The organism is Brunnivagina elsteri CCALA 953 (assembly GCF_002289455.1).
GTDB classification, from domain to species: domain Bacteria; phylum Cyanobacteriota; class Cyanobacteriia; order Cyanobacteriales; family Nostocaceae; genus Brunnivagina; species Brunnivagina elsteri.
On record NZ_NTFS01000003.1, the window covers coordinates 1 to 49,575 of the forward strand.

At 40.5% G+C, this 49,575-nt stretch carries 37 protein-coding genes; 34 read left to right on the forward strand and 3 right to left on the reverse strand.

The window, feature by feature from the left end; all coding sequences use genetic code 11:
• Positions 1–142 precede the first annotated feature (142 nt).
• From CK510_RS00540 to CK510_RS00550, 3 genes are all read left to right on the forward strand, one after another.
• On the forward strand, positions 143–1,384 hold the full coding sequence (locus tag CK510_RS00540; protein WP_095719814.1) for a histidine kinase: 1,242 nt from the start codon (positions 143–145) through the stop codon (positions 1,382–1,384).
• A 138-nt stretch (positions 1,385–1,522) separates the two neighbouring features.
• Positions 1,523–1,747 (forward strand): HU family DNA-binding protein, encoded by a 225-nt coding sequence (locus CK510_RS00545; protein ID WP_095719815.1) that lies wholly within the window; start codon positions 1,523–1,525, stop codon positions 1,745–1,747.
• Positions 1,748–1,801: 54 nt separating this feature from the next.
• Positions 1,802–2,032, forward strand: coding sequence for a hypothetical protein (locus CK510_RS00550; RefSeq protein WP_095719816.1), 231 nt, complete (start codon positions 1,802–1,804; stop codon positions 2,030–2,032).
• A gap of 48 nt (positions 2,033–2,080) precedes the next feature.
• Here CK510_RS00550 and CK510_RS00555 read toward each other — a convergent pair whose 3' ends face one another.
• Entirely contained in the window at positions 2,081–2,806 is a 726-nt protein-coding gene (locus CK510_RS00555; protein ID WP_095719817.1) for a peptidoglycan-binding domain-containing protein, read from the reverse strand.
• Positions 2,807–3,220: 414 nt separating this feature from the next.
• Between CK510_RS00555 and CK510_RS00560 the strand changes: the two genes are divergently transcribed.
• From CK510_RS00560 to CK510_RS00585, 6 genes are all read left to right on the forward strand, one after another.
• On the forward strand, positions 3,221–4,654 hold the full coding sequence (locus CK510_RS00560) for a hypothetical protein (protein WP_095719818.1): 1,434 nt from the start codon (positions 3,221–3,223) through the stop codon (positions 4,652–4,654).
• 198 nt (positions 4,655–4,852) lie between these two features.
• The gene (gene rimP, locus CK510_RS00565; RefSeq protein ID WP_095719819.1) at positions 4,853–5,314 is read left to right on the forward strand and encodes a ribosome maturation factor RimP; all 462 of its coding nucleotides are present in this window, start codon (positions 4,853–4,855) and stop codon (positions 5,312–5,314) included.
• A gap of 453 nt (positions 5,315–5,767) precedes the next feature.
• On the forward strand, positions 5,768–7,159 hold the full coding sequence (nusA, locus tag CK510_RS00570; protein WP_095719820.1) for a transcription termination factor NusA: 1,392 nt from the start codon (positions 5,768–5,770) through the stop codon (positions 7,157–7,159).
• Between the two features lie 72 nt (positions 7,160–7,231).
• The gene (locus CK510_RS00575; protein WP_095719821.1) at positions 7,232–7,549 is read left to right on the forward strand and encodes a YlxR family protein; all 318 of its coding nucleotides are present in this window, start codon (positions 7,232–7,234) and stop codon (positions 7,547–7,549) included.
• 565 nt (positions 7,550–8,114) lie between these two features.
• On the forward strand, positions 8,115–11,282 hold the full coding sequence (infB, locus tag CK510_RS00580) for a translation initiation factor IF-2 (RefSeq protein WP_095719822.1): 3,168 nt from the start codon (positions 8,115–8,117) through the stop codon (positions 11,280–11,282).
• Between the two features lie 280 nt (positions 11,283–11,562).
• Positions 11,563–11,754: a hypothetical protein gene (locus CK510_RS00585; protein ID WP_095719823.1), complete on the forward strand. Its 192-nt coding sequence runs from the start codon at positions 11,563–11,565 to the stop codon at positions 11,752–11,754.
• 60 nt (positions 11,755–11,814) lie between these two features.
• Here CK510_RS00585 and CK510_RS00590 read toward each other — a convergent pair whose 3' ends face one another.
• A complete protein-coding gene (locus CK510_RS00590; protein WP_245911792.1) occupies positions 11,815–12,306 on the reverse strand; it encodes an alpha/beta hydrolase in 492 nt (163 codons plus the stop codon).
• 316 nt (positions 12,307–12,622) lie between these two features.
• Between CK510_RS00590 and CK510_RS00595 the strand changes: the two genes are divergently transcribed.
• The 9 genes from CK510_RS00595 (at position 12,623) to htpG (ending at position 27,168) form a co-directional block, all read left to right on the forward strand.
• Positions 12,623–13,198 (forward strand): Uma2 family endonuclease, encoded by a 576-nt coding sequence (locus tag CK510_RS00595; RefSeq protein ID WP_095719825.1) that lies wholly within the window; start codon positions 12,623–12,625, stop codon positions 13,196–13,198.
• 345 nt (positions 13,199–13,543) lie between these two features.
• Complete coding sequence (locus tag CK510_RS00600; RefSeq protein WP_095719826.1) at positions 13,544–15,244, forward strand: DUF1565 domain-containing protein; 1,701 nt, start codon at positions 13,544–13,546, stop codon at positions 15,242–15,244.
• A gap of 1,025 nt (positions 15,245–16,269) precedes the next feature.
• The gene (gloA, locus tag CK510_RS00605) at positions 16,270–16,704 is read left to right on the forward strand and encodes a lactoylglutathione lyase (RefSeq protein WP_095719827.1); all 435 of its coding nucleotides are present in this window, start codon (positions 16,270–16,272) and stop codon (positions 16,702–16,704) included.
• Between the two features lie 23 nt (positions 16,705–16,727).
• Complete coding sequence (locus tag CK510_RS00610) at positions 16,728–18,641, forward strand: iron uptake porin (RefSeq protein ID WP_245911794.1); 1,914 nt, start codon at positions 16,728–16,730, stop codon at positions 18,639–18,641.
• A 90-nt stretch (positions 18,642–18,731) separates the two neighbouring features.
• Positions 18,732–19,364, forward strand: a complete 633-nt coding sequence (locus CK510_RS00615) for a type I restriction endonuclease (protein ID WP_095719828.1) — start codon at positions 18,732–18,734, stop codon at positions 19,362–19,364.
• A 650-nt stretch (positions 19,365–20,014) separates the two neighbouring features.
• Positions 20,015–22,684, forward strand: coding sequence for an ATP-dependent chaperone ClpB (gene clpB / locus CK510_RS00620; RefSeq protein WP_095719829.1), 2,670 nt, complete (start codon positions 20,015–20,017; stop codon positions 22,682–22,684).
• A 169-nt stretch (positions 22,685–22,853) separates the two neighbouring features.
• The gene (locus CK510_RS00625) at positions 22,854–23,486 is read left to right on the forward strand and encodes a class I SAM-dependent methyltransferase (RefSeq protein ID WP_095719830.1); all 633 of its coding nucleotides are present in this window, start codon (positions 22,854–22,856) and stop codon (positions 23,484–23,486) included.
• Between the two features lie 545 nt (positions 23,487–24,031).
• On the forward strand, positions 24,032–25,009 hold the full coding sequence (gene hpsE / locus CK510_RS00630) for a hormogonium polysaccharide biosynthesis glycosyltransferase HpsE (protein ID WP_095719831.1): 978 nt from the start codon (positions 24,032–24,034) through the stop codon (positions 25,007–25,009).
• 203 nt (positions 25,010–25,212) lie between these two features.
• Positions 25,213–27,168, forward strand: coding sequence for a molecular chaperone HtpG (gene htpG, locus CK510_RS00635; RefSeq protein WP_095719832.1), 1,956 nt, complete (start codon positions 25,213–25,215; stop codon positions 27,166–27,168).
• A gap of 147 nt (positions 27,169–27,315) precedes the next feature.
• Here the strand turns inward: htpG and CK510_RS00640 are convergent, their stop codons facing one another.
• Entirely contained in the window at positions 27,316–27,534 is a 219-nt protein-coding gene (locus tag CK510_RS00640; RefSeq protein ID WP_095719833.1) for a hypothetical protein, read from the reverse strand.
• A 54-nt stretch (positions 27,535–27,588) separates the two neighbouring features.
• Here CK510_RS00640 and rpmB point away from each other — a divergent pair, with 54 nt between their 5' ends.
• The 16 genes from rpmB to CK510_RS00720 all read left to right on the forward strand — a co-directional run.
• Positions 27,589–27,825 (forward strand): 50S ribosomal protein L28, encoded by a 237-nt coding sequence (gene rpmB / locus CK510_RS00645; protein ID WP_095719834.1) that lies wholly within the window; start codon positions 27,589–27,591, stop codon positions 27,823–27,825.
• Between the two features lie 715 nt (positions 27,826–28,540).
• Entirely contained in the window at positions 28,541–33,685 is a 5,145-nt protein-coding gene (gene hpsA / locus CK510_RS00650) for a hormogonium polysaccharide biosynthesis protein HpsA (protein WP_095719835.1), read from the forward strand.
• 94 nt (positions 33,686–33,779) lie between these two features.
• A complete protein-coding gene (hpsB, locus tag CK510_RS00655; protein ID WP_342745915.1) occupies positions 33,780–34,490 on the forward strand; it encodes a hormogonium polysaccharide secretion pseudopilin HpsB in 711 nt (236 codons plus the stop codon).
• A 63-nt stretch (positions 34,491–34,553) separates the two neighbouring features.
• A complete protein-coding gene (gene hpsC, locus CK510_RS00660) occupies positions 34,554–35,546 on the forward strand; it encodes a hormogonium polysaccharide secretion pseudopilin HpsC (RefSeq protein WP_095719837.1) in 993 nt (330 codons plus the stop codon).
• Positions 35,547–35,600: 54 nt separating this feature from the next.
• Positions 35,601–36,284, forward strand: coding sequence for a pilus assembly FimT family protein (locus tag CK510_RS00665; RefSeq protein ID WP_245911793.1), 684 nt, complete (start codon positions 35,601–35,603; stop codon positions 36,282–36,284).
• A gap of 266 nt (positions 36,285–36,550) precedes the next feature.
• Positions 36,551–37,558, forward strand: a complete 1,008-nt coding sequence (gene hpsE / locus CK510_RS00670) for a hormogonium polysaccharide biosynthesis glycosyltransferase HpsE (protein ID WP_095719838.1) — start codon at positions 36,551–36,553, stop codon at positions 37,556–37,558.
• Positions 37,555–38,562: a hormogonium polysaccharide biosynthesis glycosyltransferase HpsE gene (hpsE, locus tag CK510_RS00675; protein ID WP_095719839.1), complete on the forward strand. Its 1,008-nt coding sequence runs from the start codon at positions 37,555–37,557 to the stop codon at positions 38,560–38,562. Before hpsE (CK510_RS00670) ends, hpsE (CK510_RS00675) begins: the two co-directional genes overlap by 4 nt.
• Before the next feature lie 42 nt (positions 38,563–38,604).
• Positions 38,605–39,570 carry a glycosyltransferase gene (locus CK510_RS00680; RefSeq protein WP_095719840.1) on the forward strand — a complete coding sequence of 322 codons (966 nt, stop codon included), beginning with the start codon at positions 38,605–38,607 and terminating at the stop codon, positions 39,568–39,570.
• A gap of 100 nt (positions 39,571–39,670) precedes the next feature.
• Positions 39,671–40,231 (forward strand): pilus assembly FimT family protein, encoded by a 561-nt coding sequence (locus tag CK510_RS00685; protein WP_095719841.1) that lies wholly within the window; start codon positions 39,671–39,673, stop codon positions 40,229–40,231.
• Between the two features lie 176 nt (positions 40,232–40,407).
• The gene (locus CK510_RS00690; protein ID WP_095719842.1) at positions 40,408–41,067 is read left to right on the forward strand and encodes a TIGR04282 family arsenosugar biosynthesis glycosyltransferase; all 660 of its coding nucleotides are present in this window, start codon (positions 40,408–40,410) and stop codon (positions 41,065–41,067) included.
• A 242-nt stretch (positions 41,068–41,309) separates the two neighbouring features.
• Complete coding sequence (gene hpsJ-B / locus CK510_RS00695) at positions 41,310–42,146, forward strand: hormogonium polysaccharide biosynthesis protein HpsJ (protein ID WP_095719843.1); 837 nt, start codon at positions 41,310–41,312, stop codon at positions 42,144–42,146.
• A gap of 169 nt (positions 42,147–42,315) precedes the next feature.
• Positions 42,316–43,239, forward strand: coding sequence for a glycosyltransferase family 2 protein (locus tag CK510_RS00700; RefSeq protein WP_095719844.1), 924 nt, complete (start codon positions 42,316–42,318; stop codon positions 43,237–43,239).
• A 310-nt stretch (positions 43,240–43,549) separates the two neighbouring features.
• On the forward strand, positions 43,550–44,272 hold the full coding sequence (locus CK510_RS00705) for a DUF502 domain-containing protein (RefSeq protein ID WP_095719845.1): 723 nt from the start codon (positions 43,550–43,552) through the stop codon (positions 44,270–44,272).
• Between the two features lie 88 nt (positions 44,273–44,360).
• A complete protein-coding gene (nusB, locus tag CK510_RS00710; RefSeq protein ID WP_095719846.1) occupies positions 44,361–44,990 on the forward strand; it encodes a transcription antitermination factor NusB in 630 nt (209 codons plus the stop codon).
• 57 nt (positions 44,991–45,047) lie between these two features.
• Positions 45,048–46,793, forward strand: a complete 1,746-nt coding sequence (ftsY, locus tag CK510_RS00715; RefSeq protein ID WP_095719847.1) for a signal recognition particle-docking protein FtsY — start codon at positions 45,048–45,050, stop codon at positions 46,791–46,793.
• A gap of 1,416 nt (positions 46,794–48,209) precedes the next feature.
• Positions 48,210–49,575 (forward strand): PP2C family protein-serine/threonine phosphatase (locus tag CK510_RS00720; protein WP_095719850.1); only part of this gene is annotated, 1,366 nt, incomplete at its 3' end.

The window sequence follows — 49,575 nt, forward strand, 5'->3', positions numbered from 1 at the left end:
CCCCTAACAAATTAAAATCTACCCAAAACCCATCCAAAACCCATCCAAAACCCATCCAAAACCCATCCAAAACCCATCCAAAACCCACCCAAAACCCATCCAAAATATCGTCGGTTCGTTACCAGTGCTACAAAAAAATGACATGCAAGCTTTACCGGACCAAGCGATACATTCTGAAGCACCACTCCAACTGTTACTATTTGTTGACGATCGCCCAAAATCTCGCCAACAGGTGCAGCGAATAAAGTTATATCTAGATGAATTACAGGCTGAGTACAAATTTGAACTTCAGGTTGTCGATGTTGGACAGCAACCCTATTTGGCGGAACACTTTAAATTGGTAGCAACACCAGCACTGATTAAAATACATCCCGAACCAAGACAAGTTCTTGCTGGTAGTAACATTATTAACCAGCTCAAAACCTGGTGGTCACGCTGGCAAATTGCTGTCGAGACTTACGTACAATTGCAAGCCGAATTGCAAAACGACTTACAATTCGGCTTCCATGACGACAGAAACAGCAGCATCCACATCCAAGCCAATATCCAAAACCAAACCCAAACCTATATCCAAAATACTTCGATTCAGTCGGTTGCGGCTTCCGCAGAATTACTCCAACTTTCCGACGAGATATTTCTTCTCAAGCAAGAAAAAGAGAAACTTCAAGAGCAACTCCAGTTTAAAGACCGAATAATCGGAATGCTAGCCCATGACCTCCGTAACCCCCTGACAGCTACATCTATTGCCATCGAAACTCTACAATCAAACTACAACGTCCAAAAGGGGGAATTCGAGCGTTTAACGCCAAAATTAGCGGCACACCTCTTCAAACAAGCACGCACCCAAGCTAAAATAATCGATCACATGATTACTGACTTGTTACAGGTTGCACGGGGAACAGCAAGCGAATTTTGTGTCCAACCCCAAAAAATTGAACTAGCACAACTCAGCCAAGAAATTCTTGAAGAATTACGCGATCGCATTGCTGCAAAATCCCTTGCTATTGAACAAGATATCCCTCAAGATTTACCCCTTGTTTATGCCGATCCTGAACGTATTCGCCAAGTTATCATCAACCTACTTGATAATGCCATTAAATACACCCCCGAAGGAGGCATTATCAGCGTTTCTGGACTTCATCGCACCACCCAAAAAGTTCAATTTAGCATTGGTGATAATGGTGCTGGGATTCCCGAAGAAAACCGCGATCGTATCTTTGAAAATCGTTACCGTCTCGAACGGGACGAAAATAAAGATGGATACGGTATCGGACTATGTTTATGCCAGCGTATAATTCGCGCCCATTACGGTCAAATCTGGGTAGAAACATCACCGATGAATGGAGCCTGGTTTCACTTCACTTTGCCAGTTTATCCAAAGTAACTTTTGGACTTTGGCAACCTCAGTCGAACGATTTTGGATTTCAGAATTTTAAGATTTTTTATTGTTGTCTATAAGGCTCGTGACAAAACAATTAAATGTGGTAAAGTTTGGACGTAAATTTTCTAATGAGACAAAATCATGGAAGAGTTAATCCGTCAAATTACCGAACGTACAGGTATTTCTGAAGAACAAGCACAACAAGCTGTTTATATGGTTGTTGACTTTGCCAAAGATAAATTACCTGAACCAATTGCATCCCAACTGGAAGGTTTTTTGGGTGGAAGTGGTGGAGATGCATCGGGAATACTCGGACAGGTACAGCAACTCGGGAATATGGGAGGATTATTTGGCGGTAAGGAATAAGTTAATCGAATTATCTTTCTAATATTTAGATAATGCTCGGATTTTAGTTTTTTAATGTCAAATACTCTTTTTAATCACCAACCCACACCCGGTCATCAAAACTGGGTTTTTGTATGCGTAAATTATAACTTGTTCCTTGTCTCCGGCAAGGAATACAGCGTTGGAGGAACCCCACCTCTTGTCCAGACTGGTCCAGACTGGAGGTGGGGTTCCTCTGGCAATGCGTTCCCAGCCAGAGACTGGGAACGAGATACGACACAAAAATGGTATGAGCCAAAAGCGTAAAAATTCCATCAAAGTCAACAGCCTACCCCATGCCCTATGACCTAATTTCTATTTCTTCTGTGCAGGCTTTCTCGGTGTTACTGTTGGTGTTGCTGTTGGTGTTGCTGTTGGTGTTGCTGTTGGTGTTGCTGTTGGTGTTGGTTTTGGTGTCGGTGTTTCCGTTGCTTCTGGTGTTGGTGTTTCTGTTGCTTCTGGTGTTGGTGTTTCCGTTACTTCTGGTGTTGGGGTTGGGTTAACTTTTGTTGGTTTTCTTCCGTTTGGTTTAGCTGGTGTCGTTGTTGTCGAAGCGGGATTATCTCCTAAAACAGTTTTCGCTTCTTCATTAAGTTTCTGACGAAGGGCTAAATCAGCAATTCCCGTCTCTTCAAGTTGATTTTTCTTTTGAAACTCCTTAATCACGGCTTCGGTGCGAGTACCATAGAATTGGTCGCGAGGTAAAGGTGGCTTTGGCTTGATCACTACGTTTAAATTCGCTTGTAAAATCCTGACAATATTTGCAGCGAAGTTTTGCGTTTTTAATCCTGCTATGCCGTCGGCAGGTTGTAATTTATACCCTGTTTGAAATTCTGTAATCGCTTTTTTAGTTTCCGCGTCTGTTAAAGGTTGGTTGGAGACTTTTACTTTGTAACCTAGTCCCCGCAAGGCTGAACGGAATTGTTGCGGCGTATAAACTCGCTTTTGTTGTGCATCTACTGTATCAGATATTACTATACTTGCAGTGACAACACAGGCTGTTGCTATGCTTAAACTTGATTTTCCGAATCCACACCACATAGTCAAAACTCCTCTTGATTAAATCCTTGGTTAAATCGGTGTTCAATCGCCATTAATTCACTTAACAAGCGGTTAATAAGCGGTTAATAAACTAATTCCAGACGTTAAAGAATGATTGGGATTTATGCAGTAAACTGCAAATTGCTCTTATCGTTAAGTTGATTAGTTTACCAAGCTTGCCGATACAAACAGTTAAACCACAAATTTATTTAACATCTTTATCTATTGATTATTAATGATTTTTGATTATTTTCGACTATGTTAATTTAATTTAAATAATTACTCATAATCGGTTATTGTCATCTTCCATTAGAAGTATCTTGAAAAAGAAACTAAATTTTTCACAATACATAAAAAATAATAAAAAATGATACAAGAATTTTGTACTACTACCACAGAAATAAAACGAATAAAATGTCTAACAGAAAAACTTCCCGCCTTCTTGATTTATGGTTTGAGAGAATTATTGCGATCGCAGCCACGGTCAATTTAGGGTTCGTGTTATTTGACTTAAGCTACATATATTGGCGAGACTTATACTTCCGTAGTTTTCCCCCAATCGTTCATCTGTACGATGCGGTGAAGGATATTCAACCCCACCGGGAAACAGACAATTATCTATCAACGGTAAAAGCTCTGGAAGAACAGGTAAGTCAAACGGGATTGCAGTCACCCCAAACAGCAGCAAAATTAGAAGAAATTCGCCGTCTCAGTACAGAGATAATTGATACAAACCCCTTCGGAGGTGCAAACAAAACTGGAATCCTAGAAAAAATCAAAAATCGAATGCGCGATCGCGTTTCCGAAGAGTCTGCGAAACAAGCCTTCGCCAAGTTTTGGAGCCAACCATATCTACTACAAAAGGGTTGGAATCAGGAAATAGACTTTTTCAACAGTAGAATTCAACCCTTAATTGCCACTAACTACTTTCGTCAGATTGGTGAAAATGGCGAACCCATCGACCGATTTTGGTTAATCGATCTACCCTTCATCCTATTATTCGGCGTTGAGTTACTCGGACGCAGTTTTTCCATCAAACGTCGTCATCCCGAATTTAGCTGGCTAGAATCAATTCTCTGGCGTTGGTATAATTTGTTTTTAATCATCCCATTTTGGCGATGGATGCGTATTGTCCCTGTCCTTATAAAACTAGATAAAGCAGGGATAATGAATTTACAATCAATCCGCACGCAGATACATAGAGGTGTCGTATCTAACTTTGCCGAAGAACTCACAGAAATAGTAGTAGTCCGTGTGATCAATCAAGTTCAAATTTCCATCAAACGCGGGGAACTTACTCGATGGTTATCGCAAAAAGAGGCATTCCGGCAGTACATAGATATCAACGACGTTAACGAAGTCGAAGCATTAACCACAATTTTTATTCAAACTGTAATTTATCAAGTATTTCCCAAGGTTCAGCCCGAAATTATCGCTATTTTACAGCACAACATTGACATAGCTCTCAAGCAATCACCCGTATACCGCAACCTGCAAATCCTTCCAGGCATAGGTCAAATTCAAACCCAACTCAGCGAACAGATGGCAACCCAAATTGCGACAACCTTATATAATGCCATAATAACTGTTGCCGAAGACCCCACCTCAGGTAAACTATCAAGCCAATTAATGCAGCGCTTTACTGACATTCTGGGTGGGGAAATGCAAAAAAAACACGTGATTAGCGAAATTCAAACCCTACTATTTGACTTTTTAGAAGAAATTAAACTTAATTACGTCCAGCGTCTTTCCCAAGAAGACTTCGAGCAAATCATTGAACAAACCAGAAAAATGAAAGCTCAAACAACAATTCAACCAACTGCTATCGTGCCGAAAGTGAAGGATTAGGGAAGAAAGGGGAAAGAAAATCTAAAATTCCCAATCCAAAATTCAAAATCTAAAATCCCCAATGCTTTTCCACCTCGAAAAAATGCGCTACACTCAGAAAGAGGCGAACTTGCAAGGGTTCGTCACAAGACTTCTTGGAAGATATCCTTATCACAGGGAGTGGGCGATCGCCCGCTTTTTTTTGTTGTAATTTGTCGCATGACTCATCCGTTTATCCCAAAAGTTATTGAAATAGCGACACCAGTGGCAGAAGAACTGGGGTTGGAAATTGTTGGCGCGATTTTTCACACCAACCAACGACCACCTGTTTTGCGGGTAGATATTCGTAACCCTCAAAATGATACAGGTTTGAATGATTGCGAGCGGATGAGCCGCGCTTTAGAAGCCTCACTAGATGCGGCGGAAATTATTCCAGATGCTTATGTTTTGGAAATCTCCAGCCCTGGAATATCTCGGCAAATAACCACGGATCGAGAATTTATTTCTTTTAAGGGCTTTCCGGCGATTGTCTCCACTTATCCTGTCTACGAAGGACAGCAAGAATGGACTGGTCAGCTCATTCGTCGCGATGATACAAAAGTTTATCTCAACCAGAAAGGTCGTATAGTCGAAATTCCGCGATCGCAAGTTACTAAGGTTCAACTGGACGAACGCCGCTAACCCAAGCATATAACGATTAATTTTGTCGTTGGTTACTGGCATTTGTTACTGACAAATCCTGCGATAAACCTCTGGCTTAACACTTCGCGTATCGCAACCGATGGCTGTTTTACACCATCGTATTAGGTGAGTTTTTAGCGAATAACGCAACTAACTGGCTTTCGTTGGCACCTACCCTCAACCTGATTGTGCTTTCACTAAAGAAGGGTAGTTTGTCGATTGCCAATTTGCTTTAGTTAGTGACGAACCCTTTCAGGATGAAACAGTTCTGTAAGCAACTGCAACTCGTTTGGGTTTAGCTGTCTATTGATTACTAAACACCAATTAATAACTATTAATTATCAGGTTGTAACTAATTAACTCACAATACCTAATTAATTTACCCACTACCCAATAACCACCACCCAATAACTCACTAAACCAATAACCAAATAACTATAAGGAGATTTAATTATGTCAATGATTGAATTATCAGGATTAAAAGAGTTAATCGAAAGTATAAGTCGCGATCGTAATTTACCTCGCTCTGCTGTGCAAGCGGCAATTCGAGAAGCCCTACTCAAAGGTTATGAACGTTATCGTCGTGCCCAAAATCTGGAACGCAAGCAATTCGATGAGGAATATTTCGATAATTGTGATGTCCAGCTTGATATCGAGGATGAAGGCTTTCGCGTCGTTGCAACAAAAACAATTGTCGAAACAGTCGAAAACTCCGACCATGAAATTTCCCTGGAACAAGTCAAGGATATGGGCGGAGAGGGCGCAGAATTAGGGCAAGAAGTTGTACTTGATGTCACCCCAAGTAAAAAAGAAGAATTTGGGCGCATGGCTGCAATGCAAACAAAGCAAGTACTAGCGCAAAAACTGCGTGACCAACAAAGGCAAATGGTACAAGAAGAGTTCCAAGATTTGGAAAGCTCTGTTTTGCAAGCAAGAGTATTGCGGTTTGAGCGCCAATCGGTGATTTTGGCGGTTAGCAGTAACTTTGGTCAACCCGAAGTTGAAGCAGAACTACCAAAACGCGAGCAACTGCCTAATGATAATTATCGAGCAAATGCGACATTTAAAGTTTATCTGAAAAAAGTTTCCCAAGGGCAGCAACGAGGACCACAGTTACTCGTCTCCCGTGCAGATGCCGGATTAGTGGTATATTTGTTTGCAAACGAAGTCCCGGAAATTGAAGATGAGGTTGTGCGGATTGTTGCCGTGGCTCGCGAAGCAAATCCCCCTTCCCGTTATGTTGGTCCTCGGACTAAGATAGCGGTTGATACTTTGGATCGCGATGTAGACCCCGTTGGAGCTTGTATTGGGGCAAGGGGATCGCGAATTCAAGTTGTGGTCAACGAGTTACGAGGTGAAAAAATCGACGTAATCCGTTGGTCTCCAGACCCAGCAACCTATATTGCCAATGCTTTGAGTCCTGCGAGGGTGGATGAAGTCAGGCTGATGGACCCAGAGAGTCGCCAAACCCATGTACTGGTTGCCGAAGATCAATTAAGTTTAGCAATCGGTAAAGAAGGGCAAAATGTGCGGCTAGCAGCTAGGCTAACGGGTTGGAAAATAGACATAAAAGATAAAGTTAAATACGATCGCGAAGGTGAAGATACAAAATTTGCAGCAGTCCGCGCTCAACAATCAGTAGAAGCATACGACGCAGAAGAAGAATATGAAGAAGAGGAATACGAGGAAGAAGAATTAGGGGAAGCCGAATTAGAGGCACAGGAATTGAAAGAATTAGAGCCAATGAGTGAGTATGAGGAAGATATGGAAGATTTGGAAGATATGGACGATGAGGATGCAGAAGAAGAGGCTGAGGAAAACTTTGACAGTAGCAAGCGAAAGTAAGTAAAGTCAGACAGGAATAATAACTTTTTTTAACAACACATAACCATACAGGAGAAAACAGCAATAAAACTTATGGAACCAAACTATCGGCGTTGTATTAGTTGCCGTAAAGTAGGGTTAAAGCAAGAGTTTTGGCGAATTGTCCGCGTGTTTCCATCTGGACAGGTACAATTAGATGAGGGCATGGGGCGTTCTGCTTATATTTGTCCGCAAGCGAGTTGTCTAACAGCAGCTCAAAAGAAAAATAGATTAGGGCGATCGCTACATGCAACAGTGCCTGAAGCACTGTATCAGTCATTGTGGCAAAGGTTGACTCTTAGTAACTCGCCTGTAGAGATAAATTATTCTAGAAGGTACATTCACCCAAACAATTCCCACACAAACACCTAGTTCTATTGTCGAACAAAAAATCCCAGCAAGCATGGTGAGTACAACCGAACCAATTGGTTTAGTTAAAATTATCTTTAATTGCTGGGGTTAGTGCCACAATAGTAAAAGAACTAATATTTTTGATGAGGTAGCCGCTTACCTTGCAAGGACGTAGACGGTTAAATGCGCTCCCGCACCCGGATTAAACGTCAACTAATAAATAGATGTCATAAAATATCTATAAATTAGATCGCAGTGTTCGATTCGATCGTTCTTGATTCATCAAGACGAAGCAAATTAATACTCACAATAGAAAGTTTTACTCGATTGTGTCGTGGAAGACTCAGAATCAGCAAAACAAAAAAAAACAAATTGGCAACTTGGTAGCGTCGAGACGCATCTAGGTGTCAACCATCAAAATTGGTGGGGATGCCAGTATTAAACCGAAAACATCTCTCTTTCCTGACTTGGAGGCACCGGCAAAATCTAGAACGGCAACCTACTAAAAACAGTAACCGAAGGATGGAGATGTCCCATTAGTCTGGCAACCATCCGCCAAAACTGTAATCTTATAGGGGAAGAGTGGATGACCAACGGCAAAGTTAGAATCTACGAATTATCAAAGGAATTGAATTTGGATAACAAAGAGCTATTAGCAATTTGCGACCAGCTCGACATCTCGGTCAAAAGTCATAGTAGTACGATCGCCGAATCAGATGCACAACGCATCCGTTCGGAAGCCGAAAAGCTGGCAGCGACAAACGCTCACGCCAGAAAAGACAGTGCAACGAGCCAAAAGCATAATATGCAGCAAAATGGTTCGCGCTCTAGTCCGGCAGCAAGCAACAAACAAGAAATTTTAGAAATACGAAAACCTAAATTGTTAAATAATTCGAGTACCAATGCCGTTGAGGCATCCAGTACTACCAATAACCAATTTGCTCATTCTGAGTCTAACCCTTCTTCACCACGACCCTTCGCTCCAGTCTCAACTATGAAGCCGACGGCACCAATTCGACCAGTCCCACGAAATCCGTCCGAAACCACACAATCTGCACCAGCAGAGGTGGACAATAAGCCTAATTCGAATCAGCCCGCAGAAAAAGTTGCAGCCGAAAAAGGTGAAAAGCCCAATGCTGCACCTCGTGCCAAGGCGGAGAAAGCACCAAAACCACAATTGGTAGCACCCCCAGCACGACCAGGGTCTCCAGAGAATGGCTCAGAACAGCCGACCGTTGAGATTCAGGCAGCGACAACGCCCACCGTGCCAGCAGAAAAACCATTACTCAAGCGTTCCGCGCCCCCTGGGGAAAATCGTAACGACCAGCCTTCTCCAGGCAAACCAAAAATCGGCAAAAGTGTTGAGGGGCAACAACCAGGAACTCCCAGACCAGCACGTTCAGGTGTTGCACCGGGGGGACAAGAAAGGAAAGTCGCAAGACAATCTCCCCCACCAGGTGGTGGCGACGTTCAAAGACCTAGTAGACCTGCACGACCCCCAGAAGGTGGCGTTCCTGCGGCAATAACACCCAGATTAATCGCAGCGCCAACAAGACCGACAGCAGATGCTACTGCCTCAAATGAGGATACGGCTCCATCTCCGGGAGGTTCGCTTCTCGATCTGAAACGTCCCTTGCCACCCCGAATTAATAAAGGTGGAAAGAAATGGCAAGAGGAAGAAATCGACGAAGGTAAAGAAGCTAAAGCAGCTAAACTCACCAAAAACAAGCGAGTTAAGCCAGTTATCGAAGAGGACTTCGAGGATGATGATTTATCCGATGATGATGATTCCGACGGTCCAGATGCAATCCAAGTTAGCAATGCGATCGTCCGTCCTCCCAAACCAAAAGCTTCCAGACCATCTCAACCAGCTGCGGTAACAATTGCTAGCCCTCAAAAAGGTGGCAGAAAACCAGCCCAGCATCGCGATCGCGACCACAATCGCAACCGTCGAGAAGCCGAAGTCAAACGCGATCGCCCCGAAAAGCTCATTGTTACAGGGGCAATGACCGTACAAGAACTGGCTGATGTTTTAGCCGTTGCTGATACAGAGATTGTGAAAATTCTCTTCATGAAGGCGATCCCGGTTAGTATCACCCAAAATCTTGATGTTGCTACCATTACCTTGGTTGCTACCGAACTGGAAATTCCAGTCGAAACCCAAGAACCCGAAGCCGAAGCTCGGAAAGTTACCGAAATGATTGAATTCGGCGATTTGGAAAAACTCCAACGTCGTCCACCAGTCGTGACAATTATGGGGCACGTAGACCACGGGAAAACAACCCTGCTCGACTCGATTCGCAAAACTAAGGTGGCATCAGGGGAAGCTGGTGGTATTACCCAGCACATTGGTGCTTATCACGTCGATGTCGAACACAACGGCGAGAAACAGCAAGTAGTGTTCCTCGATACTCCTGGTCACGAAGCATTCACAGCAATGCGGGCACGGGGTGCTAGGGTCACGGACATTGCGATTTTGGTTGTAGCTGCCGATGACGGTGTGCGTCCACAAACTGTAGAAGCAATTAGCCACGCTCAAGCTGCGGAAGTACCAATAATCGTCGCGATTAACAAAATTGATAAAGAAGGTGCCCAACCAGACCGGGTTAAGCAAGAATTGACCCAGTATGGAATGACTGCCGAAGAATGGGGTGGTGATACCATTATGGTTCCCGTCAGCGCTATCAGAGGTGAAAATCTCGACACCTTGCTGGAAATGATTCTCTTGGTTGCGGAAGTTGGAGAACTTTCGGCGAACCCAAATCGAACAGCAAAAGGTACAGTAATCGAAGCCCATTTGGACAAGGCAAAGGGTGCGGTTGCGACCTTATTGATTCAAAACGGAACATTGCGCGTTGGTGATATTCTCGTTGCTGGTTGCGTATTTGGTAAAGTTCGGGCAATGGTTGACGATCGCGGACAGCGCGTTGACGTAGCATCACCATCCTTCGCAGTTGAAGTACTTGGTTTAAGCGAAGTACCTGCTGCGGGTGATGAGTTCGAGGTGTTCTTAGTCGAAAAAGAAGCCCGTGCCACTGCTGCTACCCGTGCTGAGAAACTCCGTCAATCCCGCTTAATGCAGGGACGTGTCACCCTCGCAGGTATTTCTGCCAAGGCACAAGAAGGCGAGTTGAAGGAACTCAACTTGATTTTGAAGGGCGACGTACAGGGTTCGGTGGAAGCGATCGTTGGTTCCTTGAGACAACTTCCGCAAAACGAAGTCCAAATTCGCTTGTTGTTGTCATCTGCTGGTGAGATTACCCAAACAGATATTGACCTAGCAGCAGCGAGTAATGCCGTAATTATTGGGTTCAACACTACTTATGCGAGTGGTGCAAGAAATGCGGCTGACGAAGCAGGTGTTGATGTCCGCGAGTACAACATTATTTATAAGTTGCTCGAAGATATCCAAGATGCTTTGGAAGGTTTACTAGAACCGGAATTAGTCGAAGAACCTTTGGGACAAGCCGAAGTTCGTGCTGTCTTCCCTGTTGGACGTGGAGCCGTTGCTGGTTGCTACGTACAAAATGGCAAGCTGCTTCGTAACTGCAAAATCAGAGTCTTGCGTAATAGCAAGGTGACTTACGAAGGTGTACTTGATTCCCTCAAACGGATGAAAGAAGACGCACGGGAAGTTAACTCTGGTTACGAGTGCGGTATTGGTCTCGATAAGTTTAATGACTGGGTTGAAGGTGACATTATTGAAGCCTTCCAGATGGTTACGAAGCGTCGTACATTGTCGATGACTAAGTAATTCAGTGACCAGCAAAAGGTCAAAATTCCCTAGAAAGCAAGGTCAATCCTTGCTTTCTTTATAGCTAAAAAAATATCTGTACCTTGGCTAGATGATAATTAATACTTTTAGCTGTTACATTAAACAAATATTGATTTTCGTCACCGATGTAACAGAATTTGCATCGTCATAGCCATTACCCTATATATAAGGAAATAGTGAAAATAACTATTTTGGGGTGCGAGTCTACAAAATTCTGCCCTTGTTGACTCTCGGAGAAACTACTCGGAGTTATGGAATTATGGGTAATATTAATATTGAGAGCCAATTTTCTGGTGACACAGAAATTTGGAATAGCTTAAAAAATGCGATCGCAGCTAGTTCTGGTTTCCAACGTTGGTTACTCGAACGCGGTTTGCAATATCAAACTCAGTCTCTCGAACACCAGGTACAACGCTATTTGCGGGAAACCTTGGAAAATTTAGCTTATTGAATGAAGCGTTAATAGTTAGTAGTTCGTTGAGATTCTAAGTATCCAACCAATAACCAATAACTAGAAACCTAATATATTTTGTAAACTACCTTGCAAACGACGTAGTTGATTGTACGCTTTTTCCAAGCGATCGCCATCCACTTCAACTTCCGTACTAGGGTAGTTTTTAATTACTTCAATTAATTTAATATCGTTGTCTTGACTCGCTGACAGTACTAAAGCTGAACGCATCGCTTGTCTGTCGGCTTTTCGCGAAGGAGTGTGAATCACTTCGCTAATTTGATCTAATACTACATTTCCGACTGGACTATTTAAAACCCGACCTAGGATTATTGAATTAACTTTTACAGGTTCGGTTAAGTAGCGACGAACTTTATTTGGGTCTTGTTGGGCTAACTTTAAGCCTACACGCAAAGGAATCGAAAGTTTATCATTATCCGTAAAATCGGTAAGTTCTTTGACTGAAAGCGATTCGCGGAAGACACGATATTTTAGTACAACCTTTTCCGCAGCAAAAGCGGGAGTGGCACTAAGGAATACACATGTAGCCATTGTGAATATTAAACAACGACGAATTGAAGAGATATTTGAGTGCATTTCTAAATATTTATACTAGTATTCTTTTTAACTTAGACGAAGTTGAAAAATATAAGTTGCAAAAATTAAGTTACAAAAATTTACTAGATTTCTATTACTGGAATTGGCACTTTAGAGTAATCCAAGAAATAAATGATCCAACTGTTGATCCTGAGTCGCTATGTAATAGACAGAGATGCTTCATTGCGCTTCGCTCCATTCAGCATGACAATTGGGCACTTTTTTACTTGGAACACTCTTACAATTAAATTGCGATCGCTTTCAATGCATTATGATATTACAAACCAATAATCAAATAACTTTGCAAGAGTTTCTGAGCCTTCCCCCAGGTGAGGGAGATACAACTTACGAACTCGTCGATGGTCAAATCATTCCGAAAATGTCTCCAAAATTTCACCACTCTAAACTTACCCGGACATTTATTAAAATTCTTGAGGAATTGACTCAAGAACGGGGGGAAGTCTGCCCAGAATGGTCTATTAAACTAACCCGTCGTCAACGAGATTGGGTTCCAACACCTGACCTTTTATATATTTCTAATCAACATCTACCAAGCAATTGGGATGAAAATGAAGCTTGTCCTGTTCCCCCTGACTTGGTGATTGAGATTATTTCACCGGGACAAACTTTTGGGCAAATGACGGCAAAAGCGGAAGACTATTTAAATGCGGGAATATTACGGGTATGGGTAGTAGATAGTCAAGCTAGAAGCATTACAGTATTTTATCCCGATGCCGCTCCACAGACTTATGTGGGAGAGGAATTGCTTGTCGATTCTCTGTTTCCAGAATTGAACTTTACCGCAGAAAAAATATTTCAAATGGCGAAAATACTTATAAATGGTTAGCAGACTGTCGCATATTTAATCAGTATCATCAATGACAATTTGGGATGAGAACTCCGGTTATCGCAAATATCAAGCCCAAGCCATAACCCATTAAAAAGATATCGACCGAATTTAATTATTTTTTGTCTGAAACCCTTGTAGAGACGTAGCACTGCTACGTCTCTACATTCATTTTCACTCCTATGTCTAAAGTACATGAAATATAATTTTTGGAAGATGTAATGAAATTGTGCTGATTAAGTACAAGTCTTCAGGTATAGTTTTGCATGGGTTTGACAGCGACACAATCGCAAAAAATACCTAATCAAACTAACTTTATTCAGCACATCATAGATACGAACAAAGATGAAAATTCAGGGTTTAAACAATCACCACTCCAAAAATAATAGTTTTCTTTTCCCATCATTTCTAGTTCTGCCAGCAGGATTCGCAGCTTTGATGGTTGTGACTGGTGGCTCAATATTAATACCAACCCAAGTTAACGCTGGTAACGTAACAAACAACCAGACAGTTCCAATTCGCACCGCACAAGCTCCATCTGCCAAAAGTGTACTTTACGTAAACTCAGCTACAGGTAGCGATACAGCAGGAGCGGGTACAGCCGAAGCGACACCGTTTAAAAGTATTACTTTTGCCCTCAAGCAAGCTCAAGCTGGTACTGTAATTCAACTTGCTCCAGGAACATATAATGCAGAAAGCGGTGAAACTTTCCCCATCGACTTGAAAGCAGGTATTACCATACGTGGTGACGAGACAACAAAGGGACAAGGAATTATCATTACTGGTGGTGGATTTTATACTAGTAAAACATTCGCACGTCAGAATATTTCCATCTTGGCTGGTAATGATGTAATCATTGCAGGTGTAACAGTTACCAATCCCAACTCGCGGGGAACCGGAGTCTGGATCGAATCAACTAATCCGACTATTCAAAATACAACATTTGCAAGTAGTGTGCGTGAAGGCATTTTTGTCACGGGTACGGGTAATCCTAAAATAGAAAGTAGTATTTTTACTCTGAACCAAGGTAATGGTATTTCCATTGCCAAGCAAGCCAAAGGTGAAATACGGGGGAGTTTATTTCAAAATACAGGTTTTGGTTTAGCAATTAGCGAAAACGCATCACCTTTAATTACCGAAAATCAAGTTCTCCAAAATAACGGTGGTATTGTCGTCAATGGTTCGGCAAAACCAGTACTACGAGGAAACGTAATTCAAGACAACCGGGATAACGGGATTATTACACTTCAAAATGCCGAACCCGATTTGGGAACCCAAGAAAGTCCTGGTAAAAACCTAATTCGCAATAACGGGAAAAAAGAACCAAAAAAATTCTTCGATATTTATAACTTTACCAAAGATAAAACAATTATCGCTGTCGGCAACGATGTAGACCCGACCCGTATTTTAGGTAAAGTGGAATTAGTCATTGCCAAAGTTGAACCACCTCCAGGAGGAGCAGTTACATTTAATGATGTCTCCGCAAATTACTGGGCAAAAGCATATATTGAGGCATTAGCATCTCGAAATGTGATTGCTGGATTCCCTGATGGTAGCTTCAAACCCGATGCACCTGTAACTCGCGACCAATTTGCGGCTATTATTGCTAAAGCCTTTAACCCAGTTCCCAAAAAAGATGCGATCGCTTTTACCGATGTTAAAAGTGATTATTGGGCATTCCAAGTTATTCAAGTTGCTGCTCGTGGTGGTTTTATTTCTGGCTATCCAGATAAAACTTTCAAACCAAAGCAGGAAATTCCCCGTGTTCAAGTACTGGTAGCGCTAGCAAATGGTTTGGGGTTGACTACACCTAATTCTAGTGTTCTATCGTTCTACAGCGACGTTGCAAGCATCCCCCAATATGCTACAGCTGCCGTTGCTGGTGCCACTGCTAAAGGATTGGTGGTTAACTACCCCAATGTTAAGCAACTTAACCCAAATCGCCAAGCAACAAGGGCAGAAGTTGCAGCATTTATCTACCAGTCTTTGGTTAGTTCTGGTACAGTTCCAGCAATTCAATCTCCGTATGTAGTTAAAACTCCGTAGTACTGGAAATTATATCAAATAATGCTACCCCGCCTGCGGGGAGGGGGAGTAAAATCTTGTTCCCTCCTCGCTCACGGTCTACGCGACTCTACGTACCCCATGACAAATCGCCGTTTTTGCTGAATTTATAAACAACCTCTAAGAGTATGTTTGAAAAGTCGGACAAGGTATAAATTGTCATTCTGAGTGGAGTCTTACGGAACGTACGCGCTACGCGTTGCCGCAGGCTAGAATCTTGCGTTTCATGCGTATATTGAGATGCTGAGTCCCAAGGGGACACGCTACGCGAACGTGCCTCAGCATGACATTTCGGGGTACTTTTCAAACATCCTCTAAGGAAACACCAAGAAATAAATTCTCCAAAATTGTAGGGGAACCCACGGTTTTTTGCCCTGATTTGTATTGCATCCAAACGAAAAACACTATAAGTTGGGATATTTTATTTTCTAAAAGTATACTGCTAACGACTTAAAACTTAACTAATATAGAACTCCTCTCCATAGACGCGGAGCGGTTTTGACCACTAAAAAGTCCAGTTTTTAAGCGTTTTTAGTATACCTAATTAAATCAGCATAATTACTCAAAAACCTGACTATTTTAGAAAGGTGAATAATTTTAGTTAGCCATCGACCGATCTTAATTTTGCTTTATCCAAAACCCATATATCGACTCTCTACAAAGGTTCTACAATCTTTAGAGGGTGTTTATAAAATAATTCTTAAGCTCCAAAAGCCTTGATATGTCATGCTGTTGGCGAAGCCTTCCCGTAGGGTACGGAGCGCTAGCGCGGTGTTCGCGCTACTCTACGAGAAGACGAAGCGTCTACCGCGTTCCCGCAGGGTAGCATCTCTAGACTATGCCGCAAAACCTAGATTCTAGCCTTCAGCGCCTACGCCTTCTCGTAGAGTAGCGCGTACGTTCCACCCTGCGGGTAGACGCGCAAGCGGCTTCTGTAAGTAGCAAGCTACAGAATGACATAATTTTATTTATAAACACCCTCTTAGAGAAGGTTATTGGAGTCAATTATGCGTTTACTACATACAATGCTACGGGTAGGAAATCTTGAAGAGTCTTTGAAGTTTTACTGCGAAATCCTGGGGATGAAATTATTACGACGAAAAGATTATCCAGGTGGAGAATTTACACTCGCATTTGTTGGTTATGGTGACGAGTCTGACAATACAGTGTTAGAACTTACATATAATTGGGGTAAAGAAAAATACGAATTAGGCGATGCTTACGGGCATATTGCGATTGGGGTTGATGATATTTACGGAACCTGCGAGAAAATCAAAACCCAGGGTGGTAAAGTCTCACGGGAACCGGGACCGATGAAACATGGTTCAACGGTGATTGCGTTTGTTGAAGACCCCGATCGATATAAAATAGAGCTAATTCAGTTGGGTACTCAGGGTTCATCCACCAAAAATACAACTAGCGAAGAGTTAGTTAATACGTAATATTACTCAGAGATATAGGTGTGATGGAGTTGAGTTTTAAGCAGTGCTTGCGATCGCAACAGTTATTTCCTCTGGAAGTATCGCGAATACTATTTGCTGGGAGTTTAATTAGCAGTGGGATGTTGAGTCAATTGTGTTTACCGTCAGTTGCACAAACATCTCCGCAACAGTCAGAAATACCGACTTCGAGAATATCAAGCTCTGGAATATCTGACTTGGAAATATCAATCCCTGACGCAACGTCTCAAGTCTCAACTCCAGCTATAACTGGTGAAATGATTCCTCAAATATATCCACCGGAAAGTGATATAAATTCGACATTAGTAGAATTTTCTGGTGGAATTTCTCCCCGGTTTCCAAAGGTATTAAAACCAAAACCCTCCCTTCCCTATATATTTTACTTTCCCGAAAAAATGGGGAGGGAAAAAAATGGGGATAAATATTTGATTGCGGCTGATGCGGTTGATAATCTGAATACTGATGTTGATGCTAATAGCGATCGCAATTCTGATCCAAGTTCTAATCCAAGTTCCGATCCAAGTTCTGATGGGTTAATTGTACTACCTTCAGTGACAGAGCTTTCTGATGTGCAGCCGAGTGATTGGGCATATCAAGCTTTGAAATCGTTGGTGGAGCGTTATGGGATTCTCTCAGCATCCCCCAAGTTTCGCGGCAACCAAGCAATGACGCGGTATGAGTTTGCTGCGGCTTTGGCTGCTACTCTGGATAAGGTTGAAGGTTTGCTGGGAAATGCGATCGGTGATGAATATGTACGTCAAGATGCGATTACAGTTCGTCGGTTGCAGAATGAATATGCATCAGTATTGAAGGAAGTAAGGGAAAGAATTGACACAACTGAATATAAAGCTGCGGAAGTCGAAGCAAATCAATTTTCGGTGACAACTAAGCTACAAGGACAACAAATTGTTGGATTTACTGGAGGTAGCAGCGCGAGTAATACAGTTGTATCTCGAACACGTCTCAATCTTTTAACTAGTTTTGATAAAAAAGATTTACTGCTTACGCAGTTAGAATCTGGTAATAATGGTGGCGATGCTATTAGTCAGGAACAACGAGAAAATGTTAATTTATTAGGCTCAAATGGTGTTTTTGCGAATGCTGGGGGGCTTGATTATACCGATGTTGAATCAAATTTAAAATTACGACGTTTATATTACCAATTTCGCCCTACAGATAGTTTCGCGATCGCAGTTGGTGCGAAAATGTCACCACGGGATTTTATCGATAAAAATTCCTATGGAAACAATGAATCTCTAGATTTTAGTTCGGGTGCTTTTTTGAATAATCCCCTCATTGTTCAAAATCAAATCGATCGCACGGGGGGAGCAGGGGCAGCAATCAACTGGAATCCGCAAAATAGTAAGTTAATTTTACGTGGACTCTACATTGCAGCTAATGCGAATCAACCCGGTACAAACCCCAATCGAGGGTTATTTGGTGATAGTCATCAAGCTAGTTTGGAAGCTGAATATAATCCCAGTAATAAACTAAAATTACGTTTACAATACACTAATGCGGTAGTTAATAATACTGATATTAATGCTTTGGGGATTAATGCAGAATATTCGCTAAATCGGAATGCGGGAGTATTTGGAAGATTGGGAATTGGTAATTATGCAGGATTTAATACCTCCCTCAACCGCGATTTTAGCACTTATCCTGTAAGTTGGTCAGTTGGTGTGGGTTTACGCAATGTTGTTGTACCTGGGACATTAGCAGGAATTGCGATCGCACAACCTTTTATTACTGGTGATGTGGGGAATGCAACGCAAACCAATTTTGAAGCATTTTATAATTTTCAACTCAGCGATAATATCAGTGTTACACCAATATTCTCGGTGGTTACTAATCCTGATAATGACAAGAATAACGGGATAATTTGGCAAAGTGCTTTGAGAACGGTATTTTCTTTTTAGGGAAGTTCTAAGATGATGTTTCTAGTTTAAATGCAACCAATTGAATTTTTTGGCAGAATGTAAATAAGACCAAAATAGCATTTTTTATATATGACTAAAAATCTTGCGATCGCGGAAGAAATGAAGACGTTTCGACAGGTTCAAGAAAAATTAGGTTTAACTCTAGCTGAAAATAGCCAATTTTTCACTGAATGGATGGTTGATTTCCCGACCTTAAATGAATTAGAAATAGCTAGATTAGAGCAAGTAAGAAGTAATTATCTCTATCAAATATCCGACGGGATATTATTAGAAGAAACTGTGAAGATGGTGGTACTATCTCCTTTGTTAGAATTAGCAGGATTTTATCAGTTTCCTTACAGGTTTAAAACAGAAGTGTCCGTAGAATTTCTGGCATCAGGAGATAACGATGAAATTTTACGGGGAAGAATTGATGCATTAGTATTGCAAAGTCGGTTATGGATTATTTTAATTGAATCGAAAAAAACCACATTCGATTTAGAAATTGCCATTCCTCAGACTCTAGCTTACATGTCAGCAAATCTAGACTCAGAAAGAGCTTTTTATGGAATGGTGACAAATGGGAGCAGTCATTTATTTGTCAAAACCCTTGGCAATCAGTACGGTATTTCAGACGTATTTTCCACGCGATCGCAATATCGGAGTAATCTCTATGAGGTCTTAAAAATTATCAAATATTTAGGTACTTTAATAACTAACTAGGCAAATTTGGTCTTCGGCAAGTTATTGTCCCATAAAATCGCTCTAATGATGGAAAATCCTTTTGGTGTGGGTTATTAATCATTGGTGTCAACTTAAGCTAAATCACCTTTGCCATCTCGTTTCCAGCCTCTGGCTGGAAATGCCAATTTGGAGGCTCCAGCCTCCTTACATAACTGGAGGCTGGAGCCTCCTAAATATCCGCTCCCACGCAGAGCATGGGAGCGAGACTGAGTGAGGTTTTCACGTTAAGTTGACACCAATGTTTATTAATGCACCACGTATTAGCGAAATAATCAAAAATGCCTTGCGAGAACCGTTGTTAAAGTATCATGCTGTGAAAGACTAATTCCTTCCCATTGGATGAAACATGCTTGTGTGCTGCTACAGTATCATCTGATAATCAACAATGGCATAATTCAACATGGTATAACTGACCTGCCAGAAAATGCTGGGGTAGTTACAATGGTTCTGCCATTCCCATAGCTTAACTTGCGTCTAGATGTTTATTCCTGCTTCAATCAAGTGTACCGGGAATAGTAAAAGGTGCGAGTATAAATACTATAGAGAAATTAAAATTAAAATCCTAAATCTAAAATCCTAAATCGTTCGACTGAACGCTCACGACAAGTCTAAAATCTAAAATCCTACAGATGCAACCTACAGATCCAGATAAATTTACTGATAAAGCTTGGGAAGCGATCGCAAAATCCCAGGATGTGGTTCGTGCTTACCAACAACAACAGTTGGAGGTTGAACATTTAATACTCGCTGCTTTAAATCAAGATAATGGACTCGCTGCCCGTATTCTCAATCGGGCTGGTGCGGATGCAAACGTTGTACAGCAACAACTTGAAGAATTTGCCCGTCGTCAACCCAAAGTCCCCAAAAGCGAACAATTATACCTAGGTAGGGGTTTAGATACTTTACTCGATCGCGCTGACGAAGCTCGCGATCGCAGAGCGGATTCTTTCATTTCGATTGAGCATATTCTCTTAGGTTTTGCTGAGGATGAACGGGTTGGACGACGTTTGCTCAAAGGGATTGATGTGGACACGGCAAAACTTGAGGTAGCCATCAAAACTGTGCGCGGAAGTCAAAAAGTTACCGACCAAAACCCTGAGTCTAAGTATGAAGCTCTGCAAAAATTTGGCACGGATTTAACGGAATCCGCTAAGGCTGGGAAGCTTGACCCCGTAATCGGACGGGATGATGAAATTCGCCGAGTCATTCAAGTGTTATCGCGACGTAGTAAAAATAACCCCGTATTAATCGGTGAACCTGGTGTGGGAAAAACTGCGATCGCGGAAGCTTTAGCTCAACGAATCGTCAATGGTGATGTTCCGGAATCTTTAAAAAATCGGCAATTAATCTCTTTAGATATTGGTAGTCTGATTGCTGGGGCAAAATATCGAGGTGAGTTTGAAGACCGTCTCAAAGCTGTTCTCCGGGAAGTTACGGAATCTAATGGGCAAATAGTTTTATTCATTGATGAGCTACATACGGTTGTTGGTGCGGGTTCTGGGCAACAAGGCTCGATGGATGCGGGAAATTTGCTCAAACCGATGTTGGCACGGGGAGAACTTCGGTGTATTGGTGCTTCTACCCTGAATGAGTACCGTAAATATATTGAAAAAGATGCCGCGCTGGAAAGACGTTTTCAACAGGTATATGTGGATCAACCCAATGTTGAAAATACAATTTCGATTTTGCGTGGTTTGAAGGAACGTTACGAAGTTCACCACAACGTGAAAATTTCCGATTCTGCTTTGGTTGCAGCAGCGACACTTTCGGCAAGATATATTAGCGATCGCTTCTTACCCGACAAAGCGATCGATTTAGTCGATGAAGCTGCTGCACAATTAAAAATGGAAATTACTTCCAAACCTGCGGAATTAGAAACCACTGAACGTCGGTTGATGCAGTTAGAGATGGAAAAACTTTCCCTCGCAGGGGAAGATAAAGCTGTATTACAAACAAAAGAGCGGTTAGGACGAATTGAGCAAGAAATCGGTAAATTAACGGAAAAACAACAGGAATTAAATGGACAATGGCAAGGTGAAAAGCAGCTATTGGAAGCAATTAGCGGTTTGAAGCAAGAAGAAGAAAAATTGCGGGTACAAATCGAACAAGCTGAACGGGCTTATGATTTGAATAAGGCGGCACAGTTGAAGTACGGTAAATTGGAAGGAGTACAGCGCGATCGCGAAGCCAAGGAAACCCAGTTAATCGACTTGCAAAGCGCTGGTTCCACGTTGTTACGGGAACAAGTTACCGAAGCTGACATCGCCGAAATCGTCGCTAAATGGACGGGAATTCCTGTCAACCGTTTACTGGAATCGGAACGGCAAAAATTATTACAACTCGAAAGTCATTTGCATCTACGTGTTATTGGACAATCGGAAGCAGTGGAATCGGTTTCTGCGGCAATTCGTCGTGCCCGTGCGGGAATGAAAGACCCCAACCGACCGATTGGTTCGTTCCTCTTCATGGGACCAACTGGTGTGGGTAAAACCGAGTTAGCGAGAGCCTTAGCGCAGTTTATGTTCGATTCGGAAGATGCATTAGTACGTCTGGACATGTCAGAGTATATGGAAAAACATTCCGTATCTCGCCTCATTGGTGCGCCTCCTGGTTATGTAGGCTACGAAGAAGGTGGTCAACTTGCGGAAGCTGTTCGCCGTCGTCCCTATTCTGTTGTGCTTTTGGATGAAGTGGAGAAAGCTCATCCAGATGTATTTAATATTCTTCTGCAAGTTTTAGACGACGGGAGAATTACTGACTCCCAGGGACGTACAGTAGACTTTCGCAACACAGTCATTGTCATGACAAGTAACATAGGTAGCGAACATATCCTCGACGTTTCCAGTGATGATACCCAGTACGAAAAAATGAAAAACCGAGTATTGGAAGCATTGAGAGGTCATTTTCGTCCCGAATTTCTGAATCGGATCGACGATTTAATTATCTTCCATGCTCTCAATCGTAGTGAAATGGGGCAAATTATTCGGATTCAACTAAAACGAGTCGAAAACTTATTAGCAGATCAAAAAATCAGCTTAGACATATCCTCTTCAGCTTGCGATTACCTTGTAGAAGTCGGATATGACCCAGTATACGGTGCAAGACCGATTAAACGGGCAATCCAGAGAGAAGTAGAGAATGCGATCGCAACCAAAATTCTCGACAACAGCTTTGTATCTGGAGACACCATTGTTATCGACAGCAGCGAAAATGGCTTATCCTTCGACAAGAAAGTAGCATCAAAACCTGCGATCGCGCCAACTTCTGTGGTTCTAGTTGAGTCAGCATCTGAAGTGTAATTTTAACTAATTAGTTTTTAACCAATTAAGAAATACCCTTCCTATAATTTTAGGAGGGTAATTTTCTTGGATATAAATTGAATCTGGAATTTTATCTATTTTTTTATCTCAAAGTGTTATTTAGATTCGCATTATGGGAATCATAGATAATAAATACAAGTAACTAATTATGCAACTCATATCTTCATTAAATCTGGCACAAATTGAATATTTATCTAGGGATAGGTTTATTAGCTATCACCATCAACTACGCTTAATATTATCCCTGGGTAAAAAAGTTCAAAATATCTTAGAAATTGGAATTTATAACTCGATATTTACGGAAATTATAAGACAGGCTGGATATCAAGTTCAGACAGCTGATATAGACTCAAACTTACACCCTGATTTCATCTTAGATTTAACAACCGACTTCTCCTTACCTCAAGATAAATTTGATGCGATCGCGCTATTTCAAGTATTAGAACATTTACCTTACGAAGAAGCCGAAAAAGCTTTAAAGAAACTAGCAGCAGCTACCAAAAAATATTTAGTTATTTCGATTCCTTACAATTGCCAGTTTTTAGGAATACAATTTAAATTTTCTTATGTAAAAAGGTCAAAATATTTACTTTTTCATATACCAAGATTTTGGTCAGAAAAACCTATTTGTAATCAGCACTTTTGGGAAATGGGTTTAAAAGGATATCCGAAAAAGAAAATTATAAATTCTATCGAAAAAGCTGGATTGAAAATTAAGCAAGAATTTCGCGATCAAACCCATCCATATCACCAGTTTTTCGTCTTAGAAAAGCAGGATTGATAAATATCATCATTACCATTGTCATTAATCTTCATGGTTTATAATTATCCCTAACTTGATTCAAAAGTTGGGGAGATTACCAAAACAAATCGTAATTTTTAATTAGTAATTAATGAGTTGAAATTATAACTTCCTTAATTAATACCATTTATCTCAAATCTGGTTGACTGCACATGGTACTAGTAGGGACAAAGCATTGCTGTGTCCCTACCATAAACTTTTTCACCCCGTAGCCCAAGCTAGTTTTATAGACGGAAACCAAGCAAATTATCTCCGGTTTTATTCGTGGCTAAATAAACTGCAAATACCGTCAAGCTTGCTTCGCCATTGCTTTAGCATCCCGTAGGTAGAGGTATTGAAAATTGCGAATTATACTGACCCCAATCCTTCAGAACCTATGTAAATCTAGTATTAATTGAATTGCGACTCAATGGCATCAGAAATTTTACTGAATCTTTACAACAAACTATTTGATTAATAGCTTAATCTTTATTCTCTCTGGAGAATAATATGTATAGCAAAGAAGATTAAATCAAATAACTTTCATGCAATCAAAAATAAATTTAACTATCGCCATTTGTACATTTAACGGTGCTTACAGATTACCTGCTTTAATTGAAAAATTACTTTACTTAACGCAACATCCAATTCAGCTTGCTAATCAAGAAAATCTCAACTGGGAAATTATCATCGTAGATAACAACAGTAGTGATAACACAGCCCAAATTATTGATAGCTACCAACAACAATTCGCCGAAAATCAACTAAACTACATATTTGAATCTCGACAGGGAGTAGCATATGCTCGTCGTCGTGCAATTCAAGAAGCCAAAGGTGAAATAGTTGGCTTTCTTGATGATGATAATTTACCAAAAGATAATTGGATTGCAGCAGCATATCAATTCTTTCAACAACATCCACAAGCTGCTGCCTGCGGTAGCAGCATCCAGGGAATATATGAAATCGCACCTCCAGCCAATTTTGAACGCATTGCCAGCTTAATGGCAATTATTAACCGTGGAGAAAAAGCCTTTATTACAAAGCGCATAATGCCAGCAGGGGCAGGAATCGCAATCTGTAAGCAAGCATGGGTTGATTGCGTTCCCAAAACACCAAAAATACTTGGTAGAACGGCAAACTCAATTGCTTCTAAAGGAGAAGAAATTGAAGCTTTATTGCACATGCAAGCAGGTGGATGGGAAATATGGCACAATCCCCAAATGCAGCTATCACACCATATACCCCGCGATCGCTTCCAACCAGAATATCTAACTCAGTTATGCCGTTCGGTTGGTTTAAGTCGTTTCCAAACTCGAACAATAATCCTTGCTAATTGGCAAAAACCACCTGCTGCGATCGCTTACTTTCTCAACGACTTGCGTAAAATCTTTAAACATATAATCAAATATCGGGATTCTGTCAAAAATGACCTTGTAACTCGCTGCGAACTAGAACTTTTAATAGCTTGCCTAATTAGTCCCTTCTACCACGCAAAATTACATCTCCACAAAAGCTTTAGATAAAACAACAAAAAACTAAATATCGTCCACATCTACCAAATTGAATATATGCGAGTAGGGAAATCCGAATATATACTGGCGTGCAAACAGACATAGAAAAGCAGAGCGATCACACTCGACTTACGTTTAAAATCCTGTGTGGGATAGTAATTTTCCCATAACTACCCAAACACTATTAAAATGATTTGTATTTCCGAGTAGAAACTATGCTGGAACAAGGTACCATCAGTATCCATACTGAGAATATATTCCCAATTATCAAGAAATCTCTCTACTCTGACCATCAAATTTTCTTGCGGGAACTCGTATCCAACGCTGTAGACGCAATCCAAAAGCTGAGTATGGTATCCCGTGCTGGAGAATACTCCGGTGAAATTGGCGAACCTGAAATTACACTTGCCATCGACAAAGATAAAAAAACCCTCTCCATCACCGATAATGGTATCGGGATGACAGCTGACGAGGTAAAAAAATATATCAACCAAGTCGCTTTTTCCAGTGCCGAAGAATTTATTCAAAAATACAAAGGTGACTCCAACCAGCCAATTATCGGGCACTTCGGCTTAGGATTTTACTCCTCATTCATGGTCGCCTCCCAAGTCGAAATTGATACACTTTCCTACAAAGAAGGTGCAGAAGCGATTCACTGGAGTTGTGACGGTTCCCCCAACTTTGCGATCGCAGATTCTTCCCGTACCACAAAGGGTACAACTATTACTCTCCACCTCATGGAGGAAGAACTCGAATTCCTGGAACCAGCACGAGTCCAAAACCTCGTCAAAACCTACTGCGATTTCATGCCAGTTCCCATCACTCTCGATGGTGAAGTACTCAACCGTCAAAAAGCACCCTGGCGCGAACCCGCAAACAACTTAAGTAAAGAAGATTACTTAGAATTTTACCGCTATCTGTACCCATTCCAAGAAGAACCCTTACTGTGGGTACATCTCAACACCGATTACCCCTTCATCATCAACGGTATCCTGTATTTTCCGAAACTTCGCCCCGATGTCGATGTCACCAAAGGGCAAATCAAACTTTTCTGTAACCAAGTATTTGTCAGCGAGAACGTCGAAGAAATCATTCCCCAATTCCTCCTACCCATGCGTGGAGTTATTGATAGTACCGATATTCCCCTCAACGTCTCCCGCAGCGCTCTACAAGGGGACAGAACAGTTAAAAAAATCGGTGATTATATTGCCAAAAAAGTCGGTGACAGGCTCAAAGAACTGTACCGCGATAACCGGGAACAATATATCAGCGCTTGGAAGGATTTAGGTACATTCGTCAAATTTGGCGTACTCAATGACGAAAAATTCCAAAAACAAGTCGAAGATATCACCGTTTTCCGCACCACTTACCAACCCAGCGACACAACCCCAACTGTTCAAGTACAGACGGAAGATAGCGACGCTTGGCAGGATGTGAACCCAGGAGCAAAACTACCCTACACAACCCTCAAAGAATACCTAGAACGTAACAAAGAGCGTCACGAAAACCGCGTTTTCTACTGTACCGACGCAGCATCACAAGCTAGTTACGTAGAATTACATAAAAGTCAAGGGTTAGAAGTCCTATATATGGACTCCTTCATCGATACCCACTTTATTAACTTCCTGGAGCGGGAATACAACGAAGTTAAATTTACACGGGTAGACTCCGATTTAGATAATACCCTGCTGGACAAAGAAAAACCCGCAGAAATAGTTGACCCCAACACCAACAAAACCCGCAGCGAAGTTATTAAGGAATTGTTTGAGAAAGCCATTAACAAACCCAAGGTAAACATTCGCACCGAATCCTTAAAATCAGACAATCCCCAAGGTACACCCCCAGCAATGGTATTATTACCGGAAATATTGCGTCGTCTCCGGGAAATGAACGCCATGATGCAGCAACAAGCTGTAGACTTCCCTGAAGACCATGTATTAGTAGTCAATACCGCACATCCCTTGATTCAGAACTTGGCGACACTCAGTCAAGGTAGTATTATCCAGGATGGCAGAGATTCCCCCACAGGGCAGCTAGCAAATATGATTTGTCAGCATGTCTACGATTTGGCTCTTATGTCGCAAAAAGGCTTTGATGCAGAAGGGATGAAATCCTTTGTTGAGCGTTCTAATGACGTATTGACCAAACTTACCCAAGAGGTAACAAAATAAGGACTCAAGAAACCGGGTTTCTGCCTTCACCGAATGCTTAATGAAGCTAAGTATTTGGGTTTCTCTCGTAGGGTTAGAAGTCGGGTTACTGAGTTAGTCATGCTTAGTTGGAAATTTCTCGTGGGGTAAGGAACCCGACTTCCTGGGTTAGTCATAGATGTAGTTAGATCGCGATCGCACCACATCCCAGAAACCTGGTTTCTCCCCCACGGCAAATTCGCGATCGGTACGAAAAAACCAGAAACCGGGTTTCTCTACCCCACGCGAAAATCCCAAATAACACACAGGCAATAACACAGGGCAAAGAATATAGATGGCAAACAACCGTTTACCCCTACCAGCAATTCTCATTGCCCATTGCCCCATTCCCAAATCCCTATACAATAAGAGATTGTCACCCAAAAATAGGAGAATAAAAACATGTCTCGTCGCTGCGAATTAACTGGAAAAAAAGCAAACAACGGCTTTTCCATCTCCCATTCCCATCGTCGTACCAAACGCTTGCAACATGTCAACTTGCAAGACAAACGCATTTGGTGGCCTGAAGGTAATCGTTTTGTCAGACTTAAAATATCTACCAAAGCCCTTAAAACCATAGAAAAAAGAGGTTTGGCAGTAATGGCAAAAGAAGCTGGAATTAATTTGAATAAATACTAAAGACGCAGTTATTCAAGAATTTAGTAAAATCGCTTTACTTGCGAACCTCCCCAATTTGGGGAGGTTTTTGATTGAACAAGGTTTAATCCCAAATTATTGTAGGGGTGGGGTCTCCCCACCCTCACTCACCCATGATAGTGTTGATAAATAAGTATACGATTTGCAGATTTTATTTTCTGGAAGCGCCTAAAACTGCGATCGCAATCCCGAATCAAAGTCGAATCTAACAGTCGCGATCGCAATCCCGAATGATAACGAATTAAGCGAACTTGATATAAATTATTTTTTTTAGAAATTGATATATTTCCAGCAGCAAGTGGGTAGTATAAGTCTACTCTCTGGATTTATTGCACATTCTTCATCAAGTTCCCTTATAGAAACACTATCTTTTACAAAGTTAAAACAAAGTTATGCCATTATTATTCTCCGTAGGCTATAAAATAATTAACTCAGGTTAATCAATTCAACTAATATCTCCGTTTTCCGGAAGAATACTCACCAGGAAACACAAAAAATAACTAAAAAAAATAAAAGTGATATAACTGTCTTGAATCTGTTTGAAATTGTTTTCATCGGGATTCAATATTGGCTTTGAAAGTCTGGTTTTACGACCAGATATGGATATGTCTGTCTTGTTTTTCTATAGGCGATATTCTAGATACAAGAAAATTTTTTCATAAAAATACATTTGTAAATATTCTACAGGAAAAGGGCTATGTCTCGAAATAACGAGTTAGTCAAAGTTATTAGAAACTTCTACCAAAAACTTCGTTCTTACTCTCCCACTACACTTCAAGAGCAGCGTTTATGGTTGCTGCGTACTTTCCTAGTAAATAAAAGAAAACCTGAATGGTCGAATGCAGGTTTTTTATTACCAACTGTAGCGATGGTTTCGCTAGTGGTTGTGTTGTTGACTATCGCCATATTATTTAGGTCGTTTGAACGGTCTAAAAATGCGAGCAATGTGCGGGTTGACCAAGTAATTCTAAATGCGACCGCACCTGCTATTGACCGAGTAAAAGCTAAATTAAATGCTCTATCTGAAGACCCTACATTGCCCCGTGGAACACCATCAGATGGAGCTTTATATGATGCTTTAAAGAAGGATAAATATAGGCTTGGTGATGAAAGTCGTTTGAAATTGGCTTATGACTTTAATGGTCAAGCAGGTATTCAAGAAGGAGGCAATAGCATAGAAGAGAACGAAGCATCAAAGACTGCCTGGAAATTTGCGATCGACACAGATAATAACGGTCTTAAAGATACATACACTTTATATGGGGTTTACTTTAGATCGCCAAGTAGAGATTCAAATACAGGAGAATTTGCTCGTAAAAGAAATCCATTGGAAGCAAGAACTCCGCCAATGGATAACGATGCAACAAACCAAGTATGTAGGAATGCAGCAGGTTTTTCGACCTTAGTTGGTAATTCAAGTTGGTATAAACTTCAAAATGGAAATCTTGGTAAGAGCTTTTTTACGTATGCTGTTAACGTACCGATTACTGATGCCGCTTATAACCAAATCCCAGCAGCAGAAAAAAGCCAATACGAAAAATATAAAGGAAACAAAGGCTTCGCAGCATTAGAATTTCAGCAAGATAGAAGTAGAATTCCTTTGCCTAACAATGCCGTATGGTTCGAGAATGACTTAGAAATTTCATCCGGTACTGACTTAGCAATCAATGGTAGAGTCCATACCAACGGTAATTTTCTTGTAGGTAGTGGTAGTGCTGATAATACATTTAGACAGGTGAGCAGTAAATCGTCTTGCTTCTTCAACCAAGAAAATGGGTTAATGACTGTTGGTGGTAATGTGGGAACGGGAAGCGTAAGTACTAACACTGACCAATCGAATCAAGGGGTTGTCCATTTATATCAAGGATTTAATCAAAATGTTGATCTCACAAAGAAAATTAACAGCAGTAATAAATCGACTGACAAAGGTGGTGGTTCCCTAATTGGATTTAACGATAATGCATACAGCCAGCGCATAGCCAGAATGAAGACAAGGGCTGAAGAGCTATGTACTACTTGTTTTTCTGCTACTACTGGTGCTGCTTTGGAAACTGCGGTAAATGCGAATACAAACTACCCACAAGAAATTAAGCAGAATGTCTCAGAAAAAGTAGCCGCTACGGACGACAACAAAACTGCTACTGATATTCTTAAGGATGAAATAGAAATTTACCTGCGGAATCGCACCAGAAGAGTACCTTTTGCTGAAGTTGGTCAAGGTGCCACCAAAGCAGATGCAGAGGCTGGGTTCGCTCAGGCAGCTTTCGATGTGAAATTAGACCCTCCCGCAGATTGGAGAGAGCCTATCACTAGCGGTAAGTTAACTGGTACTTCTGGCACTGATGCAGTCTCGGTGAACACATCTAATTTATCCGCAACATTCCCCGATTTACAGAAACAAGAAGGTATTCAAACTGAAATAGGCGATCGCGTTTTTGTTGGTAACAACCTACCCGCTCGCTGGTTAAAGGGTACTAACTACGTGGGTGCGGAAGAAAATCAACTAATTGCCAGTGTCAACTGGAATCGACCCACAACTGGAGCAAAGCAAAGATGGCGTAACTCCCAAATACAACCACTTGCAGACTTAGGTATTACCGACAGAAATGGATTCTGGGAAGAAAAAGCCTACGAGCAACCGAGAAATGCCTTGGATAATGTCGGTGGTGTGAGAATTATCACTGGTGCAGGTATTTATCGCGACGATGATTGGGACCCAACTACAGGTATTCCTCCTACTAAAGGTACTCCTAATTATAGCCGTACTGCTCCAGTTGCACCTACTCCACCAGCTTTGCTGACAAGCCGCAACCTTGCCCACAGCCCAAATGCTGTAGATACGGCTGCCAATATACCCAAATTTAACAGTTTGGATAATATATATGTATGGTCTGATACAATGCGGATGTCATCAGCGAACCCAGCAAATACAGGTACGGGCGATTTATTAATGCGGGCAACTGCCGTTTACCACTACAAAATTAACTCTACCGCAGGTGTAGCTCAAGAACCACTAGCTTGTGTAAGTAGCTATCACGACCCCAGTTACAGAATTCTCAACGATACTAATGGTAATGGTGTTTGGGATAGTGGAGAAACCTATACAGACTCTAGAAGCAATAGAAGCGATATTACCGGCTTACCGGCTTTACCTACCGGAGTATTACCAGCAAACACTGCAACAACTGGTGGTAAATCTAACAATGGTGTTGTTTACACATACCCAGGAAGAACTACCTTCAACGCAACAAACAGAGCTTTATTAGAAAGACAAGCAAGACTAGTATATCCAAATGGCAGAGTAGTCAATCAACCTCTGCGAGATGCTTTGTCAAAATTTAGTGGAACTACTATACCTACTACGTTACAGGCTTCCGATTATTCGGCAATTGACACCGCATTATGTGCAGTTTCAATTCTGAATAATCCAACAAGTAATATTGTTGCTGCTGGCACTGCAAATATGCCGCCTCATGGAGCAATTCGCGAAGCTTCTTTCTTAGATGGTAGAGAAGCCAAGCAGGTTGCCAGATTAGGTCTTAACTTTGCGGCTTTGGGCAATCAAAATGACTTAGACTTAGAACAGCGCCAACCACTCGAGATTCGGACGACGGACATCGATTTAGGACAATTAGCCAACACTGTAGTTAGCACAACAGAGTACCTATTACCAAACAGTGGGATTATCTACGCAAGTCGCGACGATGCAATGCGCGATGCCAGCGACAATTCAGCGCAATCAGAAATATTAAGTCCTACAGACTTTAAATTAGACCCAACTCGTCGCCCCAATGGGGTCCGCTTAATTAACGGTGGAACATTGGCAAGAAGACCAGCGACTAATAATAACGCTTATACCCCTCAAGAAAAAGGTTTAATTCTAGCAACCAATCTACCAGCATATATTAGAGGAGCATTCAACCTCCACCGCACAAGTACAACTGGCACAACAGAAATCGAGGAATTTACAGAAACCACAGCAACAACAGATTTTTATGGACGTAGCACTCCCAATACAAGCTTTGCTTGCCGTGGGGGAAGAACGGGTTGTCCCGCGACAGGTGGTGATTATTGGCGACCAGCAACGCTTATTGCTGACTCGATGACACTGCTATCTGGAAGTTTCTTAGATGGAACACGCAGTGAAGGCGATTTTGATATTAACAATAATACTGGCGTTCCCGTACCCGATTTAAATCTGGGAGCAACTTCTGGAAATGCAATAATCCCCGTGAATGGAACCACCCTCGATCCAATTACCAGAAGTCGTTTGCAAAATGGCTTCCTAGAAAATGGTTTTGTTACTAACACAAACTGGTGGGGTACTCTTGGTGTTCCCAGAAACACAAACAATACCCCTACGGGTACAGAACAATTGGGTTCCTATGCATTGAATGGTGTTACACCGATTCAACGACGAGCAAATGGCGTACCTCTTTATGTAATGGAGATGTGCCGTAAAGAAGATGTTAGCGACTGTCTACCAAATGACTGGGTTGTTGGATTTGATATCAATGGAAATGGCATTTTAGATAATGCCGCAGAAAGGAATGTTAAAGCTAATGAAATCGGTATAGTAGTGACTACTATTGGTGGTAGTATCAGTGGTGATTGGAATACCACATTTGTTGGAACACCTCTACCTCTACAACCTGCAAAAAGTATCAGACAAAGACTTGGGGCTGGGGATACGGCAAATTTAGCTTTGACTCAAGGAGACCAACGCTTTCCTCGTAGAGTCGCATTTGCTCGCGATAATAACAACCAACTAGTAGTTGCTAGCCTTACCAGTCCTTACCAACCAATAGGTGTCGGTTGTCCAGTACGTAGCACTGCTTACACGACTCCGGCTGTTGCGGCTGAATACCAAACAAATGGGTGTAGCTATGCGACAAGTCCAGCCGCAGCTACTAATTACGGTGTTACAGGTAATAACGGACTATGGTTTAGAACTGTAAACGGCGTTAATCCCAGTGACATTGCACAAGCAACCTATAACAATAACCAATCTCTGTTTTACTACCCACCTGCTGATCTTGACATCAATGGTGATGGCACAATACAACCGACTGAAGTAGGTGCTATAGATATCAACCGTGATGGCACAATACAACCTACTGAAGAAAGAACTGGACAACCAATCCTAGTACCAGTGACTCAAGTCAATGATGCAAATAGTTTACCTCCTGGTGGTTTGAGAACCGATGGTGCGGCTCAAAATCAGTTTAGAGATAATTGGTTAAATGCAGCAAATGGCAATACAACATATAATGCAACCTTTGTAGTTGGAAACAGTCCCAGCAGACCAGCAGAAGTATCCGCAGGTTTGCAAAACTTTGTCCGCTTCTCAGAATCTTGGAACGGTATTAATGCCCGAATCAGTGGCAGTTTCATCCAAATGCAAAGGAGTAAATTTGCAACTGCACCCCTGTCAACAGTTTTGTCGGACAGAGTTGCAGCAACAGCAACAAACGCGAGCGGTATTAACGATAACCGTAGTATTTTTGACTATCCTCTCGATACATACCCAATAGGAAACTCTAATGGTTTATTGCCATTCTACTGGGCACCAACTAGAACCTGGGGTTTTGACGTAGGTTTACTCTCAGAACAACCTGACTTGTTTGCTCAAAGATTTACCCAACCCCAAACAGGTCGTCCCAGCGAGTTTTTTAGAGAAGTTGGTCGTGACGATCTTTGGGTTCAATCTTTACTTTGTGCTGCTGTTGCAAGTGATAAGAAGGGCAACCCAGGTGCAACTTATACAAACGAAGCAGTTCCATCTGGAGATGGATATCGTCCGAATAATTGCCCAACTGCCATACCATCCGATCCCTCTTAATAACATGTGAGCTGAACTTTTATACCCTTTCTTTGCAAATAAAGGGTATAAAAAGCTTTTCAAAGTTTGTAGTGACATTACTGGATAAATAACTATGATGATGACTAAAAAATCAGCTAGCCAGAAAAAAATAAATTTAAGCCAATTTAGAGGTACGGTAAAGCACCATAAACAATCCCAACAAGACGGATTCACAATTATTGAAAGCTTGATGGCAATTATTGTGGTTACTATTTTGATGATTGCGATCGCACCTGCGATCGCTCTATCAGTGGCAAACCGTGTTCAAGCTAGACGTATAGAATTTGGAACCCAAGCAGCGAGGGCTTATGTTGATGGTGTTAGAAGTCAAGTTATTGCCGCTCCCTTAGATACAGCAAGCATGACACCAAGCGCTCCGACATCGGCAACAAGCCTTAATTGTTCGGCAAATTCCTATTGCACCAGTACAGCCACATCCACCACACCGACAAATTTGTACTGTATTGATGGAAATGCCGATGGTAGCTGCACAAATACGCAACCTAGAGATATGATTATCCAGGCTTTTCGCTTTAATGGCAATAATACAACTGCAACCACTGGATACTCTTTAGGTGTCAGAATTTACAGAGCAGATGCTTTTTCAGATGCGACTGCACTAACATCTAACCCAATACAATCACCCGTTGGGATAGGCAGTCGCAAGGCTCCTTTAGTAATAATGACCACGGAAATTAATGATGCGATACCTAAATACGGAGACTTCTGCGATCGTACTAATGCAGGTTTGAGTGCAACTGATGCAAATAGAGGATGCAATTAGATTCTATAAATTTCAAAAACCAATTATTCCAACATAAATCTAATAGTAAAGGAACTTTAAAATATGGGGAGTGTACTTAAATTTTTCTTGAAAATCCACCTTAAAGGTTTTAGAAAAAAAACTACCACCAATGGATTTACACTGATTGAACTATTAGTAGCAATGATTTTAGCTGTATTAGTCATAACGCCACTACTAGGATTTATGGTAGACATTCTCCAAACCGATCGCAAAGAAGGGGTAAAAGCGACTACTGAACAAGAAATGCAGACAGCATACGATTTTATTGCTCGCGATTTACAGCAAGCTCTTTATATTTACGATAGCGATGGAGTTACAAGGGACAATAGCGCCACAGCAACTTTATCGGGCATAAGAAACCAGATTCCACCAGTAAGAGCTGCTACTGGCTGTAATAACGTCAACACCTGTAAACCTATAGTAGTTTTTTGGAAGCGAGAGTTTTTACCTGAAAGTGCTGGTGTAAGCTCGACTACAGACACAAATAAAAATGATGGTTTTGCATATTCTTTAGTTGCATACTACCTGATTACGGAGCCTAGCACTACTTGGTCTCCTTCTGCACGGATTGGTAGATTTCAAATTCGAGGCTTAGTAAATATTTCAAACTCCAATGCAGTAGGACAAGGTAGCGATGTTGGGTTTAATCCACCACCACTCAGTTCTACAATTGCAGGTGCAAACCTAAAACAAAAGATGAACCAATGGGTAGCTGCTACTGGTGCTTATACCCAACGTATTGCCACTTTAGTTGATTATGTTCATACTCCACCTACTGGTGTGACTACCCCTGAGAACTCATTCCAAGCTTGCGAAAATCCAAATCCTCGTGCGATCGGTAATATTACAAGTGGTTTCTACGCTTGTGTTGACGCAGACCAAGTAGCAGCTCAAATCTTCTTGCGGGGAAGTGCATATACTCGTTTAAATGATAGCAACACAATTGCATATGAACCTAGTAACCCAAGCAATACTTCATATTTTCCAATAGCAAGCGGCAGAATCCAAGGAAGAGGATTCTTATTTACAAAATAACTTTTACGACAAAAATTAAAAGCATAAATCAAAACGAAAATAAAAAACACCAACATGTATAAAAAGTTTAATTTATTAATGCTTAAATACAAAAATAATACTTTTGTTCCAAAAGAAATTAATCCAATAACCCAGAATAAAACAAAATATCAATTACTTAATCAAGGAGGTTTCACGCTGATAGAGATGCTTGTGGTTGTGATAATCATCGGTATTTTGTCAGGTATTGCTGCTCCAACTTGGCTTGCCTTCACCAATAGACAGCGAATAAATAAAGTCAATGATGTTGTTTTATCAACATTACAAGAAGCTCAAAGAGCAGCCAAAAAAACTAAGATTAATCAAAGTCTTTGGTTCCGTAAGCAAGGTAACGATATAGAATATGCTATTGTCAGTGAGAATGTAACGAAAGAAGAAGATATTAGTATCTGGAAATCTGTAGGAGGAGAAATAGGAGTTAATTCTAAGCAGTTTGTATTAGCCACAAATATTACAAGTGATAATACAGCTACTATCTCCACAGCATCAAATTCAATCACAACAGCCAAAAAGTATATTACCTTTGATTACATGGGCATTTTGTCTAAACCCAGCTTTACAGAAACAGCAGGTTTAAAATTAGTTGTAGCTGTACCTCAGACCCCAAATTCGACAGTGGCTGGTAACACGAAACGATGTGTAATTGTCCAAACTATTTTGGGTGGAATAAGGACAGAGAAGGATAATAATTGCAACTAGTACTTTTCATAACAAGCTAATTTAAAAAAAGTCAGTCATAACACTTAACATAAAACAGCATCTAAGATTCAGAATTGATATATTAGGTGCTTTTTTTGTCCCAAACATAAATATTTCAATAAAAATACGGTACTGCTATTAAAACTCAATGAGTACAATTAACACATTGGGTGCATATTAGTGTTGATACATTTTATGTTTCGTAGGTTGATTGGTTAGCACATTTATTTTAAGTGTAATGACCTAATAACAATAAATATTTTTTTATGAATAAATATGTGGATTTCACAATCGCTATCCCAACATACAATGGCGAAACTCGTTTACCTGAGCTATTGCAGCGTCTACAAAACCAATTAGAAGTTGATAATATCTCCTGGGAAATTATCGTTGTAGATAACAACAGCACAGATAACACCGCAATAGTTGTCAAAGAGTTTAAAGCCAATTGGAAATATCCCTTTAAATTAGAATATTACCTAGAAACAAAACAAGGAGCTGCCTATGCCCGTAAAAGAGCAGTTGCAGAAGCCAAAGGTAAGCTAATTGGTTTTCTTGATGACGATAACTATCCAGAATTGAATTGGGTTGCAGCAGCTTACAACTTTGCCCAAAAATTTCCCCATGCTGGTGCTTATGGTAGTCAAATTCATGCAAATTGGGAAGTAGAACCACCTGCAAATTTTCAGAGAATTGCACCATTCCTCGCAATTACAGAAAGAGGTGATATTCCTTTAATTTACCAAAAAAATAGCAAATTTTTACCTCCTTCGGCTGGGCTTGTAATCAGAAAAGAAGCTTGGCTAGAATGCGTACCAGATGATTGTATTTTAAATGGGAGAGCTAATGGAAACATGTTGACAGGTGAAGATACTGAATTGCTATGTTATATCCAAAATTCTAAATGGGAAATTTGGTATAACCCTGAGATGGAAATTTATCATCAAATACCCAGTTGGCGATTAAAAAAAGAATATTTGCTTCCATTTTTTCGAGGTATTGGATTAAGTCGCTATGTAACTAGAATGACAGGAGTAAATCAGTGGATGATACCAATAATGTCAATTCTTTATATGATTAATGACATCAAAAAAATATTACTTCAAATAATCAAATATAGATTTAGCATAAATGATTTGGTATCGGCTTGCGAAATGCAACTTTATTTTAGTAGCTTAATCAGTCCTTTTTACTTATGGAGGAACGGATATTTTAGTAATAAAAATAAATCAGATAATATACAGCAAAATAGCCATCAATCTTTAAATACATGAATAAATTAATATCCAAAGAAATTGATATTACTGTGGCGATTCCTACATTTAATGGAGAAAAACGCCTGCCGATTATTTTAGAAATGATTTTAAATCAAACAGGAGTTGATAATTTAAATTGGGAGATTCTAGTAATAGATAATAATAGTAGTGATAATACGTATGAGGTCATTCAAAAATATCAAAAAGATGATTTTTATCAGTTACCATTAAGATATATTCTCGAACCTCAGCAAGGTGCAGCTTTTGCAAGAATCACTGCTGTCAAAGAAGCAAAAGGAAAATTAGTTGCTTTTTTAGATGACGATAATTTGCCTGCTGCTGACTGGCTAATTTCAGCTTATGAATTTGGCAAACTATATCCACAAGCTGGTGCTTGGAGTGGTCAAATTCATGGTAATTATGAAGTGGAACCACCAGAAGAATTTGAAAAAATTCAAGCTTTTCTTGCTATTCGAGAACATGGGGATAAGCCATTTTTATTTGATGCAAATAATCTTCGATTACCACCAGGTGCTGCATTAGTTATTAGGAAACAAGCATGGTATGAAAATGTCCCATCTCAACCGATTTTAACAGGAAAATTGCCAGGAATACTGGTGCAAGGGGATGACTACGAACCACTACTTTATATTCATTTCGGTGGTTGGCAAATTTGGTATAACCCAGAAATGCATACTTATCATCAAATTCCAAAATGGCGATTTGAAGTAGAATATCTCAAATCTTTGGCTCGTGGTTGCGGTTTATGTATTTGTCAATTGCGTCTGATAAATACTGCCAAATGGCAAAAACCACTGATTATGGCTAAGACATTCTTGGGTAATTTACGTCGTTTAATTCAATATTCTTTTAAACATAGAAGTGAATTAGAAAGTAATCTTATCACAAAATTTGAGATTGAGTTTTACCGGGGTAGTATGATGAGTCCAATATTGAGTTTAAACTATTATATTACCAGTTTTTTAGGTAAACTTTTCGATAAACAAGGTTTACAAAGCTAAATTATCTATTTGAGTTTACTTAAGGAAATTATTTCGCCGAAAATGACAAAAATTTCTGTGGTAGTACCAGCTTTTAATGCTGAGAAAACTATTTTACGTACCGTCAAATCTGTTTTAAATCAAACTTTTAATGATTTTGAATTAATAATAATTGATGATGGTTCTCAAGATTGTACTTCTAGTATTGTCTCTCAACTAAATGACTCCCGCATTCAATTATTTTCATATCAAAATTCAGGTGCAAATGTCAGTCGGAACCGTGGGATATTTCATGCCAGTGGAGAGTATATTACTTTCTTAGATGCAGATGATATGTGGACTAATGATAAATTAATCAGTCAGATTGAAGCTTTGCAAGCGAATTCTCAAGCCAGTGTTGCATACAGTTGGACTGATTATATTGATGCAAATGATAATTTTGTCGTTTCTGGAACCCATGCTACTAAAAATGGGGATGTTTACAATGATTTGTTGATAAGTAATTTTTTAGAAAACGGTTCTAATCCCTTAATACGCAAAGAAGCTTTAATTGAGCTTGGGGGTTTTGATGAGTCTTTAAAAGCTGCTCAAGATTGGGATATGTGGCTAAGATTAGCTGATAAGTATGAGTTTGTTGCTGTCCCAAAAGTACAAATTTTCTATAGAATTAGTGAAGATTCAACTTCTTCTAATTTAGATAGACAAGAAAAAGCATGTTTGACAGTTATGAATCGTGCTTACCAAGCTAGACAGTCGATTAAGAAAGAAGCGTTAAATGCTAGTTTTGCTAACTTGTATAAGTATTTGACTTGTCGAGCTTTGCTAATGCCTTATAGTCGAAAAAAAGCTTTCACCGCAGCTAAATTTCTACATAAGTATTTTATCTATGATAAAGACAGATTGCAGCGACTTAAATTTGTGCTTACACTTTGGCTCAAAATTATCATAATTGTACTTTTGCCCAAAGAGGTTTACAATAAGTTATTTACTTCTTTAAAAGTCCAAAAAAATCAGTTAAAAGCTGTTTAAGTTTCGATTGATTATTCAATTCAAAATATTTTTGTTTAGGGGAATAGATTAGGGTGCATTTACCAAAATACATTTACCAAATGCATTTACCACTCTAATCATGTTGAAAAAAATTAATAAAAACTCTTCTAGTAGCGGCTTCACGTTAATAGAAACTTTGGTCGTGGTTTTAATCATTGGAATTTTAGCCGCGATCGCATCACCTTCTTGGCTGCAATTTATCAACACTCGTCGTCTCAATACAGCCCAAGACCAAGCATATCAAGCAATACGTCAAGCACAAAGTCAGGCTAAGAAAGCAAAAGTTACCTGGCAAACAAGTTTCCGCAAACAAAATAATCTCGTTCAATGGGCTGTTCATCCAGCAAATCAACCAGTCGCTGACGGATTATGGAATACTCTCGACTCAAATATTGATATTGATATCGGGGAAACAACTTTGAGAAAAAATCAAAGTGATGTTTACCAGGTTCAATTTGATTATCAAGGTAATGTCATTCCCCAACTGGGAAGAATTACTCTAAAAAATTTTAGCAACTCGACACAAGCAGCGAGTACAGGCATTCCCAAACGCTGTGTTATTGTCTCCACTATCTTAGGTGCAATGCGAACCGCTAAAGACCGCAATCAACCCGATGAAAATGGTAAGTATTGCTATTAAGGGTAAGCCACAAAATGAATGATCCTGTGTTGTCATGCTGAGGAACGAAGCATCTGCGCGAGATTCTGAGTCCCAAGGGGACACGCTACGCGAACGTTCCTCTGAATGACCGAAGAGCATTTCTTTCTGTGGAGTTCTCTAATATGATTTTGTGGTTGAGCTAATCAAGCTATTTCGTGGAAAATTTAACAAACCTATCTCAGCAGCATCTAATCATATTTACTCGCTATCCTGAAGCAAACCGGACGAAAACCCGGTTAATTCCCCTTCTTGGTGCGGAAGGAGCAGCTAATCTGCAACGTCAAATGACGGAGCATACCTTATCCACAGTTCAAAAACTTCAAGAATTGGTGAATGTATCTGTAGAAGTGCGGTTTGCTGGGGGGAATTTGCAATTAATGCAAGCTTGGTTAGGGGATAATTTATTTGGTGAGAACTTAATTTATCAACCCCAAGGGGAAGGAGATTTGGGAGAAAAAATGATGCGATCGCTCTCGGATTCTTTCCACGCTGGTGCTAAAAAAACTATCATTATCGGTACTGATTGTCCTGATATCGACTCCCAACTTCTAAGTACAGGTTTTGCACATCTTGACAATTTTGACCTAGTACTGGGACCTGCAATCGATGGGGGCTATTATTTAATCGGTTTGCGACTCTCCGTTAAAGAAGTATTTGCAGAATTATTTCAAAATATCGATTGGGGAACTTCGCAAGTATTTCAACAAACTATAAATATTGCTCAAAAACTCAAATTATCTTCGATATACTTACAACCACTCGCTGATGTCGATCGTCCTGAAGATTTGGAGATTTGGGGAAAACGGGAAATATGAGGAATAATGTCCAATTCCCAATTCCCCATTCCCCATACTTGTATATTCAAGAACCGAGTATTTTCTGAGGACAGCCTAAAAAGCAGATGCTACCGTGGTGTAATTTCGAGTAAAAAGGTAAAAATTTATTAATATCAAAAAATTTATTGTTTTAATTGTAAAGAACAGATAGGGTTACGGGAACAATATTCCAGTAACTTGAAACATGGCAATCATTTGTACTGCCCAACAACAGAAAAATTATGAATAACAGTTTTGCAGCAGCGACAGCTTCCCGCACTCTCAAGATAGTCGGAATTATCTTGATTTTGTCCTTTCTCATCGATTTTGTACTTTTGCTATTTCCCTTTAAACCTACGGATAAAGGATGGCAGATTAACTTGGCAACTGCATTAGTGGACAGAGGAATTGTACCCCTTGTTGGTTTGGGAATGCTATTTGCCGGATATTGGGCAGATAGTTTCGATAGCGAGGGATTTGGCGGTTTTGATTTAAGAATGCCTGCGTTAGTCATATCAAGCCTTTTAGGTTTGATGTTTTTGCTAATTTTCCCCTTGCATTTAAATAATATCCGTCAAGCCAGCAATCAAAGCATTGAGCAAATCAGTAAGCAAGCGGAACAAGCCGAAACACAACTCGATAGCCAATTGTCCCAAGTAAAAGCTCAACTTGGAAACGAACAAATCAAAGCTGAACTTGAAAAACAAAAGACTCAAGTTAAGGCTCAATTTACAGAGCTGCTTAAGGATGAGCAAAAATACAAGCAAGCGCTAGAAAATCCTAACCTACCAGCGCAGCAGAAGGAATTACTCAAGAAATTTAAGGCTAATCCCGAAGAACTTGATAAATTTATTGCTCAACAAAGCAATCCTGAACAATTAGCAGAGCAACAAAAGCGTCAAATCCGCGAAAAAAAGGAAGAAGCTGAGAAACAAGCAAAGGATGGTGCTTGGAAGTCTGGGTTGCGGATTGGTATTAGTAGTTTGTTACTGTCGATTGGTTACATTATCATTGGCTGGACTGGTTTAAGAAGCATGGGTGTAGGACAAGGTACTACACGCAAGGTTGCTGCACGCTAATACTTTTCGGGTATGGCAGTATCAATCTTAAATTAATATAAGGGCGGGGAAACCCTGCCCCTACGACTATTACGGGGACAGTTTATTTATTATTAACTTTGCTTTACCTAAAATTTACCACAATATATGTAGTATTTGATACTATTGGTTAAGTTTTTATTAGTATAATATGATTTCAATTTACATATTGACTTATAACGAAGAAATAGATATTGCGGCTTGCATTGAGTCTGCAAGTCTATCTGATGACATTATTGTAGTGGATTCGATGAGTTGCGATCGCACGGTGGAAATCGCCAGTAGCTACCCTGTGCGCGTTGTTCAACATGCATTTGAAAGCCACGGAAAGCAGCGTACTTGGATGTTGGAAAATATAACTCCTAAGTATGACTGGGTTTATATTCTTGAAGCTGACGAGCGGATGACTCCGGAGTTGTTTGCGGAATGTGTTGCTGTTAGTCGAAAAGGTGAAAGTCAAAAATCTGATAATCAAAAATCTGATAATCAAAAATCTGATAATCAAAAATCTGACTTTATTGGTTACTATGTTGCCGAGCGAGTCATGTTTATGAATTGCTGGATTAAGCACAGTACACAATATCCGCGCTACCAACTGCGATTATTTCAACATGGTAAAGTTTGGTTTAGCGATTACGGACATACTGAACGGGAAGTTTGCGATGGTGCAACCAGCTTTTTAAAGGAAACTTATCCCCATTATACGAATGGCAAGGGTTTGAGCCGTTGGATTGATAAACACAACCGCTACTCCACAGATGAAGCGAAGGAAACGGTTTATCAACTTGAAAATGGCGATGTCAAATGGCAAGATTTAATTTTTGGAAAGTCGGAAATTGAACGCCGTCGCGCCCTTAAAGATTTATCATTACGTTTACCAGCCAGACCGATTATACGCTTTATTTACATGTATTTTATTTTGGGTGGTTGCTTAGATGGACGCGCTGGTTTTGCTTGGTGTACTTTGCAGGCTTTTTACGAATACTTGATTTTACTCAAAGCTTGGGAAATTAAGAATATGCCTCAACCGAGTTTGGAGGTGAAGGTTTTGGAGAGAGTGGGGATTAGGGAATAGTCAATTGATTTTAGATTTTAGATTTTAGATTTATTCAACATAGTATAAACAATCACAGAGCGAGTATAAATTCAGGGTATACCCGACTGCTAAGTACGGAGTGTCTTCTATTAGTATGCTATGGGAACAGACCTTTTTAAGTATTGGTTTAAGTTTTAGGCTTTGGATTCCTCAACCCAAAATCCAAAATCCAAAATTTAAAATCTAAAATCTAAAATTTGGTGAGTAGAGATTAGGGATTAGGGATTAGAGAACTGACCTTACGTTACAGTGTAGGTAGTTTACTAGCTCAAACAAGGAGAATCAGGGTTTGGCAATCGAACGCTTGAAGCATGACTTAAAAAATGACCTGATTGCGGGATTGTTAGTTGTGATTCCGTTAGCAACAACAATTTGGTTGACGATTACCATTGCTAATTGGGTAGTTAATTTTCTCACCAAAATACCCAAACAAGTTAATCCTTTTGATGGATTAAATCCACTTCTGGTAAATATACTGAACTTATTTGTTGGTTTAGCTGTGCCATTACTGAGTATTCTGGCGATTGGGTTAATGGCTCGGAATATTGCGGGACGGTGGTTACTGGATTTTGGCGAGAAATTTTTACAGGCGATTCCCCTAGCTGGACAGGTATACAAAACCCTAAAGCAGATTTTAGAGACTGTTTTAAAGGATTCCAACGGGAAATTTCGTCGGGTAATTTTAGTTGAATATCCTCGACGAGGAATTTGGGCGATCGCATTTGTAACTGGGATGATTAGTGCCGATATTCAAGCACAAATGTCCCGTCCAATGCTAAGTGTTTTTATCCCCACAACTCCCAACCCGACGACTGGATGGTATGCGGTTATTCCTGAAGATGAGGTAGTTAACCTTTCGATGTCCATCGAAGACGCATTCAAAATTATAGTATCTGGGGGGATTGTTTCCCCGAATAGCCAATTACCCCAACTTGTCATGGCAAAAGAGCATAAAATCGAAATCCCTCTTCCCGATAGCAAACGCCAAACAATCCAGATGGAAGAAACTTAAAAGAATTTCCGCAAAATTACCACCAATCGAACTATTATTAAATGTCTATCTCTACAATGTTTTCTCCTACACAAATTTTCTCACCCATATGCAAGAACGTAAACCCCGTCAAATTGCCCGCGAGTTGGCACTGTTAAGTCTAAGTCAATTACCCGCAAACCCGAAAAAATTAACGGAAGACCAACTTCCTAAGTTAGTATTAGCAGCAGTTCGTACCCTGCGTTCGGAAGTTCAAGATACTCTCGATAACGCAGCTGGTGAATTACAACGTAGTAACGATCGCCTTTTAACTAGTGAAACTCGTGCTGCTGACTTAAACACGGCTCGAACCATGCTCAAAGAGGCAGTATCCTATACCCAAGGCGCAATTAACAAATTGGGTGCAGCAATTGAATTTCCTGAACTAATTCAACTCGCTAGCCAAGATAAAGATGTTGCCCGCTACGCAATTCAAATCGTCCGTACCGTACACGAAAACCAACATCTGGTTGATGGGGATATTACTCAGGCATTGGTTGATTGGCAAGTCCATCGACTGGCTCAAATAGATCGGGATATTTTACGTATTGCAGTCACCGAAATGCGATTTTTGGGACTTGATGCCAGAATTGCGATTAATGAAGCTGTAGAGCTTGCTAAACGTTATAGTGAAGCCGATGGACATCGTTTTATCAATGGTGTACTTAGACGAGTTACCGAACTAAAACAGGCTGTTTAATTAATGTGAATTCGTTGGTAGTGTGGAAATAATCAACAACTAATACTGCTAGCTGCAATGGTTTTTAATTGGTTTCGCCGTCAATATAACGAATCTTCTGATAATCCTTCCACTGAGAAAGAATCAGAAACATCTACACTCAAAGAATCCCAAGCTCAAGAAGCGCAAACTCAATCAACCGAAACTACAATCCCAGATAGTCCAACACCAGATAATTCAACAGCTAATTCAACACCTGATGCGGCTGCTGATATGCTGGCATTTGCGAAAGCTGCATACCAAAATATTCAGCAAAAGCAGCAAACTGAAAATATCGATGTAGAACAAGCTAATTCTGTAGAAACGACTGAAATAGCCAGTGAAGATACATTACCAGTAGAAATTACTGAGGAAATTGCTGCTTTAGTCGAAACAGTTGATGAAAATATTAATGAAAATATTAGCGAGAATATTAGTGAGAATATTAGCGAATCAGTCGTAGAAGTTGCGAAAAGCTCTGATATTGAAAGCTCTGATATTGAAAGTGTTCTTGATTCAAAGCCAGCTAGCGAAACAGATTCTTCCGCAACAGACAGAAATAATATTTCGGAAACACCCGCACCAGCAACTTTATCATTTTTAGAACGGGCAGCTGCCGAACGTGAAGCAAAACAAGAACGGTTGGTTGCTAATGCGATACTCCCTGGGGGAGTCGCTGACGCGATCGCATTTCCCGAATTGGAAACGCAACCAGGGGTAAAATCAAATACAGCAACAGAAAACAACCCAGAGACGACAGTAGAAGTCCCAGATTTAGATTTTGATGATGGGTTTGTATGGTCTGCGGAAGTCCTAGCAGCACAAGGTCGTCGTCCAGAAGATATTTCTATTGAAGAAATAAATTGGCTGAAAAAATTAAGGCAGGGTTTAGATAAAACCCGTCGGAATATACTGAACCAACTTAAGTCAATTGTGGGACAAGGACCACTTAACCAAGCTGCGGTAATGGAAATTGAAGCATTACTACTGCAAGCTGACGTTGGAGTCGAAGCCACAGACTTTATTATTGATGCTTTACAACAAAAACTGCGGGAAGAAGTATTACCACCAGACGCTGCGATCGCATACCTGAAGCAAATCATTCGGGATATGCTCGATACACCCATTCAAAAATCACCAAAGTCAGCTTTCGCACCTGAAAAAGATACCCTGAATATTTGGTTAATGACGGGTGTTAATGGTGCGGGGAAAACAACTACCATCGGTAAACTTGCCCATTTATCACAAAAATCTGGGTATAAAACCTTAATTGGTGCCGCAGATACATTTCGTGCCGCAGCAGTGGAACAGGTTAAAGTCTGGGGAAGCCGTAGTGGTGTAGAAGTTGTATCCAATCCCGGCAAGAATACTGACCCCGCAGCAGTGGTTTTTGATGCGATTACAGCCGCTAAAGCCCGTAATACTGAGTTATTACTAGTGGATACCGCAGGAAGGTTGCAAAACAAGAAAAACTTGATGGAAGAACTCAGTAAAATCCGTCGCATTATCGATAAAAAAGCCCCAAATGCCAAAGTAGAATCACTGTTGGTTCTTGATGCCACTTTAGGTCAAAATGGTTTGCGACAAGCCGAAGTTTTTTCCCAAGCTGCCCAGTTAAGCGGTGTTGTCCTCACCAAGCTTGATGGTACAGCCAAAGGTGGTGTTGCCCTCGCAGTTGTGAAGCAACTTGGTTTACCAATTCGCTTTATTGGTGCTGGTGAAGGAATTGAAGATTTACGTCCTTTTTCCAGCTATGAGTTTGTCGAAGCATTATTAAGCGGCTAGTGTCAGAAGGAGCCTAAGAGGTTGTTTGAAAAGTCCCCTTCTGTGTCATGCTGAGGAACGAAGCATCTCAGTATATGGGTCAAAATGCAGATTCTACCCTTCGGGATGGCTTCGCCTACGTTCCGCAAAGCTCCACTCAGAATGACAAATTATACCTTCAAAAACTTTTCAAACATGCTCTAAGGGAATAAAGTTCACAATATAGGCTTTTTGGTGTTGTGAAATAGTAGGTTTATTTCCTTTGTTGATGTAATAGCTAGGGATATCATGCCAGCCAAACAATTAATTAGTTTTGATGAAGATTATTTTTTCAGAACTAATTAATTGTATATTTAATAACTTCTGGTATCATTCAGTTGAAATTGTCAGATATATATCCGGTATTAAGCTCTACTTACTGCCTGTGCCCTTACACTTAACCCTGAATTGTGCGATCGCGAAGCGGTTCTTACGGAACATAGCTAAGTGAAGGAAAAAAACTAGGAACAGGAGGATCGAACCTCTAATTTTGATTTTTCTGCCAATCCTAAGTTCTTACTTAGATATTATCGGCAGTGAGGAACCTGTAAATACTACAGAAAAAAGACTAAAAATACTGAGACTTTCAGCGCGATCGCAAAACGGTTCTTACAAAACATCTCGTATTAGTACATCAATAAGAGCAATTTAAGATTCAGATGAAATTAAATATTGGCTAGAAAAACCACTAAATTTTTGTGTGAAAATAAAAATTCAGATTTGTAACAAGAGTTCTGTAGTCCAATGCTACCGAAAAGCTTCCCCCAGTTTGATAAACTCTCATTCTCAAATCCTCGCACATTTTTTATAGGGATATATTCAACGTTCTAATTCTGCATTTGTGGGAAATTTTTTGAGGTTTTCCTCACGCGTATCCCTTATTACTCTTTTTTTCAACTATTTTATTTACTTTTTAATTAAACTAAAGTACTCTATTTCACAGTCTTGAACAACACTTTTTAATTACAGCCTGAACTTAGACCCTAATGACTCTCACCCATATCTAGAATTCCCTGACCCCCAATACCTCAGACCCCTTGTTACAAAATGCTAGTCATAAAATGCTGTAACTTATGGTACTAAATAGACAATTTAGCTCTGAATTTATTTATCTCATCAGGAATATGATACAAAAATCGAAGTGTATAAAGATAAAAACCCATCAGTATATAGTAGAAAATACTCTATATTCTATAATTACGGTTGGGTAAAAATAACTAATTTACTCTCTCATAATTATTAAGAAATCAAATGCAAAAATGAAATCCTGATAAATTTTTTGTGCTACGTCTTTATACCCTTGCTAAAATTACAAGCTTTGTCCCAATATGGTGTAGCAATCAGAGACAATGATTACACGCTAATTACACTAAAACCTGCAATATTTTAATTTAAATAATACCTGTGCCTCAACCACCTTCCCAACCTACTGACAGCAATACCAGCGCAACAACAGATGTTACTCCTGTTGTCGCGTTGAAAGAATTAGTGGCAAGGCTACATCGCGAACAGAACAAAATTCAAGACTTACTCAGTTCATTGGGATTTGCACTGAGAAGTTTTAATAACTTAAATCAGTTTCTCGAATTAATTCCGTTGATGGCAACACGAGTGACTGATGCTGACGGAAGTGCCCTATTTCTCTACAAACCCAATGGGCAAGTGCGGTTAGAACAACTGCACTGGCAAGATAGTCGTCAGCGCAAAGATATTCGTAAAGCACTGGAAACCGCCAGTAGTCAGATAGCATTATTGTCTAATGCTGTACCTTTAGCGACAACCACTGGTATGCTGGATGACCAGATGCACCGATGCTTGGGTCCAGATGTGCAAATTTTTGGTACAGCAATATTGGTGAAGCATAACGAACGCGGTTGGCTGTATGTATTGAGTCGTGACCCAGATTATACATGGACGGAAACACGACAAAAATTAGTACGCTTAGTGGCAGACCAAACCGCAGTTGCTATTGAAAATGACGAATTAGCGGTTGAATTGCGTAAAAAAGAACGTCTCGACCAAGAATTAGAAATTGGTGCAGAAATTCAAAGACGACTTTTACCCCGTCAATGTCCGACAATTCCCGGTGTCTCCTTAGCTGCCCGTTGTAAACCAGCGAACCGAGTTGGCGGTGATTACTACGACTTTATCCCCACCAAACACGACCAAATTCAGCCCGTTAGTAAAAGTGCGATCGCGCCAGCGACACCCCCAGGAAGTATAGTATTAACAAATACCGAGGGAACCGAAGAAACTGGACGCTGGGGTTTGGTGGTTGGGGATGTGATGGGAAAAGGTGTCCCAGCAGGGTTGATTATGACAATGATGCGGGGAATGCTACGGGGTGAAGTTTTACATGGTCATCCACCTTGCCGGATTTTACAGAATTTGAATCGCGTTATGTATGCGGATTTGGAAAATTCCAACCGTTTTGTGACGTTGTTTTATTCGGAATTTGACCCCGATACACGAACTTTATCCTATAGCAACGCTGCACATAATCCTCCTTTATGGTGGCATGGTGCAACAAAAACAGTAACCCGATTAGATACTTTGGGAATGCTGATTGGTTTAGATGCCAATAGTCAGTATGAAAATGGACAAGCAGTATTAGAATCGGGCGATGTAGTGATTTATTATACTGATGGGATGACGGATGCGGCATGTGCCAGTGGCGATCGCTTTGATGAAGAGAATCTGATTGAAGCACTTAATATTGCTTGTCGAATTTATGACGATCCTCAAGAAATACTCGATTATATGT

Bases quoted from the DNA above. Each gene is read 5' to 3' on its own strand.
- CK510_RS00665 (WP_245911793.1), top strand. From the start codon at position 35,601: ATGTATAAAAAGTTTAATTTATTAATGCTTAAATACAAAAATAATACT.
- rpmB (WP_095719834.1), top strand. From the start codon at position 27,589: ATGTCTCGTCGCTGCGAATTAACTGGAAAAAAAGCAAACAACGGCTTT.
- CK510_RS00575 (WP_095719821.1), top strand. From the start codon at position 7,232: ATGGAACCAAACTATCGGCGTTGTATTAGTTGCCGTAAAGTAGGGTTA.
- CK510_RS00600 (WP_095719826.1), top strand. From the start codon at position 13,544: ATGAAAATTCAGGGTTTAAACAATCACCACTCCAAAAATAATAGTTTT.
- CK510_RS00625 (WP_095719830.1), top strand. From the start codon at position 22,854: ATGCAACTCATATCTTCATTAAATCTGGCACAAATTGAATATTTATCT.
- nusA (WP_095719820.1), top strand. From the start codon at position 5,768: ATGTCAATGATTGAATTATCAGGATTAAAAGAGTTAATCGAAAGTATA.
- hpsE (WP_095719839.1), top strand. From the start codon at position 37,555: ATGAATAAATTAATATCCAAAGAAATTGATATTACTGTGGCGATTCCT.
- hpsE (WP_095719831.1), top strand. From the start codon at position 24,032: ATGCAATCAAAAATAAATTTAACTATCGCCATTTGTACATTTAACGGT.
- rimP (WP_095719819.1), top strand. From the start codon at position 4,853: ATGACTCATCCGTTTATCCCAAAAGTTATTGAAATAGCGACACCAGTG.
- infB (WP_095719822.1), top strand. From the start codon at position 8,115: ATGACCAACGGCAAAGTTAGAATCTACGAATTATCAAAGGAATTGAAT.
- hpsC (WP_095719837.1), top strand. From the start codon at position 34,554: ATGGGGAGTGTACTTAAATTTTTCTTGAAAATCCACCTTAAAGGTTTT.
- CK510_RS00550 (WP_095719816.1), top strand. From the start codon at position 1,802: ATGTCAAATACTCTTTTTAATCACCAACCCACACCCGGTCATCAAAAC.
- CK510_RS00545 (WP_095719815.1), top strand. From the start codon at position 1,523: ATGGAAGAGTTAATCCGTCAAATTACCGAACGTACAGGTATTTCTGAA.
- CK510_RS00540 (WP_095719814.1), top strand. From the start codon at position 143: ATGCAAGCTTTACCGGACCAAGCGATACATTCTGAAGCACCACTCCAA.
- CK510_RS00615 (WP_095719828.1), top strand. From the start codon at position 18,732: ATGACTAAAAATCTTGCGATCGCGGAAGAAATGAAGACGTTTCGACAG.
- CK510_RS00595 (WP_095719825.1), top strand. From the start codon at position 12,623: ATGATATTACAAACCAATAATCAAATAACTTTGCAAGAGTTTCTGAGC.
- CK510_RS00685 (WP_095719841.1), top strand. From the start codon at position 39,671: ATGTTGAAAAAAATTAATAAAAACTCTTCTAGTAGCGGCTTCACGTTA.
- CK510_RS00680 (WP_095719840.1), top strand. From the start codon at position 38,605: ATGACAAAAATTTCTGTGGTAGTACCAGCTTTTAATGCTGAGAAAACT.
- hpsE (WP_095719838.1), top strand. From the start codon at position 36,551: ATGAATAAATATGTGGATTTCACAATCGCTATCCCAACATACAATGGC.
- nusB (WP_095719846.1), top strand. From the start codon at position 44,361: ATGCAAGAACGTAAACCCCGTCAAATTGCCCGCGAGTTGGCACTGTTA.
- clpB (WP_095719829.1), top strand. From the start codon at position 20,015: ATGCAACCTACAGATCCAGATAAATTTACTGATAAAGCTTGGGAAGCG.
- CK510_RS00560 (WP_095719818.1), top strand. From the start codon at position 3,221: ATGTCTAACAGAAAAACTTCCCGCCTTCTTGATTTATGGTTTGAGAGA.
- CK510_RS00585 (WP_095719823.1), top strand. From the start codon at position 11,563: ATGGGTAATATTAATATTGAGAGCCAATTTTCTGGTGACACAGAAATT.
- CK510_RS00640 (WP_095719833.1), bottom strand. From the start codon at position 27,534: ATGGGGCAATGGGCAATGAGAATTGCTGGTAGGGGTAAACGGTTGTTT.
- CK510_RS00590 (WP_245911792.1), bottom strand. From the start codon at position 12,306: ATGGCTACATGTGTATTCCTTAGTGCCACTCCCGCTTTTGCTGCGGAA.
- htpG (WP_095719832.1), top strand. From the start codon at position 25,213: ATGCTGGAACAAGGTACCATCAGTATCCATACTGAGAATATATTCCCA.
- hpsJ-B (WP_095719843.1), top strand. From the start codon at position 41,310: ATGAATAACAGTTTTGCAGCAGCGACAGCTTCCCGCACTCTCAAGATA.
- CK510_RS00700 (WP_095719844.1), top strand. From the start codon at position 42,316: ATGATTTCAATTTACATATTGACTTATAACGAAGAAATAGATATTGCG.
- gloA (WP_095719827.1), top strand. From the start codon at position 16,270: ATGCGTTTACTACATACAATGCTACGGGTAGGAAATCTTGAAGAGTCT.
- hpsB (WP_342745915.1), top strand. From the start codon at position 33,780: ATGATGATGACTAAAAAATCAGCTAGCCAGAAAAAAATAAATTTAAGC.
- hpsA (WP_095719835.1), top strand. From the start codon at position 28,541: ATGTCTCGAAATAACGAGTTAGTCAAAGTTATTAGAAACTTCTACCAA.
- ftsY (WP_095719847.1), top strand. From the start codon at position 45,048: ATGGTTTTTAATTGGTTTCGCCGTCAATATAACGAATCTTCTGATAAT.
- CK510_RS00610 (WP_245911794.1), top strand. From the start codon at position 16,728: ATGGAGTTGAGTTTTAAGCAGTGCTTGCGATCGCAACAGTTATTTCCT.
- CK510_RS00555 (WP_095719817.1), bottom strand. From the start codon at position 2,806: ATGTGGTGTGGATTCGGAAAATCAAGTTTAAGCATAGCAACAGCCTGT.